53 protein-coding genes, 7 tRNA genes and 1 pseudogene (1 of these 61 running past the window's edge) are annotated in these 54993 nt (G+C 72.4%); 20 read left to right on the forward strand and 41 right to left on the reverse strand.

Annotated elements, in window-relative coordinates:
- Window positions 1-364 precede the first annotated feature (364 nt).
- The 4 genes from AB0L59_RS24330 to AB0L59_RS24345 form a co-directional block, all read right to left on the reverse strand.
- Window positions 365-925, reverse strand: a complete 561-nt coding sequence (locus tag AB0L59_RS24330; protein WP_365587217.1) for an HIT domain-containing protein — start codon at window positions 923-925, stop codon at window positions 365-367.
- A gap of 73 nt (window positions 926-998) precedes the next feature.
- The gene (gene thrS, locus AB0L59_RS24335) at window positions 999-2975 is read right to left on the reverse strand and encodes a threonine--tRNA ligase (protein WP_365587219.1); all 1977 of its coding nucleotides are present in this window, start codon (window positions 2973-2975) and stop codon (window positions 999-1001) included.
- A 120-nt stretch (window positions 2976-3095) separates the two neighbouring features.
- Window positions 3096-4328, reverse strand: a complete 1233-nt coding sequence (locus AB0L59_RS24340) for a hypothetical protein (protein ID WP_365587222.1) — start codon at window positions 4326-4328, stop codon at window positions 3096-3098.
- Window positions 4325-4891 (reverse strand): DUF4365 domain-containing protein, encoded by a 567-nt coding sequence (locus AB0L59_RS24345; protein ID WP_360157368.1) that lies wholly within the window; start codon window positions 4889-4891, stop codon window positions 4325-4327. The genes AB0L59_RS24340 and AB0L59_RS24345 overlap by 4 nt, the downstream gene beginning before the upstream one ends.
- 168 nt (window positions 4892-5059) lie before the next feature.
- Here AB0L59_RS24345 and AB0L59_RS24350 point away from each other — a divergent pair, with 168 nt between their 5' ends.
- Window positions 5060-5785, forward strand: coding sequence for a 3'-5' exonuclease (locus tag AB0L59_RS24350; RefSeq protein ID WP_365587224.1), 726 nt, complete (start codon window positions 5060-5062; stop codon window positions 5783-5785).
- Window positions 5786-5848: 63 nt separating this feature from the next.
- Here AB0L59_RS24350 and AB0L59_RS24355 read toward each other — a convergent pair.
- The 6 genes and pseudogenes from AB0L59_RS24355 to AB0L59_RS24380 all read right to left on the reverse strand — a co-directional run bounded on the left by AB0L59_RS24355 (window position 5849) and on the right by AB0L59_RS24380 (window position 9369).
- A tRNA-Val gene (locus tag AB0L59_RS24355) sits at window positions 5849-5920 on the reverse strand.
- 39 nt (window positions 5921-5959) lie between these two features.
- Window positions 5960-6406, reverse strand: coding sequence for an SRPBCC family protein (locus AB0L59_RS24360; protein WP_365587227.1), 447 nt, complete (start codon window positions 6404-6406; stop codon window positions 5960-5962).
- A gap of 379 nt (window positions 6407-6785) precedes the next feature.
- Window positions 6786-7149: pseudogene (locus AB0L59_RS24365) on the reverse strand (extracellular solute-binding protein); the annotation flags it as partial.
- Between the two features lie 28 nt (window positions 7150-7177).
- Entirely contained in the window at window positions 7178-8167 is a 990-nt protein-coding gene (locus tag AB0L59_RS24370) for an alpha/beta hydrolase (RefSeq protein ID WP_365587229.1), read from the reverse strand.
- Window positions 8168-8708: 541 nt separating this feature from the next.
- Window positions 8709-8780: transfer RNA gene (locus AB0L59_RS24375), tRNA-Val, on the reverse strand.
- A gap of 88 nt (window positions 8781-8868) precedes the next feature.
- Window positions 8869-9369 (reverse strand): TIGR02611 family protein, encoded by a 501-nt coding sequence (locus AB0L59_RS24380; RefSeq protein ID WP_365587422.1) that lies wholly within the window; start codon window positions 9367-9369, stop codon window positions 8869-8871.
- A 191-nt stretch (window positions 9370-9560) separates the two neighbouring features.
- On the opposite strand from AB0L59_RS24380, the gene AB0L59_RS24385 reads away from it, so the two are divergent.
- Both AB0L59_RS24385 and AB0L59_RS24390 read left to right on the forward strand, forming a co-directional pair.
- A complete protein-coding gene (locus AB0L59_RS24385) occupies window positions 9561-9974 on the forward strand; it encodes an SsgA family sporulation/cell division regulator (RefSeq protein ID WP_004002642.1) in 414 nt (137 codons plus the stop codon).
- 308 nt (window positions 9975-10282) lie between these two features.
- Complete coding sequence (locus AB0L59_RS24390) at window positions 10283-10843, forward strand: CGNR zinc finger domain-containing protein (protein ID WP_365587232.1); 561 nt, start codon at window positions 10283-10285, stop codon at window positions 10841-10843.
- Between the two features lie 429 nt (window positions 10844-11272).
- On the opposite strand, the gene AB0L59_RS24395 is transcribed toward AB0L59_RS24390, so the two are convergent.
- The gene (locus AB0L59_RS24395; RefSeq protein WP_365587434.1) at window positions 11273-11440 is read right to left on the reverse strand and encodes a hypothetical protein; all 168 of its coding nucleotides are present in this window, start codon (window positions 11438-11440) and stop codon (window positions 11273-11275) included.
- Window positions 11441-11623: 183 nt separating this feature from the next.
- On the reverse strand, window positions 11624-12067 hold the full coding sequence (locus AB0L59_RS24400; RefSeq protein ID WP_365587235.1) for a hypothetical protein: 444 nt from the start codon (window positions 12065-12067) through the stop codon (window positions 11624-11626).
- A gap of 280 nt (window positions 12068-12347) precedes the next feature.
- Here AB0L59_RS24400 and AB0L59_RS24405 point away from each other — a divergent pair, with 280 nt between their 5' ends.
- On the forward strand, window positions 12348-12872 hold the full coding sequence (locus tag AB0L59_RS24405) for a DsbA family protein (RefSeq protein WP_365587238.1): 525 nt from the start codon (window positions 12348-12350) through the stop codon (window positions 12870-12872).
- Between the two features lie 14 nt (window positions 12873-12886).
- Here AB0L59_RS24405 and AB0L59_RS24410 read toward each other — a convergent pair whose 3' ends face one another.
- The 3 genes from AB0L59_RS24410 to AB0L59_RS24420 form a co-directional block, all read right to left on the reverse strand.
- Window positions 12887-13711 carry a GNAT family N-acetyltransferase gene (locus tag AB0L59_RS24410; protein WP_365587241.1) on the reverse strand — a complete coding sequence of 275 codons (825 nt, stop codon included), beginning with the start codon at window positions 13709-13711 and terminating at the stop codon, window positions 12887-12889.
- Window positions 13712-13793: 82 nt separating this feature from the next.
- Entirely contained in the window at window positions 13794-14615 is an 822-nt protein-coding gene (locus tag AB0L59_RS24415) for an aminodeoxychorismate lyase (protein ID WP_365587244.1), read from the reverse strand.
- Window positions 14612-15667: a chorismate-binding protein gene (locus AB0L59_RS24420; protein ID WP_365587247.1), complete on the reverse strand. Its 1056-nt coding sequence runs from the start codon at window positions 15665-15667 to the stop codon at window positions 14612-14614. Before AB0L59_RS24420 ends, AB0L59_RS24415 begins: the two co-directional genes overlap by 4 nt.
- Before the next feature lie 178 nt (window positions 15668-15845).
- Between AB0L59_RS24420 and AB0L59_RS24425 the strand changes: the two genes are divergently transcribed.
- The 5 genes from AB0L59_RS24425 to AB0L59_RS24445 all read left to right on the forward strand — a co-directional run bounded on the left by AB0L59_RS24425 (window position 15846) and on the right by AB0L59_RS24445 (window position 16322).
- Window positions 15846-15918 (forward strand) — tRNA-Gly (locus tag AB0L59_RS24425).
- Window positions 15919-15956: 38 nt separating this feature from the next.
- A tRNA-Cys gene (locus AB0L59_RS24430) sits at window positions 15957-16030 on the forward strand.
- Window position 16031: 1 nt separating this feature from the next.
- Window positions 16032-16103: transfer RNA gene (locus AB0L59_RS24435), tRNA-Val, on the forward strand.
- 46 nt (window positions 16104-16149) lie between these two features.
- Window positions 16150-16221 (forward strand) — tRNA-Val (locus tag AB0L59_RS24440).
- Between the two features lie 29 nt (window positions 16222-16250).
- A tRNA-Val gene (locus AB0L59_RS24445) sits at window positions 16251-16322 on the forward strand.
- Window positions 16323-16369: 47 nt separating this feature from the next.
- On the opposite strand, the gene AB0L59_RS24450 is transcribed toward AB0L59_RS24445, so the two are convergent.
- From AB0L59_RS24450 to AB0L59_RS24460, 3 genes are all read right to left on the reverse strand, one after another.
- Window positions 16370-16660 carry a zf-TFIIB domain-containing protein gene (locus tag AB0L59_RS24450; protein WP_365587250.1) on the reverse strand — a complete coding sequence of 97 codons (291 nt, stop codon included), beginning with the start codon at window positions 16658-16660 and terminating at the stop codon, window positions 16370-16372.
- Between the two features lie 80 nt (window positions 16661-16740).
- Window positions 16741-17700, reverse strand: coding sequence for an aminoglycoside phosphotransferase family protein (locus AB0L59_RS24455; RefSeq protein WP_365587253.1), 960 nt, complete (start codon window positions 17698-17700; stop codon window positions 16741-16743).
- Between the two features lie 229 nt (window positions 17701-17929).
- Entirely contained in the window at window positions 17930-18106 is a 177-nt protein-coding gene (locus AB0L59_RS24460; protein ID WP_365587255.1) for a hypothetical protein, read from the reverse strand.
- Window positions 18107-18710: 604 nt separating this feature from the next.
- Here AB0L59_RS24460 and AB0L59_RS24465 point away from each other — a divergent pair.
- Window positions 18711-20111, forward strand: coding sequence for a protein kinase (locus tag AB0L59_RS24465; protein WP_365587258.1), 1401 nt, complete (start codon window positions 18711-18713; stop codon window positions 20109-20111).
- 24 nt (window positions 20112-20135) lie between these two features.
- On the opposite strand, the gene AB0L59_RS24470 is transcribed toward AB0L59_RS24465, so the two are convergent.
- The 9 genes from AB0L59_RS24470 to AB0L59_RS24510 form a co-directional block, all read right to left on the reverse strand.
- Entirely contained in the window at window positions 20136-20954 is an 819-nt protein-coding gene (locus tag AB0L59_RS24470) for an RNA methyltransferase (RefSeq protein ID WP_365587260.1), read from the reverse strand.
- An 89-nt stretch (window positions 20955-21043) separates the two neighbouring features.
- Window positions 21044-22276, reverse strand: a complete 1233-nt coding sequence (gene cobA / locus AB0L59_RS24475; protein ID WP_365587263.1) for a uroporphyrinogen-III C-methyltransferase — start codon at window positions 22274-22276, stop codon at window positions 21044-21046.
- Between the two features lie 142 nt (window positions 22277-22418).
- Window positions 22419-26510 (reverse strand): nicotinate-nucleotide--dimethylbenzimidazole phosphoribosyltransferase, encoded by a 4092-nt coding sequence (gene cobT / locus AB0L59_RS24480; protein ID WP_365587265.1) that lies wholly within the window; start codon window positions 26508-26510, stop codon window positions 22419-22421.
- Window positions 26511-26855: 345 nt separating this feature from the next.
- Window positions 26856-28076 carry a precorrin-6y C5,15-methyltransferase (decarboxylating) subunit CbiE gene (gene cbiE / locus AB0L59_RS24485; protein WP_365587267.1) on the reverse strand — a complete coding sequence of 407 codons (1221 nt, stop codon included), beginning with the start codon at window positions 28074-28076 and terminating at the stop codon, window positions 26856-26858.
- A gap of 87 nt (window positions 28077-28163) precedes the next feature.
- On the reverse strand, window positions 28164-28802 hold the full coding sequence (locus AB0L59_RS24490; RefSeq protein WP_365587268.1) for a GNAT family N-acetyltransferase: 639 nt from the start codon (window positions 28800-28802) through the stop codon (window positions 28164-28166).
- Between the two features lie 209 nt (window positions 28803-29011).
- Window positions 29012-29842: a MetQ/NlpA family ABC transporter substrate-binding protein gene (locus AB0L59_RS24495; protein WP_365587271.1), complete on the reverse strand. Its 831-nt coding sequence runs from the start codon at window positions 29840-29842 to the stop codon at window positions 29012-29014.
- An 82-nt stretch (window positions 29843-29924) separates the two neighbouring features.
- The gene (locus AB0L59_RS24500) at window positions 29925-30662 is read right to left on the reverse strand and encodes a methionine ABC transporter permease (protein WP_365587273.1); all 738 of its coding nucleotides are present in this window, start codon (window positions 30660-30662) and stop codon (window positions 29925-29927) included.
- The gene (locus tag AB0L59_RS24505) at window positions 30659-31693 is read right to left on the reverse strand and encodes an ATP-binding cassette domain-containing protein (protein WP_365587276.1); all 1035 of its coding nucleotides are present in this window, start codon (window positions 31691-31693) and stop codon (window positions 30659-30661) included. The genes AB0L59_RS24500 and AB0L59_RS24505 overlap by 4 nt, the downstream gene beginning before the upstream one ends.
- Window positions 31694-32033: 340 nt before the next feature.
- Window positions 32034-32684 carry an HAD family hydrolase gene (locus AB0L59_RS24510; RefSeq protein WP_365587279.1) on the reverse strand — a complete coding sequence of 217 codons (651 nt, stop codon included), beginning with the start codon at window positions 32682-32684 and terminating at the stop codon, window positions 32034-32036.
- A 69-nt stretch (window positions 32685-32753) separates the two neighbouring features.
- On the opposite strand from AB0L59_RS24510, the gene AB0L59_RS24515 reads away from it, so the two are divergent.
- Both AB0L59_RS24515 and AB0L59_RS24520 read left to right on the forward strand, forming a co-directional pair.
- Complete coding sequence (locus AB0L59_RS24515; RefSeq protein ID WP_365587281.1) at window positions 32754-33113, forward strand: hypothetical protein; 360 nt, start codon at window positions 32754-32756, stop codon at window positions 33111-33113.
- 1 nt (window position 33114) lies between these two features.
- Entirely contained in the window at window positions 33115-33534 is a 420-nt protein-coding gene (locus AB0L59_RS24520; protein ID WP_365587425.1) for a hypothetical protein, read from the forward strand.
- Here AB0L59_RS24520 and AB0L59_RS24525 read toward each other — a convergent pair.
- From AB0L59_RS24525 to AB0L59_RS24535, 3 genes are all read right to left on the reverse strand, one after another.
- On the reverse strand, window positions 33524-34021 hold the full coding sequence (locus AB0L59_RS24525; RefSeq protein ID WP_365587428.1) for a GNAT family N-acetyltransferase: 498 nt from the start codon (window positions 34019-34021) through the stop codon (window positions 33524-33526). The genes AB0L59_RS24520 and AB0L59_RS24525 overlap by 11 nt on opposite strands.
- 44 nt (window positions 34022-34065) lie before the next feature.
- Window positions 34066-34572: a sigma-70 family RNA polymerase sigma factor gene (locus AB0L59_RS24530; protein ID WP_365587284.1), complete on the reverse strand. Its 507-nt coding sequence runs from the start codon at window positions 34570-34572 to the stop codon at window positions 34066-34068.
- 115 nt (window positions 34573-34687) lie between these two features.
- Entirely contained in the window at window positions 34688-35863 is a 1176-nt protein-coding gene (locus AB0L59_RS24535; protein ID WP_365587287.1) for a glycerophosphodiester phosphodiesterase, read from the reverse strand.
- Window positions 35864-36239: 376 nt separating this feature from the next.
- On the opposite strand from AB0L59_RS24535, the gene AB0L59_RS24540 reads away from it, so the two are divergent.
- Window positions 36240-36911: a lysophospholipid acyltransferase family protein gene (locus tag AB0L59_RS24540; RefSeq protein WP_365587289.1), complete on the forward strand. Its 672-nt coding sequence runs from the start codon at window positions 36240-36242 to the stop codon at window positions 36909-36911.
- Between the two features lie 114 nt (window positions 36912-37025).
- On the opposite strand, the gene AB0L59_RS24545 is transcribed toward AB0L59_RS24540, so the two are convergent.
- From AB0L59_RS24545 to AB0L59_RS24565, 5 genes are all read right to left on the reverse strand, one after another.
- On the reverse strand, window positions 37026-38549 hold the full coding sequence (locus tag AB0L59_RS24545) for an MFS transporter (protein WP_365587292.1): 1524 nt from the start codon (window positions 38547-38549) through the stop codon (window positions 37026-37028).
- Complete coding sequence (locus tag AB0L59_RS24550; protein WP_365587295.1) at window positions 38546-39097, reverse strand: helix-turn-helix domain-containing protein; 552 nt, start codon at window positions 39095-39097, stop codon at window positions 38546-38548. Before AB0L59_RS24550 ends, AB0L59_RS24545 begins: the two co-directional genes overlap by 4 nt.
- Window positions 39098-39183: 86 nt before the next feature.
- The gene (locus AB0L59_RS24555; RefSeq protein ID WP_365587298.1) at window positions 39184-40155 is read right to left on the reverse strand and encodes an aldo/keto reductase; all 972 of its coding nucleotides are present in this window, start codon (window positions 40153-40155) and stop codon (window positions 39184-39186) included.
- A gap of 161 nt (window positions 40156-40316) precedes the next feature.
- Entirely contained in the window at window positions 40317-41750 is a 1434-nt protein-coding gene (gene argH / locus AB0L59_RS24560) for an argininosuccinate lyase (RefSeq protein ID WP_365587301.1), read from the reverse strand.
- A 40-nt stretch (window positions 41751-41790) separates the two neighbouring features.
- Window positions 41791-42984 (reverse strand): argininosuccinate synthase, encoded by a 1194-nt coding sequence (locus tag AB0L59_RS24565; protein WP_365587304.1) that lies wholly within the window; start codon window positions 42982-42984, stop codon window positions 41791-41793.
- A gap of 401 nt (window positions 42985-43385) precedes the next feature.
- Here AB0L59_RS24565 and AB0L59_RS24570 point away from each other — a divergent pair, with 401 nt between their 5' ends.
- Together AB0L59_RS24570 and AB0L59_RS24575 are read left to right on the forward strand one after the other, a co-directional pair.
- Window positions 43386-43973, forward strand: coding sequence for a pyridoxamine 5'-phosphate oxidase family protein (locus AB0L59_RS24570; RefSeq protein ID WP_365587307.1), 588 nt, complete (start codon window positions 43386-43388; stop codon window positions 43971-43973).
- 2 nt (window positions 43974-43975) lie between these two features.
- The gene (locus AB0L59_RS24575) at window positions 43976-44680 is read left to right on the forward strand and encodes a L,D-transpeptidase family protein (RefSeq protein ID WP_365587310.1); all 705 of its coding nucleotides are present in this window, start codon (window positions 43976-43978) and stop codon (window positions 44678-44680) included.
- Window positions 44681-44784: 104 nt separating this feature from the next.
- Here AB0L59_RS24575 and AB0L59_RS24580 read toward each other — a convergent pair whose 3' ends face one another.
- Together AB0L59_RS24580 and AB0L59_RS24585 are read right to left on the reverse strand one after the other, a co-directional pair.
- Window positions 44785-46266, reverse strand: coding sequence for a HAMP domain-containing sensor histidine kinase (locus AB0L59_RS24580; protein ID WP_365587313.1), 1482 nt, complete (start codon window positions 46264-46266; stop codon window positions 44785-44787).
- Entirely contained in the window at window positions 46263-47003 is a 741-nt protein-coding gene (locus AB0L59_RS24585; RefSeq protein WP_365587316.1) for a response regulator transcription factor, read from the reverse strand. The genes AB0L59_RS24580 and AB0L59_RS24585 overlap by 4 nt, the downstream gene beginning before the upstream one ends.
- 209 nt (window positions 47004-47212) lie before the next feature.
- On the opposite strand from AB0L59_RS24585, the gene AB0L59_RS24590 reads away from it, so the two are divergent.
- Genes AB0L59_RS24590 through AB0L59_RS24610 form a run of 5 tightly spaced genes read left to right on the forward strand, consistent with a single transcriptional unit; the run spans window position 47213 to window position 52166 of the window.
- A complete protein-coding gene (locus AB0L59_RS24590; protein ID WP_365587319.1) occupies window positions 47213-48565 on the forward strand; it encodes a ferredoxin reductase family protein in 1353 nt (450 codons plus the stop codon).
- Window positions 48566-48593: 28 nt separating this feature from the next.
- Entirely contained in the window at window positions 48594-49106 is a 513-nt protein-coding gene (locus AB0L59_RS24595; protein ID WP_365587322.1) for an FMN-binding protein, read from the forward strand.
- A 59-nt stretch (window positions 49107-49165) separates the two neighbouring features.
- Complete coding sequence (locus AB0L59_RS24600) at window positions 49166-50548, forward strand: ferredoxin reductase family protein (RefSeq protein WP_365587325.1); 1383 nt, start codon at window positions 49166-49168, stop codon at window positions 50546-50548.
- A gap of 27 nt (window positions 50549-50575) precedes the next feature.
- Window positions 50576-51370 carry an FMN-binding protein gene (locus tag AB0L59_RS24605; protein ID WP_365587327.1) on the forward strand — a complete coding sequence of 265 codons (795 nt, stop codon included), beginning with the start codon at window positions 50576-50578 and terminating at the stop codon, window positions 51368-51370.
- Between the two features lie 55 nt (window positions 51371-51425).
- Window positions 51426-52166, forward strand: a complete 741-nt coding sequence (locus tag AB0L59_RS24610) for an FAD:protein FMN transferase (protein WP_365587330.1) — start codon at window positions 51426-51428, stop codon at window positions 52164-52166.
- 503 nt (window positions 52167-52669) lie between these two features.
- Here the strand turns inward: AB0L59_RS24610 and AB0L59_RS24615 are convergent.
- The 4 genes from AB0L59_RS24615 to AB0L59_RS24630 form a co-directional block, all read right to left on the reverse strand.
- The gene (locus tag AB0L59_RS24615; protein WP_365587331.1) at window positions 52670-53425 is read right to left on the reverse strand and encodes a hypothetical protein; all 756 of its coding nucleotides are present in this window, start codon (window positions 53423-53425) and stop codon (window positions 52670-52672) included.
- Window positions 53415-54002: a sigma-70 family RNA polymerase sigma factor gene (locus AB0L59_RS24620; protein ID WP_365587334.1), complete on the reverse strand. Its 588-nt coding sequence runs from the start codon at window positions 54000-54002 to the stop codon at window positions 53415-53417. The genes AB0L59_RS24615 and AB0L59_RS24620 overlap by 11 nt, the downstream gene beginning before the upstream one ends.
- Window positions 54003-54112: 110 nt before the next feature.
- Window positions 54113-54658 carry an arginine repressor gene (locus AB0L59_RS24625; RefSeq protein ID WP_365587337.1) on the reverse strand — a complete coding sequence of 182 codons (546 nt, stop codon included), beginning with the start codon at window positions 54656-54658 and terminating at the stop codon, window positions 54113-54115.
- Window positions 54659-54665: 7 nt separating this feature from the next.
- A protein-coding gene (locus AB0L59_RS24630; protein WP_365587340.1) for an acetylornithine transaminase crosses the window boundary here: on the reverse strand, window positions 54666-54993 show its 3' portion. Its footprint extends 878 nt past the window's final position; 328 of the gene's 1206 nt are visible here — the last part of the coding sequence; its start codon lies off the right edge, out of view; it ends in the stop codon at window positions 54666-54668.

The raw sequence follows: 54993 nt of genomic DNA on the forward strand, positions 1-54993 counted from the left end.
ACGGAACGGGAGCCTGCGGCGACCCGGCCGGAACGGGAACCTGCGGCAACTCGGCCGGAACGGGAGCCTTGCGCAACTCGCACGGAACGTCGGCCTGCGGCGACCCCGCCGGAGGGTGGGCCTGCGGCGAATCGGTCGGAGCGGGAGCCCGCCGCGACCCGGCCGGAGGGTGGGCCCGCCGCGACTCGCACGGAGCGGGAGCCCGCCGCGACCCGGCCGGAGGGTGGGCCTGCGGCGAATCGGCCGGTGCGGGGGCGTGGTGGGGCGCGGTCGCTGGGGGCCGCCGTCCCGGCCCCGTTTCGGCCCTCCGGGCCTCGTCCTCAGGCGCCGGACCGGCTTGGTTTCGCTGGACGGCGCCGAGAGGTCAGACCGTCTGCCACGCCTCCGCCAGCATCTTCCTGGTGTCGGCCAGGAGCTGCGGCAGTACCTTCGTGTGGCCCACGACCGGCATGAAGTTCGTGTCGCCGCCCCAGCGCGGGACGATGTGCTGGTGCAGGTGGGCGGCGATGCCGGCGCCCGCGACCGTGCCCTGGTTCATGCCGATGTTGAAGCCGTGCGCACCGGACGCGGTGCGCAGGGCCGTCATCGCCTGCTTGGTCAGCTCGGCCAGCTCGGCGGTCTCCGGCCCGCTGAGCTCGGTGTAGTCGGCGACGTGCCGGTACGGCACGGTCATCAGATGGCCGCCGTTGTACGGGTAGAGGTTGAGCACCGCGTACACGTGCTCACCGCGCCGGACGATCAGGCCGTCCTCGTCGGACTTGGCCGGGATGGCGCAGAAGGGGCAGCCGTCGTCGGCCCCGGGACCGCTGGGCTTGCCCTCGCCCTGGATGTAGGCCATCCGGTGGGGCGTCCACAGGCGCTGGAACGCGTCCTGCGTCCCCACTCCGATCTGCTGCTCCGGCTCACTCGTCATGCCATGCAGCATATGGCGTCCAGGTGTGGGACAAGGCAGGGCCCCCGACGAGACCGAGTCACCGGGGGCCCTGCGGAACGCCTGCTCAGACCTGGGCCCGCTCCGCCACGACCTGCGCGATCTTCGCGATGGCCTCGTCGAACGGGATGCCGTTCTCCTGCGAGCCGTCGCGGTAGCGGAAGGAGACCGAGCCGTTGGACATGTCCTCGTCGCCCGCGATGACCATGAAGGGCACCTTCTGCTTCTGGGCGTTGCGGATCTTCTTCTGCATGCGGTCCGAGGAGGAGTCGACCTCGACGCGGAGCCCCTTCTTGCGGGCCACGGCCGCGAACTTCTCCAGGTACTCCACGTGCGCGTCGCCGATCGGGATGCCGAGCGCCTGGACCGGGGCCAGCCACGCCGGGAAGGCTCCCGCGTAGTGCTCCAGGAGGACGGCGAAGAACCGCTCGATGGAGCCGAACAGCGCGCGGTGGATCATGACCGGGCGCTGCTTGGAGCCGTCGGGGCCGGTGTACTCCAGGTTGAACCGCTCCGGCAGGTTGAAGTCGAGCTGGATGGTCGACATCTGCCAGGTCCGGCCGATCGCGTCCTTGGCCTGGACGGAGATCTTCGGGCCGTAGAAGGCGGCGCCGCCCGGGTCCGGGACCAGGGGCAGGCCCTGCTTCTCGGCGACCTGGCGCAGCGTCTCGGTCGCCTCCTCCCAGACCTCGTCGGAGCCGACGAACTTCTCCGGGTCCTTGGTGGACAGCTCCAGGTAGAAGTCGGTCAGGCCGTAGTCGCGCAGCAGGCCGAGGACGAAGGTGAGCGTCTTGTCCAGTTCCTCGGACATCTGCTCACGGGTGCAGTAGATGTGCGCGTCGTCCTGCGTGAAGCCGCGGGCGCGGGTCAGGCCGTGCACGACGCCCGACTTCTCGTACCGGTACACGGTCCCGAACTCGAAGAGGCGCAGCGGCAGTTCACGGTAGGACCGGCCGCGCGCATCGAAGATCAGGTTGTGCATCGGGCAGTTCATGGGCTTGAGGTAGTAGTCCACGCCCTCGTCGAGCTGCATGGGCGGGTACATGCCCTCGGCGTACCAGTCCAGGTGCCCGGACGTCTCGAAGAGCTTCCCCTTCGTCGCGTGCGGGGTGTAGACGAACTCGTAGCCCTCTTCCTCGTGGCGGCGGCGCGAGTAGTCCTCCATCACCCGGCGGACGATGCCGCCCTTGGGGTGGAAGACGGCGAGGCCGGAGCCGATCTGCTCCGGGATGGAGAAGAGGTCCAGCTCGTTGCCGAGCTTGCGGTGGTCGCGCTTCTCGGCCTCGGCGAGGAAGTCGAGGTACGCCTTCAGCTCGTCCTTGGACGGCCAGGCGGTGCCGTAGATGCGCTGGAGCATCGGGTTCTTCTCGCTGCCGCGCCAGTAGGCGGCCGCGTTGCGCATCAGCTTGAACGCCGGGATGAGGCGGGTCGAGGGCAGGTGCGGACCGCGGCAGAGGTCCTTCCAGCACAGCTCGCCGGTCTTCGCGTCCAGGTTGTCGTAGATCGTCAGCTCGCCGGCGCCGACCTCGACGTCCGCGCCGTCGTCGTGCGAGGCCGAGCCCTTGAGACCGATCAGCTCCAGCTTGTACGGCTCGGAGGCCAGCTCCTCACGGGCGGCCTCGTCGGTGACCACACGGCGGGAGAAGCGCTGCCCGCGCTTCTGGATCTCCTGCATCTTCTTCTCGATGGCCTTGAGATCCTCGGGCGTGAACGGCTTCTCAACGTCGAAGTCGTAGTAGAAGCCGTCCTTGACGGGCGGGCCGATGCCCAGCTTGGCCTCGGGGAACAACTCCTGCACGGCCTGCGCCATGACGTGCGCGGTGGAGTGGCGCAGGATGTTCAGGCCGTCCTCGGACGAGATCTCGACGCCCTCGACCTCGTCACCGTCGGCCGGCTCGTACGCCAGGTCCTTCAGCTCGCCGCCCACACGCGCGGCGATGATCGAGCGCTCGCCCGCGAAGAGGTCGGCGGCCGTAGTGCCCGTCGTCACCACGCGTTCTTCCCGCTCGGAATCGCGTTGGATGATCACACGGACGTCTGACACCGGTCTCTCCTGACTGAAGTGGGGTGCGGCGCCATACCAGGAGCGCGCGCACAGGCGATCGTACCGACCCGACCGCGCCGACCGCTAAACGGTCACCCACAGTCCCCGTCCCCCTACACCTCAGTCCTCGTCTCCATACGCCTCCCCGCACGCCTCCTCGAAGAAGTCCAGGTTCTCCTGCAGGGCCTTCATCAGCCGGTCCCGTTCGCCTTCGTCCACCTGTACGGGCACGACCCCGGAGGCGCCGGTGAGCCGGCGGAAACCGCCCCGGCGCTCGAGCCGGCCGTGCACGCGCACCGGGAGTCCGACGAGGTGGGCATGGCCGGCGATGCGGTAGTCCTCCTCGTCCAGGGTGACGCGGACGTGCGGGACGTCGGCGCCGGCGAGGACGCGGAGGCGTACCGTGCCCTCGCCGCCGGGCCCGGAGCGGCGCATGCGGATGACGGCGCCGGTGATCCGGACCGGCACGGACGGTTCCTCGCGCAGATAGCGGGCGGCGGCCTCGCGCAGGACGGGCAGGTCGCCGGGTGAGAACTCGACGGGTTCGGCGGAGGGGGCGCAGCCCTCGGGGACGCCGGCGCCGGGTGCCCAGGCGACGGCGATCCGGGCGCCCTCGGTGCCCCGGACCAGCGCGGCCAGCGCCTCGGTCAGTTCACGGCTGACGCCGGCCTCGACCGCGCCGTCGAAGGCGTCCATGCCGCCGGTGGCCCGCTGGTAGTCGACGGCCTCGCGGGCGGCGCACAGGGCCTGGTGGAGGCGGACGGCGAGGGGGCGGCCGGTGGGCACGGACACGAAGGCGGTGAGGTGGCGGCCCTCGGCGGCGGGGCCGACGAGGACGTCCTCCAGCAGAGCGGTGGCGGCGCGGCGGTGGCGGGCGCCGTAGTAGCCGGCACGCGCGCGTGTGGCGAGCGCGGCGGCGAGCAGCATCTGCCGGGCGGCGCCGCGCAGTTGCTCGTCGGCCGTCCAGGGCGCGGCGCCGACGGGTCCGCTCGGGGTGTCCCGCCACCAGCGGATCTCGTCGCTTGGCACGGCGAGGGAGATGAGCACCTCGCGGGCGGCGGGCGCCCCGCTGCGGGCGAGGGCGTCGAGGGCCTCGCCGAGCAGGTCGTCGCTGTCCGGGAAGGCCCGGCTCTCCGGCACCAGCAGGCTGGTCCCACCGCCGCCGGGCCCCGGCGGGGTCCAGCGGCCGTAGCGTCCCGGGGCACCGCCGCGCCGCTGCCAGCCGTGCCGGTGCAGCAGGGCACCGAGCACGGCGGGGTCGACCTGGGCGGGGTCGGGCGGCCGGTTCCAGGCGAGGTCGTCCGGATGCGGCCGGACCTGGCGCGGCAGCTCCTCGTACGGACGGCTTCTCATGGCCTGCCTCCCGTCCCGACGCGCGTCATGATCTCGCAGAGCGCCCGGTCGTCGAAGATGCGCGAGGTCGGGATCCGCACGGTGGTCCGGTGCCGGCCGGTGATGGGGTGGCCGGCCAGGTTGACCCAGTAGCAGCAGTGCCTGAGGTCGAGCCGGTCGTGGCTGGCGCGCAGCCAGTCGTCCTGCGAGCGCGGGACGAGCATCACGACCAGGATCTTGTGCACCGAGACGGGTGTGCGGGCGAGCTTGCGCAGATGGTCGTTGTCGAGGGTGAACGAGAAGGAACGCCCCGGAGGGTTCGGCGCGACCTGGTACGTGGCCTTCAGCTGCACCTTGATGGTGACCTCGTCGTCCACGGTGTGTCCGGGCGCGCTGTGGCTGACGTGCCAGTCGATGCCGTTGTCCGGGAAGGGCTGGGACAGCGAGCAGCCGGCCGCGGCGGCGACCGCGTGCAGATAGCCGACCTGCAGTGTCTCCATGCAGGCGGTGGTGGCGAGCGTGCCGCGAAGGGGGCCCGTGCGATCGGGCAGCAGCCCGCCCCGCTCGGGCTGCGCTATGGCCATGACCAACAGCCTTCCAAGCCAAGAGTTTCCCCGCTGTGGGCCGCTGAACTGCAAAGACCCGTACTCCTGTTGTGTCCTCCCGGCGTACGCCGCAAACGGCCCGGGTATCACCAAACGGGCAGAAGACGGAACGTCACCTGCCCTGGGTGAACGAGGAGTTGGCTTGGGATGACGTACTGGTACGAGGGGCCGCTGGCCGCCTTCGACACGGAGACGACGGGCGTGGACGTCGAGACCGACCGGATCGTGTCGGCCGCCGTCGTCGTCCAGGACGCGCCGGGGACCCGGCCCAGGATCGTCCGGTGGCTGGTGAACCCGGGGGTGCCGGTGCCCGAGGCGGCGACCGCGGTGCACGGGCTGACGGACGAGCACCTGCAGCACAACGGCCGCTGGCCGGCGCCGGTGATGTACGAGATAGCGGAGCAGCTGGCGGAGCACGCGGCGATGGGCCGGCCGCTGGTGGTGATGAACGCGCCCTTCGATCTCACCTTGCTGGACCGGGAGTTGCGCCGGCACCGCGCGTCCTCGCTGGACCGCTGGTTCGAGGCGGTGCCGCTCAGGGTGCTGGATCCGCGGGTGCTCGACAAGCATCTCGACCGCTACCGCAAGGGCCGTCGCACGCTGACCGACCTGTGCGAGCACTACGGCGTGACGCTGCAGGGCGCGCACGACGCGGGTGCGGACGCGCTGGCCGCCCTGGAGGTGGTACGGGCCCTGGGCCGCCGCTTCGCCACCCGTCTCGAGCGCCTCTCCCCCGCCGAGCTGCACACGCTCCAGGCCAACTGGCACGCGGCGCAGGCCCGTGGGCTGCAGGCGTGGTTCGCGCGCAGCGGCTCGGACGAGATCGTCAGCACGGACTGGCCGCTCAGGCCGGAGCTGCCGGCGGCGGCATAGGCCCCGGGCCCGGCAGGGGCAGCAGAAAAGCCGGTCCGCTGCTGCGGACCGGCTCCTTCCCGGTGGGCGATACTGGGTTCGAACCAGTGACCTCTTCGGTGTGAACGAAGCGCTCTCCCACTGAGCTAATCGCCCGGGAACGCACTGAACAATACAGGTCCCGGCGCCGATCCTTCAAACCGCTCGCAGCACGCGCAGCAGTCCGCGCCGTCCGGACCACATCATCAGGCGGTGATTGGCGCGGAAGACCGGGCGGCCGGGTACGGCGAGCCGCCGCAGCAGCGGCTTGCGCACGTCCACCTCCTGGTCGTAGCGGGCCAGGGTCCCGGAACCCCCGGCGGAGACCGTCCAGCGCGCCCAGCCCTCGATATCACCGGACAGCGTGACCTCCAGCACACCGCCGCCGGGGTCGTGGCGGGTCCGACGTGCGGTGAAGGTCATGTCGTACGGCAGGACCGAGCGGATGGTGAGGATGCCGGTGGAGTCGTCCAGCCGGGTCACCGACCGCACCTGCGGCCACCAGCTCGGATAGTCCTCGGGCCGCGCCAGGACCGCGTACACGGCGGCGGGCGGCGCGGGCAGGGACCACAGGCTCAGGAAGCGGTAGTGGGTCCAGTCCATGGGCAGAGTCTGCCCGCCGCGGGGGCGGGGCTCTGAGTACGCGTACTCATGCGCCGCGCCGTGCGCCGGGGCAGACTCGGGGAGCGAGCGCCGCCGCCCGTGCGACGGCGCTCCCCCGGCACGGCTGGGGCACCCTGTCGCCGAGCAACGCCGGGTTCCCGATGGCCGGGAGGCCGCAGAGCGCGGAGTCGTTGCCGGACACCCAGCTCGCCTCGCTGCCCGCGACCAGGGCGGCGGGGCCGGCCGGCCTCTCGGCTTCCACGACGCTGAAGGAGCGGCAGTTCCCGCTCGGTCAGCCAGGCACAGACCAGGCCGCTCCAGTCCGTACCGACGCCGACGGACAGGGCGTGCCCCGCGATACCGCCGGAGGCAGCGGCCGCACAGGGAGCGCCATGGCGTTGGGCCCGACGGGAATTCCGGGCTGCTTTCCGTCGGCCTCGCCGACCTTCGCGCCCCCCGAAAGTGATTCAGCGTCAGATTGTCAGCCCGCACCCTCGACTTGAGGTCGAGGATAATTCCTCGCTTGTCGTACTTCCGGAGAAAGCTGACGGCATTTTGGAAAACGTTCCGGGGGATTTCCGCCCGCGGCCTGGGTCCGGAACTTCTCCGAGGAGGATCGGCACGCCTGGAAGTCGGTCTCGACCTTGATCTTCGGGTACTTCTTCTCGAAGAGCGGGATGGTCTGGTCGATCTTCCCGGCCCGCTCCTCGGCACCGCCTTGAGTAACGGATCGTCACCGTGCCACCCCGGAAACCGTGGGCGGACGGAACTTCAGTCGGGCAGGGCAGCGAGCCAGTCGACGAGGATCCGGTTCGTCTCCTCCGGGCGCTCCTGCTGCACGAAGTGGCCGCACCCGTCGAGGATGTGCGAGCCGAGCAGACCGGGCAGGGTCCGGGGGTACGCCTCCACCGCATCGGCCAGCCAGGCGAGCGAGGCGTCCAGGGCGCCGCCGATGAACAGCGAGGGCTGCCTGATCGGGGCACCCTCGTGACCGGCCAGGTCCGCCCAGTCCCGGTCCATGTTCCGGTAACGGTTCAGCGCTCCCGTCATTCCGGTCCGCTCGAACTCCCCGGCCAGGAAGTCGAGGTCACCCTCGTCCAGCCAGGCCGGAAGCGGGCCGGCGGGGAAGCGCTCTCGCAGCGTGCCGCCGCGCCCGACGAAGTGCGGATCGGGGGCGCCCGGCGCGGACTTCGGGTCCGCCGAGAGGGCGGCGTAGAAGCCCGCGAGCCAGCCGCGCACATCGGGCTCGATCTCCGCCTCGGCCCGGCCCGGCCGCTGGAAGTACGACACGTAGAACTCCTCGTCCCCGCCCATCCGCGCGAAGACCTCGCTGGGCCGCCCACCACCGGGCGGGCTGTACGGCACGGACAACAGGCCCACGGCCCGGAACACATCGGGCCTGGTCAGAGCGGATGTCGCGGCGATCGTGGCGCCCCAGTCGTGCCCGACGACCACCGCGGAGTCCTCCCCCAGGGCCTCCACCACCGCCACGTTGTCCGCGACCAGGTCGAGCATCCGGTACGCGTCCACGGCCGTCGGCCTGGACGAACGGCCATAGCCCCGGACGTCTACGGCCACCGCGCGGTAACCGGCGGCGGCCAGGGCCGGCAACTGGTGCCGCCAGCAGTACCAGGACTCCGGGAACCCGTGCACGAGCAGCACCAGGGGGCCGCGGCCCTGCTCCACGAGGTGCGTACGGCCGGCAGGGGACGGCACCAGGCGGTGGGCCGGGGCGGGGGCGGGGGCGGGCGTCTCGGGCATGAGGTCTCCTGGGGCGCGTGCGGGGCGGAGTTCGGGCCGCTGGGCGGCGCTGGTGAGGGCGGGAGGTGCTCGCCGGTGTGGGGTGGCGGTGGTGCCGCCGGGAGCGCGGGCGCGGAGTGCCCCTGCGGACCGGGTACCGGCCGTCGGCCATCGGCTGACGGTCCGGAAGTGCTCGGATGGGGGGCTCCGGGGTGCTCCGCTGGGCAGGGTGTTTCGGTTGTCCGGGAGGTCGGTGGTCTCGTCGTGTCGGCTCGGCGGTTTGCCGATGCGTCCCGGACCGTCGGCTTTCCGATGAGGCGGCTGCGCCGTGGCCGCCGTTCGGCCACAACCGGGCCGGGCACCGGCCCGTCCGGTCGCACCCGCTGTCGACGATGGTGCGGTGAGGGCCACGGTCGGCACGAGGAATGTTGCCGGTCCGGCAAAAGGCGGGGGCCCGACCGGCGCACCCGCCCGGGACGGCTCAGCGGGGCTCCCGGCACGGCGCGTACGCACAGACGCCGACGGCCCACCTGCTGTTTCGCAGGTGGGCCGTCGGTCCGGGTGGGCGATACTGGGTTCGAACCAGTGACCTCTTCGGTGTGAACGAAGCGCTCTCCCACTGAGCTAATCGCCCGGGCGCAGGAAGAACATTACCCCATGTCAGGGGATGCCTCCGACCACGGGCCGGGCGGCGCGACGGCCGGCCGGGTGGGTGCGCCGGATCACTGATCCCTGATCTTCCACGGCATGACGAGGCCGAATTCCCACACGTAGATCCCGACCAGCACGGCCACGATGACCAGCCCGATCACGGTCAGTGCGATGTTGCGGCGGCGCACCTCGGGGTCGAGCGCCCGCTGAGCGGCCTCGGTGATCTTGCGCTTGGTCCAGCGGAGGACGATCTGGGCCCAGACGAACTCGGTCGCCCAGACCGCCATGCCGCCGAAGATCACCACCCAGCCGGGTCCGGGCAACGGCAGCATGATGATGCCGGCGATCACGACCGCGAGGCCGGCCACGAAGACGCCGACCTGCCAGCTCAGATGCAGCAGCCGACGGGCCTTGACGAATTCCGGCGCGCGCGAGCCGAGGCCGTCACGGGTGTCAGCCCCGGTCCCGCGCCCGGTCTCGTGCCCCGTGTCCTGTGCGGCCTCCTGCCGATCCGCCCTCGCCTTGTCCGATGCCACGGCTACCTCGCCCGGCTCGTCACTCCCCGTATTCATACAGACAAACCCTACCGGAGTGAATCCAGTCACCGGAATGGTCGTAGATCTCGTACGAGTTCTCGGCCGGAAGAGTTACGTAAAGCCACGCAAAACCCTCAGAGGGGTTTACAACGGCACCGTAGGTGGCATGTCGATTTCGCCGACGTGCGAATCCCCGAGCGCACACTGAGCGAAAGGCCCTGGCGCTTATGAACACCACGGTCAGCTGCGAGCTGCACCTGCGCCTCGTTGTGTCGAGCGAGTCCTCCCTGCCTGTCCCCGCAGGCCTGCGGTACGACACGGCCGACCCCTACGCCGTGCACGCCACCTTCCACACCGGAGCCGAGGAGACCGTCGAGTGGGTGTTCGCCCGCGACCTCCTCGCCGAGGGGCTCCACCGGCCCACCGGCACCGGCGACGTCCGTGTCTGGCCGTCGCGCAGCCATGGTCAGGGCGTCGTCTGCATCGCCCTCAGCTCCCCGGAGGGGGAGGCCCTGCTCGAGGCCCCTGCGCGGGCCCTGGAGTCCTTCCTGAAGCGAACCGACGCCGCCGTGCCGCCCGGCACGGAACACCGGCACTTCGACCTGGATCAGGAGCTCTCGCACATCTTGGCGGAGAGCTAGGTCGCGGCCTCCGAAAGCAGCCCGGCGCCGTCCACTCGGGGAGACGGCTCGGGCCAAGACAGCCGCATGCGGCACAGCCCGGCGCCGTCACCGTGACCTTTTCACGGAGCGGCGCCGGTCTGTGGGTGCACGGATCCCGTCGCAGGCAGGGGGCCTGACCGCTGCCGCGGTACGGGAACCCCTTCGGCCGCGGCGGCGTTCTTCCGGCAGTCGAGGTCGGGCAGAGGACGGTACGGCGGGCAGGGTTGTCGCTACCATCGGCCAGCATCGGCGGGCGTCCGCCCGACCCTCAGGCCAGGGAGCGAAACGTGCTGATCACCCACGACACCCGGTGCGCGCTCGACACCGTGGTGGATCTGGTGAACACCGCGCCGGAGGACGGCGGGGCGCCCGACGGACTGCCCGATGTGCCGGCCCTCGCTGATTTCGTGCGAAACCACAAAATGAGCGATGTCGGCGTGCTGTCGGAGTTCGACCTGTCCGCGGTGCGCAGAGTGCGGGGGCGCTTCGCGGCGGTCTTCGCCGCCCCGGACGCCCGTTCCGCGGCGGGGCTGATCAACGAGCTGGTCGCCGCCGCGGGCACCACCCCGCGCCTGACGGACCACGACGGCTACGACTGGCATGTGCACTACTTCGCTCCCGGCGCCTCCGTGGCCGACCATCTCGCCGCCGACTGCGGGATGGCGCTCGCCTTCTTCGTGGTGGCCGGGGAGCAGGAGCGGTTGCGGCGCTGCGAGGCACCGGACTGTCGGCGCGCCTTCGTCGACCTCTCCCGCAACCGCTCCCGCCGCTACTGCGACAGCCGCACCTGCGGAAACCGCCTCCACGTGGCCGCCTACCGGGCCCGCCGCAAGGAGGCGACGGGCTGACCGCGCGGAGGGCGGACTGCTCGGCCGGGTGAGGCTGTCCGGGGCCGATCCAGGGCAGGCTCGGGGGCGACAGGTCCAGCAGCCGCCAGTTCGGCCCGGCGGCCCGTCCGCAGGCGGGTCCAGCGGCAACGGGCCGGTCGCGACAGGCCCCGACCAGGCACCGATCGCAGAACCGGCCGACCGGCAGCAGACTCGCCACGCAGCGGGCTCGCCGGCCGGCGGGCCGGGCGGCAACGGCCGGTCGTGCGGCAGACACATCTGCGCTCGTCGCGCGGTGGGCACACCGTCGGGCAGGTCGGGCGGGCCCGGCCATCGGCAACGGCTCGGCGCGTGGTGTTGTCGTCAGGAGAGGGCGGATCTCCATGGCTGCCCCACGGACTCGATGCGACGTCGGCCCCGGCGGGTGGCGCCGGGACGGACGTGTACGGCTCACAGCAACAGCAGGTCGTGCAGCGCAGCCATGAGGAGCAGAGACCCGATCACCGCAAGGAAGATCATCAGCGGTGGCTGGGATAGGGCGAAGAGGCACCCGCGCGGCTCGTCCTTCGGCGGCGCGGCCTCGCTCTGTCTCGTGTCCAGCATCTCGCGGCTGATCATGGCGTAGCAGAGGCCCCCTGCGCGATCACACACCCGCAGTAGGCGGGAGTTGCCGCATATCGCACCGTCTCGTCCGACTTGCTTCGCCTCGTGAACGGTTCCGGACGCCTGCGCGACGCTCTGTGTCGTTTCAGTCCGAGAGGGCCTGCGAGCTGGTCACATCACTGCGGTGACCTGCGGCTGTCATATGCCGTGCTTCTTGAGGATGGCCTCGATGTCGCTGAAGTCGTCCGCCGAGCCGGTGCTGCGCGGCGCGGTGCCGGATCCGGTCGCGGGGCGGGTGGCCGGGCCCAGGGAGGGAGCGGAGGCCCCCGGGGCCACGGCCCCGGTCCGGTCGCCCCCGGCCGCCGCGCGCTCGGCGGGGGCGCCACCGCGTCGGCGCCCTACCGCCCGGGTGCCCGCGAACAGGGCCCAGGCCGCACCCAGCACCCCGAAGCCCGCCCAGGCGGTGGGACTGAAGGCCGTGCCGGCGAGCCAGCCGACGACCCCGGTCATCACCAGGCCGATCGGCACCAGCGAGTAGGCCGCGATGCGGGCCGCCGCGAGGAAACGCCTGCGGTAGGCCGTGACCACCGCGATACCCAGGCCTGCCGCGGACACGGCGGAGCAGACGGTCTCGGCAATCATCCGGTCCTCCTGGCGGGCTCGGTCGGGTGGAAGGCGGAACTCGGCGGACACGGCACACCGGCAGGGCGCACCGCCTCCGTCCCCCTCCATCCTGCACCGCCGCGTCCTCGCGATGCCATGCTCCGGCGGGACATCAGGGACATCTCCGGGTCGTCTCCTACTGGAGTGCCGGCGCGGGAGTGCCGGCGCGGTGCCGTACCCCTGAACGACGTCCGGCCGGGGCACGGCCGCCGCATCGCCCGATTGGGTCGCCCGCGTCCGGCCTGGAAGACTGATCGGCATGAGCGACTCCTCCCCCGCACGCACCGACGCCCTCGTTCTCGACGTCTGGTGCGAACTGCAGTGCCCCGACTGCCGCACCGCCCTGGACGACGTCCGCGCCCTGCGCGCCCGCTACGGCGACCGGCTGGAGCTGCGGCTGCGGCACTTCCCGCTGGAGAAGCACCAGCACGCCTTCGCCGCCGCGCAGGCCGCCGAGGAGGCGCTCGAGCAGGGCAAGGGCTGGCCGTACGTGGAGGCCGTGCTGGAGCGGGTCGAGGAGCTGGACCGCGAGGGCGAACCCTTCCTGGTCGCGACGGCCCGTGAACTCGGCCTGGACGCCGAGGAGTTCGACACCGCGCTGATCGACGGCCGGCACATCCTGATCGTCGACGCCGACCAGGCCGAGGGCAAGGCGATCGGCGTGAGCGGCACCCCGACCTACGTCATCGGCGGCGAGCGCCTCGACGGCGGCAAGAGCCAGGAAGGGCTGCGCGAGCGCATCGAGGAGATCGCCGACCGGCTGCTGGGCGAGCGGGGAGCCTGACCCGTCGGGGACGCCTACAGCAGGGGCTTGGACAGGGAGCGGAGCGTGGTCTCGTAGCCGAGCGACTCGTACAGTCGCTCGGCCGGGGCGTTGCCCGCGTGCACGTTGAGGCCCAGGAGCGGCCGGCCGGCCTCGATCGCCTGGCGCTCCGCGAGCAGCATGAGCGTACGGCCGTGTCCCCGGCCGCGGTGGGCCGCTTCGGTCTTGACGTCGAAGACGTACGCCCTGCCGTCCTGCAGGGCGACCCAGAGCGTGCCCACCCGGGTTCCCTCGTGCTCCAGGACGCTGAAGAGCATGCCGTCGGTCGCGAGGCCGTGCGGCAGCAGCCTCTCGTGATCGCTGCGTGCCTTGGCGCGGGCCGTGACCTCGGGAACTCCACGCTCGATCCACAGGCGGGAGTACTCCTCGCTCTCGTACGCGTGCCACGCGTCGAATTCGGCTTCGGTCATCCGCCGGGCGCTGCTGCCCGGCGGCAACTCGGGTGGGGTGGTGCCGAGGCGCTTCTGCATCCCGCGGTTGCGCAGGGTGTATCCGAGGGCGCCGAACAGGCGCAGGGCGATGTCCGCCGAGGCGGGGACGACGGTCTCGATCTGCGTGCAGCCCCAGCCGCGCGCCACCTCCTCGGCGGCGAGTGCGGCGACCGTGCCCCGGCCGCGCCGCCGGTCGGGCTCGTCGATCCGCAGGTCGATCACGCGTGCCACCGAGTCACCGAAGGACGGCGAGGTGCCGAGGTGGATCTCGCCGACGGGACGGCTGTTCACGCACACCTGATAGCGCCGGGAACGGGTGCCGTCGGAGTTCTGCCGGAGCGGCTCGAGCGGCCGCAGGGTCGTGGTCATCACTGGTGTTCTACCCGCGGCCGACCGCCGGGTCAGCCCGATTTCCCGGTACCGCGGCCGCCGTCCGGCCGCGTGTCCCCGATCAGGGGTCCAGGTCCTGCCCGGACCGCTCGTCCCAGATCCGCATCGCCTTGGCGGTGACCGGTCCCACAGTGCCGGACAGCTCGCGGTCGTCGACCCGGTGCACGGCCTGGACGTCCCGCAGGGTCGAGGTGAGGAAGACCTCGTCGGCCCGCTCCAGGACGTCCAGCGGCAGGTCGGTCTCCTTGGCGCCCGTCCACTCGACGGTGAGCGCGCGGGTGATGCCGGGCAGGCAGCCGGAGGAGACCGGCGGGGTGTGGATCTCACCGTCCAGGACGACGAAGACGTTCGAGCCGGTGCCCTCGCAGAGGTGTCCGACGGTGTTGCCGAACAGCGCCTCCGAGGCGCCGCGTTCATGGGCGCGGGCGAGGGCGACGACGTTCTCGGCGTACGAGGTGGTCTTCAGGCCGGTGAGGGCGCCGCGTTCGTTGCGCGTCCACGGGACGGTGATCACGGCGGTCGTGTCCGGGCGGCGGGTGGTCTCGCCGAGGGCCACCACGAGGGTCGGGCCGTGCTCGCCGCGGTCGGAGCCGAGCGGGCCGTGTCCCCCGGTGTAGGTGATCCGCAGCCGGCCGAGCGGCATCGGGTTCGCCGCCAGGACCGCCGCGCAGGCCTCGCGGACCTCGTCGTGATCGGGGTCGGGCAGGCCGAGACCGCGGGCGGAGCGGGTCAGCCGGTCCAGGTGCCGGGTGAGCGCGAACACCCTTCCCTCGACCGCCTTCACCGTCTCGAAGACACCGTCGCCGACGGTCAGCCCGTGGTCGAAGACGGAGACACGGGCGGACTCCAGGTCCCGCAGCCCGCCGTCCAGCCAGATCCTCATGCGAACACCCCTCCGCTTGCCTCGTACACCCCCGACGCTACCGCGAGCAGCCGGGAGGCCTTCAGCTCGGTCTCCCGCCACTCCCCCTCGGGGTCCGACCCCCAGGTGATGCCGGCGCCGGAGCCGAAGCGCAGGGCGCCCTCGGCGCGGTCGATCCAGAAGGTGCGGATGCCGACGGCGAGCTCACCCACGCCCCGGTCGGCGTCCACCCAGCCGATTCCGCCGCAGTACGGTCCGCGTGGAGCGGTCTCCAGGGCCTCGATGATCCGCAGGGCGCTCGACTTCGGCGCGCCGGTCACCGAACCCGGCGGGAAGGCGGCGGCGAGGAGGTCCGGCCATCCGGCCCCGTCGCACAGCTCGCCGCGGACCGTGGAGACCAGATGGACCAGGCCGGGATGCTTCTCCACGGCGCACAGGTCCGGGACGGTCACGCTGCCGGTCGTGCAGACACGCCCGAGGTCGTTGCGGACCAGGTCCACGATCATCACGTTCTCGGCGTAGTCCTTCTCCAGGAGGTCCGCCTCCGTGCGCCCGGTGCCCTTGATGGGTCCCGACTCCACGACACGCCCGTCCCGGCGCAGGAACAGCTCGGGCGAGGCGGTGGCGATCTCCACGCCGTGCTCCGGCAACCGGATCGTTCCGGCGTACGGCGCCGGGTTGCCGCGGGCCAGCAGGGCGGTCAGGGCGTCCACGTCGGCGTCGGGGGCGGCCGGCGCGCTGAGGACCCGGCAGAGGTTGGCCTGGTAGACCTCGCCGGCCGCTATGTGCGCGCGGATCCGGCGGACGCCCGCCATGTACGCGGCCCGGTCCAGGGAGGAGGTCCACTCCCCCACCGCCGGGCCCCGCCAGCCGCCCGGCGCCGGGGCGGGCACGGGCTCGGACCGTACGTCCGCGAAGCGTGCGCAGGTCAGGCGGCCCTCGAAGTCCCCGCAGACGGCCCAGAAGCCCGTGGAGTCCAGGGCGGCGGGGTCGCTGGTGACGTCGAGGAGGCCGGTGGCGACGCGGTCGCCGAAGCGGGCCAGAGGGGGGAGGCCGGATGGGTGGTGAAGCACGTGGTCGAGTCTAGGTCGGGTGTCCGAGGGGTGGCCCCGGGATGTCGTGGAGGCGGCTGCGGCCGCGGGGGCCGCCGGGGTCAGCGCAGCACGCTGCGCAAACGCGTTTTTGTACTGGCCGGGGAATCCGCTAGAGTTCAACACGTCGCCGGGACGCGGAAGCGGACCGAAACGACAGGCGGACGTAGCTCAGTTGGTAGAGCGCAACCTTGCCAAGGTTGAGGTCGCGAGTTCGAGCCTCGTCGTCCGCTCGAAGGAAGAAGGGGTCGTCCCGATCCCCTACACTCCTGGTGGAGTGGCCGAGAGGCGAGGCAACGGCCTGCAAAGCCGTCTACACGGGTTCAAATCCCGTCTCCACCTCCAAGGACGATTAGCTCAGCGGGAGAGCGCTTCCCTGACACGGAAGAGGTCACTGGTTCAATCCCAGTATCGTCCACTGGATCTTTCGCAAGATCCACGGGTCTTCTCGAAGATCCCCACCCGCGCGATTAGCTCAGCGGGAGAGCGCTTCCCTGACACGGAAGAGGTCACTGGTTCAATCCCAGTATCGCGCACCGACTGTGATCCTCGGGTCACGGCCTGCGGACGATTAGCTCAGCGGGAGAGCGCTTCCCTGACACGGAAGAGGTCACTGGTTCAATCCCAGTATCGTCCACGCACCAGGAAGCCCCCGGTCTCGCGACCGGGGGCTTCTTCGTGCGCTCAGCTGGAGAAGAGCATGTGGGCCCAGCTCTTGTGGTGGCCGTGATGCCCATGGGGCCCGTGGTGACCGCCGTGCGGGGCGCCCCAGGCGGGCGCGTGCGGGGCCGGGTAGCCCTGGGGGGCGGCGGGCGGGGCCGGCGGGACGGGCTTGGACCACTGGGCCTCCAGCTGGGTCAGCGCCTCCAGCTCGCCGTAGTCGAGGAAGATGCCGCGGCAGCCGCTGCACTGCTCGATCTGGACGCCGCTGCGGTTGTAGGTGTGCATCGGCGCATGGCACTTCGGACAATGCATCGTCGGCTCAACTCCTCGCCGGTCGGTACTGCTTCGTGTTTCCCCAGGACAGACTCCGTCCAGCCCCGGCCGGTTGCAGCCTAGTCCGTGGCTCCGGGAGCCAACTGATGCGGAATCGGGGCCATTCGGGCACAGGCGTCGACGACGGCCTGTTCGACCCCGTCCAGCGGGCGGCCGGCCGTGACCGCCTTGGCGAGGGCGAGAGCGGCCGTCTGCACGGTCAGCGCGCGGGCCGGGACGTCCAGGGCGGGCCAGGGGTCGCCGGCGGCGGGGACGGCCGAGCCGCCGGCCCGCCGGTACGCGCCGAGGAAGCGAGCCCACTCCTCGGGCGGCAGGAGTCCGCAGGCGAACCAGGCGGCGGGGCGGGCGAGGTCCCAGGCCGCGACGCCGGTACCGAGGTCGTCGACGTCGATCAGCCGCCACGGGCCGTCCGGGGCGGGGTGGCGGACGAGCTGACCCAGGTGCAGGTCACCGTGGCAGAGAACGGGCGGGCCGGGCATGGGGGCCTCGGCGCGGGCCCAGGCGGGGAGGGCGGCCCAGGCCCGGCGGACGGGCCGGGCCGCGGGATGGGGCTCGTCCCGCAGGGCCGCCCGGAGCCGGGCCAGGGCACGGGCGGCCTTGGCGGGGCCGCGCATCCGGGGCAGACCGTCGGGCGGGACCGTGCGGTGCAGGCGGGCGAGGAGGACGGCGCTCGCCTCCCAGGGAGCCGTCTCGGGGTCGTCGGGGTCCACGGGGGCGCCGTACGGCCAGAAGGTCACCAGGCGGTCCCGCAGGGAGGTGGGCGCCGGGGTGAGCGGGGGCAGGAGGACGTCCGGGAGGCGGGCGGCCGCGGTCAGGCGGAGGGTCAGCTCGTCGGGGTCGGTACCGGGGGCGTGGGCCTTCGCGACGGTGCCTGCGTGCCGTACCACGGTGGCGTCGGGGCGGTCGGCGAGGGAGGTGCTGCCGCAGGCGCAGGTGTCGTCGCCGGGGTGGTCCGGGTGGGCGGCGGCTCTGGCCTTCGCGGCGAGCGCGGGCAGGAGGGCGGGGCTGTCTGCGGTCAACGGTGCCTCGGGAAGGTGGGCTGCGCGTCCGAGCGTACTGGCGTGTGACCGGGAGCTGGTCGCCGGCCGGGCCCACGGCGGGGGTGCCTCCAGCGCCCCGAAACGGCGCATGCCGGCGCAGCTCCCCAGCTGCGCCGGCATTTGTGCCGTCCGCCGCACCCCCGTCCCCACGGGGTTTCCTGGATGGATGTCCCCGCCCGGACCGCTCTTCCGGGCCTGGGGTCGCCGCTCAGCGCCCCAGCATCGCACCCACGGACGACGCCTGTGTGGCCACCGTCTCCCAGCCGTCGAAGACGAGCAGGAGCAGGGCCGCCAGGGGAAGGGCCATGAGCGTCGCCACCAGGGGGTGGCGGCGACCCGTCCGGCGGGTTGCGAACGCCGGGCGTCGCGATGCCGTGTGGGCCATGGTCCCTCTCCTGACCGTTTCGGTTGTCGTCGGCAGCGGCGGGTGTCTGACCTCGGGGGACGAGTGCTGCACCCGCCGCTTGACCCCAAATCTAGGCGTGGGGCGGATGTCGGGGCGTCATGCCCTCGTACCGATTGGCGGGCCTCCCCGAGGATGAGCCACGACGGGGGACGTACTCCCCTGGGTGGAGACGTCCGTCCGCGTCTCGGGGTCTTCCCCGAGGGGGTGCCCGCTGTGTCCGGTCATTTCCGAAGCGTCCGTCAGCCGGAAGGAGTGACTTCGATCACTTCGGGTGGGGATGGGGCGGTCTCCGCTTCCGGTACGGAGTCCGTCCCCCGACCGCGCCGGCGGCTGGTCCACGGCGGGTGCCGGGCGGGCGCGCGAACGTGCGCCACCTGCCGTCTCACGACCCCAATGCCCTTGCCCGCACCTGCGGTTGGGGGGTCGTGGTGGCTCAATGGCCCGGAAGCCGCCGACCTCCTGACCGTGTTTCACCTCGTCATGGCGGCCCGAACAATCCGTCCGGCCCCGAGGGCGCGGCCTCTGCGCGCAGCGGGCCGTGGAAACGTAAGCTGTGCCACGTCACAGGGACCGGGCAGCGGGGATGAACATGGCGATGATGCGCCTGAGGCGCGAGGACCCGCGCGTCGTCGGCTCGTTCAGGCTTCACCGACGGCTCGGCGCGGGCGGTATGGGCGTGGTCTACCTCGGCTCCGACAAGAAGGGGCAGCGGGTCGCGCTCAAGGTGATCCGGCCCGACCTGGCTGAGGACCAGGAGTTCAGGTCGCGGTTCGCCCGCGAGGTCTCGGCGGCCCGGCGGATCAGGGGCGGCTGCACCGCCCGGCTCGTCGCCGCCGACCTGGAGGCGGAGCGGCCCTGGTTCGCCACGCAGTACGTGCCCGGGCCGTCCCTGCACGACAAGGTCGCCGACGAGGGCCCGCTGAGCGCGGCCGACACCGCGGCGGTCGGCGCGGCGCTGTCCGAGGGCCTGGTGGCCGTGCACGAGGCCGGTGTCGTCCACCGGGACCTCAAGCCCTCCAACATCCTGCTGTCCCCGAAGGGGCCACGGATCATCGACTTCGGCATCGCCTGGGCCACCGGTGCCTCCACGCTCACCCACGTCGGCACGGCGGTCGGTTCCCCCGGCTTCCTCGCGCCCGAGCAGGTGCGCGGCGCGGCCGTCACCCCCGCCACGGACGTGTTCTCCCTGGGCGCGACCCTCGCCTACGCCTCCACCGGGGACTCGCCCTTCGGGCACGGAAGTTCCGAGGTGATGCTGTACCGGGTGGTGCACGAGGAGGCGCAGCTGCACGGCGTTCCGGACGCGCTCGCCCCGCTGGTGAGGGCCTGTCTGGCGAAGGATCCCGAGGAACGGCCCAGCACGCTGCAGCTGTCGCTGCGGCTCAAGGAGATCGCCGCGCGTGAGGCACAGGGCCTGGCCGAGGTACGGCCGCCCTCGCCGCGCGCCGCGGAGGCGGACCGGCCCACCGGGCGGCTCGTCGACACCTACCCCGAGCAGCAGCGCACCCAGCGCCGCACCGCCCCCGGCACCCCGGTGCCGCGCGGCACAGCACCCTCGCGGGGCGGTGCGCCGGCGCGCGGCGGCGCGGTCCCGCGGGGCGGCAACGGCACGGGTGCCCCCGCACGGCCGGGCCCGGCGCGCCCGACCCCGGCGCCACGCGGCGCCGGCTCGCGCTCGGGCGGCGGAAACCGTCCCCCCGCGCGTGGCGGTTCCGGGCGGCCGGGGCCGCGTACGACCGGCAGCGGGCGGCGGCCCGCCAATCCCCGGCTGCTGCGCCAGCGGCTGTTCGTGTTCGTCGTGGTCACGCTGCTCGTGGCGCTCGGCATCGCGGTGGCCCAGGGCTGCCAGGGCCCGGCGCGCGGGCTCGGCGACGACGGGGGCCGCGGCAGGCAGCAGACCCAGGAGAGCTACCGGCCGTCGGACGCCGACCGGCCGGCGCCCGACGGGTACGCCTCGGCGCCGAGCCGGGACTTCGGAAGGTAGCGGGCGCTCCGGCAGGACGGGCGGTCAGGACTCCGGGCAGCCGGTGGCGACCGCGTAGAAGGCGACCGCCGCGGCCGCGCCCACGTTGAGCGAGTCGACGCCGTGGGACATCGGGATGCGCACCCATTCGTCGGCGGCGACCAGCGCCTGGGTGGACAGTCCGTCGCCCTCGGCGCCGAGCATCAGGGCCACCCGGTCCATCCGGTGCGGGGCGGCCTCGTCGAGGGAGCGGGCCTTGTCGTCCGGGGTGAGGGCGAGCAGCGTGAAGCCGGCCTCGCGGACCGACTCCAGGCCCTTCGGCCAGGTCTCCAGCCGGGCGTACGGCACCGAGAACACCGCGCCCATGGAGACCTTGACGCTACGGCGGTACAGCGGGTCGGCACAGTCGGGCGAGAGCAGGACGGCGTCCATACCGAGGGCGGCCGCCGAGCGGAAGATCGCGCCGATGTTGGTGTGGTCGTTGACCGACTCCATGACCACGACCCGGCGGGCCGAGCGCAGGAGTTCGCCGGCCGTCGGCAGCGGCTTGCGCTGCATGGAGGCGAGCGCGCCGCGGTGCACGTGGTAGCCGGTGACCTGCTCGGCGAGTTCGGGGCTCACGGCGTACACCGGGGCGGGCAGTTCGTCGATGACGTCGCGCATGACGTCGATCCACTTGGCCGAGAGCAGCATGGAGCGCATCTCGTAGCCCGCTTCCTTGGCCCTGCGGATGACCTTCTCGCCCTCGGCGATGAACAGGCCCTCGGCGGGCTCGCGCTTGCGGCGCAGCTCGACGTCGGTCAGGCCCGTGTAGTCGGAGAGGCGGGGGTCGTCGGGGTCCTCGACGGTGATGAGATCGGCCACAGGGTGATACTGCCTTGTCCTGGGTGCGCTGCCAACGGCTGGGAACGGGTACGTTACCCGGGGTTACACATGATCAAGGGGGTGGGTGGTCACCCGGCGGACCCCGGCCCGACCGTGACGACCTCCCCGACGACGATGACCGCCGGGGGCTTCACTTCCTCGGCCCGTACGGTCTCGGCGACCGTGGCGAGGGTGGCGTCGACGCGGCGCTGCGCGGCCGTCGTGCCTTCCTGCACCAGGGCGACCGGGGTCTGCGGGGACCTGCCGTGGGCGACGAGCGTCTCGGCGATCTTCCCGATCTTGTCGACGCCCATCAGGATCACGAGGGTTCCGGTGAGCCTGGCCAGCGACGGCCAGTCGACCAGCGAACGCTCGTCGTCCGGGGCCACGTGCCCGCTGACGACCGTGAACTCGTGGGCGACGCCCCGGTGGGTGACCGGGATGCCGGCCGCGCCCGGCACCGAGATCGAACTGGAGATGCCCGGGACGACCGTGCAGGGGATGCCGGCCTCGGCGAGCGCCTGGACCTCCTCCATGCCCCGGCCGAAGACGAAGGGGTCGCCGCCCTTGAGCCGGACGACCGACTTGCCCTGCTTGGCGTGCTCGACGAGGGCGTTGTTGATGGCCTCCTGGGCCATGTAGCGGCCGTACGGGATCTTCGCCGCGTCGATCACCTCGACGTGCGGCGGAAGTTCAGCGAGCAGATCGCGCGGGCCGAGCCGGTCGGCGATGACGACGTCCGCCTCGGCGAGCAGCCGACGGCCGCGGACCGTGATCAGGTCGGGGTCGCCGGGGCCGCCGCCGACCAGGGCGACGCCGGGGGTGCGCGTGCGGTGGTGGGGGGCCACCAGGGTGCCGTCACGCAGGCCCTCGACCACCGCGTCCCGGATGGCGGCGGTGTGGCGGGGGTCGCGGCCGCGCGCGTCCGTGGTGAGGACGGCCACGGTGACGCCCTCGCTGTGGCCGGTGGCCGGGGTCCAGGCGGTGGCCTGGTCGGCGTCGTCGGCGCGGACGCACCAGACGCGGTGGCGCTCGGCTTCGGCGGAGGCGGCGGTGTTGGCCTCGGGGTCGCTGGTGGCGATGAGGGCGTACCAGGCCTCGGCGAGGTCGCCGTCCCGGTACGGGCGCCTGGCCCAGCCGATCTCGCCCGCGTCCGCCATGGCCTCCACCGAGGCGGTGGCTTCGGGGGACACGAGAACGATGTCCGCGCCCGCCGCGATCAGCGCCGGGAGGCGGCGCTGGGCCACCTGTCCGCCGCCGAGGACGACCACGCGACGGCCGGAGAGGCGGAGGCCTACGGGGTAGGCGGGGTGTTCGGCCATGAGGGGCGGCTCCTCGTGCAGCTGTGCGGTGGGGGCGCGCTGTACCTTCGGAGCGGCCCTGACGTGCGATTTTAGCTGTGCGCGGACAGAGGGCGCGGGGTGGTCCGGCAGCTGAGCACCGGACCACCCCGCGCCGTGACGCCTACTTCTCGGTGACTCCCGCCGAGTCGAACGTCGCCACCTCGTGCATGGCCCTGGCCGTGCTCTGTACCAGCGGCAGGGCGAGGAGCGCACCCGTGCCCTCGCCCAGGCGCAGGTCGAGGTCGACCAGCGGGCGCAGGCCCAGCTTGTTGAGGGCGGCCACGTGGCCCGGTTCGGCGCTGCGGTGGCCCGCGATGCAGGCCGCGAGGACCTCGGGGGCGATGGCGCGGGCCACGAGGGCCGCGGCGCCGGCGCTGACGCCGTCCAGGATCACCGGCGTACGCAGGGACGCGCCACCGAGGAGCAGGCCGACCATGGCCGCGTGCTCGAAGCCGCCGATGGCCGCGAGGACCCCGATCGGGTCGGCCGGGTCCGGCTGGTGGAGTTCCAGGGCGCGGCGGACGACCTCGGTCTTGCGGGCCAGCGTCTCGTCGTTGATGCCGGTACCGCGGCCGGTGACCTCCGCCGGGTCGGCACCGGTGAAGACGGAGATCAACGCGGCGGACGCCGTGGTGTTGGCGATGCCCATCTCGCCGGTGAGCAGCGCCTTGTTGCCTGCCGCCACGAGGTCGCGGGCGGTCTCGATGCCGACCTCGATGGCCGCCTTGGCCTCCTCGCGGGTCATCGCGGGCCCGGTGGTCATGTCGGACGTGCCGCCGCGGATCTTGCGGGGCAGCAGGCCCGGGGTGGCGGGAAGGTCGGCGGCGACACCGACGTCCACCACGCACACCTCGGCGCCGACCTGGCCCGCGAAGGCGTTGCAGACCGCTCCCCCGCCGAGGAAGTTGGCCACCATCTGGGCGGTGACCTCCTGCGGCCAGGGAGTGACGCCCTGGGCGTGCACGCCGTGGTCACCGGCGAAGATGGCCACGGCCGCGGGCTCCGGGATCGGCGGCGGGCACTGCCGGGACAGCCCGGACAGCTGCGCGGAGATGATCTCCAGCATGCCGAGCGCGCCGGCCGGCTTGGTCATGCGCTTCTGGCGTTCCCAGGCCTCGCCGAGGGCCTTGGCGTCGAGCGGGCGGATCTGAGCGACGGTCTCGGCAAGCAGGTCGTGGGGTTCCTCTCCGGGCAGGGCGCGGCGGCCGTACGTCTCCTCGTGCACCACCCAGGACAGGGGGCGTCGCTTGGACCAGCCGGCCTGCATCAGCTCGGGCTCGTCCGGGAACTCGTCGACGTACCCGACGCACAGGTAGGCGACGACCTCCAGGTGCTCGGGCAGGCCGAGCGCGCGGACCATCTCCCGCTCGTCGAAGAAGCTGACCCAGCCGACGCCGAGGCCTTCGGCGCGGGCGGCGAGCCAGAGGTTCTCCACCGCGAGCGCCGAGGAGTAGGGCGCCATCTGCGGCTGGGTGTAGCGGCCGAGGGTGTGGCGGCCGCCACGGGTGGGGTCGGCGGTGACGACGATGTTGACCGGGGTGTCGAGGATGGCCTCGATCTTCAGTTCCTTGAACTGCTTGGCCCGGCCCTTGGGCAGCGACTTGGCGTACGCCTCGCGCTGTCTCATCGCCAGTTCGTGCATCGTCCGCCGGGTGTCGGCGGACCGGATGACGACGAAGTCCCAGGGCTGCGAGTGGCCCACGGAGGGCGCCGTGTGGGCGGCCTCCAGGACGCGCAGCAGCACCTCGTGCGGGATGGGGTCGCTGCGGAAGCCGTTGCGGATGTCGCGGCGCTCACGCATGACCTTCAGGACGGCCTCGCGTTCGGCGTCGGCGTAGCCGGGCGCGGCGGGGCCGGTGGGCTGGGGTGCGTCCGCCACGGCGGCCCCGCTCTCTTCTTCCTGGTCGGCGGCCCTGGTCTGCAGGTCCTCCGCTTGCTGTACGACATCGGGGGCGTGCTCCGCGTCCGACGCCACCGGTAGGGGAGCCGGCTCGCCGTCCCGCGGCGCCGGGACCGTGGCCATCTGCTCCTGCGCGTTCTCCGTGGGGAGGACCAGGGGCTGCGGCGGGGTCGGCGCCAGGTGCGGGGTGGTGGGCACCTGGCCCTCGACCGGAACGAACTGTCCGAACGGCTGCTCCGGCACCGGGGAGGGCAGCGGCTCGCTCGGGTCGGCGAGGGCCGGCTGCTCGGGCGTCTCCGGCCGGGCGGCAAAACCGTCGGCCGGGCCGGCCGGCGCGGGCTCGGCCTCGGCGGCGGGCTGCACCGGGGCGACGTCGGTGCCCGGCGCGGCGACGGCCTCGGCGGTGGGCCGGGTCTGCGGGCCGGCGGGGTCACCGGGGCCGGCCACGGGGACCGCTTCGGTGGCGGCGACCTGGTGGGCCGCGTCCGGCGCGGCCGGCTCGGGCTGGGCCGGCGGCACACCGGCGGCCTGGGCCGGCAGGGCGCCGGGCCGGACCTCGGCGGCGGGCGCGGCGGGTTCGGCCGGGTGGGGGCCCTGTGCCGGGTGGAGGTGCGGCTGGGGCGCGTCGGCGATCTCCGCGGCGACCGGCGCCGGTACGGCGTCCTGGGCCGGGTGGGCGGCAAGAGCCTCTGCCGCCACGGACTCCGCCACCGGCACCGGGACGCCGGCCTCGGTCCCGGCCGTCGGCTCGGGTGCCGGTACGGCTTCCGGCACGGCCGTCGGCTCGGGTGCCGGTACGGCTTGGGCGGCGGGCGCGGGCTGCGGCGCGGCGGGCTGGGTGTCCACGTCCACCGTGCCGGGCGGGGTGTCGACCGCGCCGACCTGCGGCTCCGCGGCGACGGAGGTGTTCGGGTCGAGCTGCGCGGGGGTCACGGCCTCACCCTGGGCCACCACGGCCTCCGGGGCGACCTGGGCCGGGTCCGACCCCTCCGGCAGGGGAACGGTGTCCGTGGTCTGCGTGGCGACGGCACCCCCGGTGACGGAGCCCGCGTCGGCGGCGCCCGGTGCGGGGGCGCCCAAGGCCTCCTGCGGCACGCCGTCACCCTGTCCCGGCCGTGCCGTCTCCGAGGGCTGAGCGGGCTCGGGCATCCCGGCGGCGAGCTCGACGGCCTCCGGCGCCTGCCCCGGCACGGCATGGACGTCCGCGTTCGGGTGCGCACCCGGTCCGGCCGGGTTCGCCGGCGCCTCCGGCGCGGGGACGGCGGCGTCCGCCTGCGCCACGGCCACCGGTGCGGCCTCGGAAACGGCGGGCCCTGCCTCCGTCACCGCCTCGGCGCCGGTCGCTGGCGAGCCGTCACCCGCGGCACCGCCGGCGGCGGCGAGTCCACCCTCAACGGCGGCCGCGACCTCGGCGGCCTGCGCGCCGGGCGCGCCCTGGCCGACCTCGGTGGAAGACTGCGGGCTGCCCTCCGGCGCGTGCTCCACCACGAACGGCGGGACGCCCTCGGGAGCAGCGCCCGCGGGCGCCGTGTACACGCCGTCGTGCCCGTGCACGGGCTGTACGCCGTCGTGGCCGTGCACCACCTGGGCCGCGCCCGGGGCCTGCGCGGCCGCCTGGTGGGTGAGGCGGGCGACGGCGGCCTGGGCGGCGCCGGACGGCTCGGCCCGGTCGGTGGCGTCCGCGGAGACGGCGGCCGGGTCAACCGTTTCGGCAGCCGGTGTCCGTACGCCGGCCTGGGCCACGGCGGCCGCCTCCGGTGCGACGGCGGGCGCCGCGCCCCAGGGGGCCGCGCTCTGCGGGGCCATGTCGTGCAGCGGCTGCGCGTCGAGGTACTCGGGGCCGACCGTGGCCGGGCCGGGCTGCCGTACCGGCGCTCCGGCGGGTCCGCGGTCGGCGAGGGAGCGGACCGGGCTGGCGGAGGCGTCGGGGATCGGCGGGCCGAGGTGCAGTGGCCGGCGCGGCGGCTGCGGGGCGGCCGACTGGTCCTGCGGGGCCGTGAGGACGGGCGACGGCGGCACCGAGGCCGGGGCCGGGCTCGGCAGGCGGACGCCGCTGAGGTCGACGGAGCCGCTGTCGCGGCCGGACGTCTCGTGCGGGCCCGGCTCGTGGACGGCCTCGACGACCGGTTCCGGAGCGGGTGGCGGCACCTCGTTGCCCCACGCCCCCTGGGCACCCGGCAGCAGCAGGTCTTCGTCCTCGGCGGGTGCTTCGGAGAGGTAGGCGTACGCACCGTGCGCGGCGACGCCCGGCTGCTCCACCATGCCTGCGCTCTCCGGCTGTCCCTCGCCCGGGCCCTGGCCGGTGTCGGTCATGCGTACCCCTCGCCCATCGGTTTAGTGCTCCTACGACCAGCTCACCCGGAACGGCGCGCCGACCGCCCGTAGTGAAGAACGAGCGTCCGCGCCCAGCGGCACGAACGACCCGCCGGAAAAGGCGACAAAGCCATTCAGTGGCATTGTCCCGGCCGTCCCGCCGTCGCGACAGCATGATCCGCGACAGCCCGCTGTGGACTGCGCCACGTTGCGCGTCCTCCGGTCTCGCAGTACCACACCCACCCCAAAACGGGCGTGCTTTCCGGACATTGGCGAACGAAGTTCCGGGCCGCCCGGTGCGGTACAACGATCGGCCAGCCTACCGCGCGCAGTACGACAACAGGATCACGGGTTGCGATCCGGGAGAACACCGCTGAGCAGGAACGCCACGCTCCGCTCGGTCTCGGTCCAGGCCCGGGTGTCGAGTTCGACGGACTGCAGCAGCGCGCACTCGACCCGGTATCCGTGCTCCGTCAGGTCGCGACCGACGAGTTCGGCCGCGTCGCGGGTCGCTGCGTGCGTGACGATGCGCTGCGGGCGCCGGTCGGCGACCGCGGAGACGACGGCCGCTCCCCCGCCGCCGACCCGGACGACGTCCGGCTCGGGCAGGTTCTCCAGGACGTACGGCGCGGTGCCCTGGACCACCTGGAGTTGAACGCCGGACCGCCGCGCGGCCGCGTCGGTCCGGGCGCAGGCGCCCGGGTCCCGGTCGACGGCGATGACGGCCGCTCCGGCGCGTGCGGCCTCGGCGGCGAACGCGCCGGAGCCGCAGCCGATGTCCCAGACGAGGTCGCCGACCCGGGGGCCGAGGCGGGCGAGTTGGGCGGCGCGCAGCAGTTCCGTCTCGCCCTCGCCGAGGCCGCCGCCGTAGGACTCGTCGGGCTGGACCCAGCCGCGCGGACCGGCGCCCGGGTCGCGGCCGGCGATCCAGCCGCCGCTGTCCGCCGCGACGCCTCTTCCGGCGGGGCCGCCGATGACGATGACGACGTTGGGATCGCGCCAGGTGTGGTCGGCGGCCGTGTCGGAGGTGACGACGGTGACCTGCTCGCGCTCGGTGCCGAGTTCCTCGCAGATGACGAAGGTCCGGTGGACGCCCTCCAGCAGGAGCCCGAGTTCGGCGGGTCCGGCACCCGGGGCGGTGAGGACGGCGACCTTGGTGTGGGCGCGGCAGACGTTCACGGCCCGGCGCAGGGTGCGCGGGTGGGCGACGACGACCTGGGCGTCGTCCCAGGGCATGCCGGCGCGGGCGAAGGCGGCTGCCACGGAGGAGACGGCGGGGACGACCTCGACCTCCAGGCCGAACTCCGGGGCGCGCAGGGTGCGTACGACGCCGAAGAATCCGGGGTCACCGTCGGCGAGCACGACCGCGGTGCCGCGGTGGGCGGCGATCCGGCGGGCGGCGAGCGCGATGCTGCCCAGGCGGACGCGTTCGGCGGCGGGCGGGACCTCGGGCAGCGCCAGGTGGTGGGCCGCGCCGGCCACCAGCGTGGCGGCGCCGAGGGCGGCGCGTGCCGCGGCGGTCAGCGGCGAGCCGTCCCAGCCGATCACCGTGACCCGGTCGGCCATCGTCGTTTCACTCCAGGTCTTCGCAGGTCCTCAGGGGTACGGGCCCTTAGCCGGGCCCCCTGAGCGTACCCGGTGAGGCGCGGGGGCTCAGTTCCAGTCGGAGTACGAGGTGAATCCGCCCGTGTCGGCCAGCTGCTCGCCGGCCCCGGCCAGGTCCTCGGGCAGCAGGCTCCAGACGATGACGTCGGTGCGGACGTCCGTCCACGCGCCGTCCTCCGTCCTGCTCCGGGCTATCCAGGCCCCTCGCAGTACGCCCTCGCTGATGCAGCCGATCTTCTGGGCGACCTGCTGGGAGGCGGTGTTGTCGGCGGCGGTGCGCAGCTCCAGCCGCTCGAACCCCTGCTCGCCGAAGAGCCACTGTGCGGTGGCCAGCGCGGCCTCCGAGGCATAGCCCTCACCGCGGGCCCACGGGGCGATGACGTAGGCGATCTCCGTGGAGCGCACCCGCCAGTCGGTGTTGCGCAGATGGACGGTGCCGACCAGGCGCTGGGTGAGGAACTCGTCGACGGCGAACACGATCCCGCGGCCCCCGGCGCGTTCGGCGGGGGCCTGTGTGGTGATCCAGCCCCGGGCGTCGGCCTCCGTGTAGGGCTGCGGGACGGAGGTCCAGGCGGTGACCAGTTCGTCGTTCATCATCTCGGCGAAGGCCGCGATGTCGGATTCCTCGAAGGGGCGCAGGACCAACCGCTCCGTGCTGATGGAGACGTTGGGAAAGGTGCCAGTCATGCGCCGCTCCGTAACTTCGGAAAAACCGTCAGGGCCTGCTGAACTGCCCAGCATGCAGCATGAAACCACTGAACCGCACGACGGGGTCCACCCCGGGTGAGGGAGCGGACCCCGTGCGTCGCGAAACGCCGTATACGTACCGTCAGCTGCCGGTGACCGGCGGGACGGACCCGTTTGCGCGTCGTCCTCCGGTCACCCGTCGGCCGGTGTCAGAACGACGGAATGACCGAGCCCTGGTACTTGTCCTCGATGAACTTCTTCACCTCGGGTGAGACCAGAAGCTTGGCGAGCTTCTTGACCCGCGGGTCCTTCTCGTTGCCCTTCTTCACGGCGAGGAAGTTGGCGTACGGGTTGTCCTTCGCGGACTCCAGGAGGATCGCGTCCTTGGCGGGCTTCAGGCCCGCGGAGATGGCGTAGTTGCCGTTGACGACGGCGGCGTCCACGTCGTCCAGGGAGCGCGGGGTCTGGGCCGCCTCGACCTCCTTGAACTTGAGGTTCTTGGGGTTGTCGGCGATGTCCTGCGGGGTGGCCTCGTTGCCGACGCCGGACTTGAGGGTGATGAGCCCGTTGGCCGCGAGCAGCTTCAGCGCACGGGCCTCGTTGACGGCGTCGTTCGGGACGGCGATGGTCGCACCGCTCTTCAGGGCGTCGGCCTTCTTGACCTTGTGGGAGTAGAGGCCGAGCGGCTCCAGGTGCACCGTGACGACCGGCACGATGTGGGTGCCGCGCTTCGTGTTGAAGTCGTCCAGGTACGGCTGGTTCTGGAAGTAGTTGGCGTCCACCGAGCCGTCCTCGGTCGCCGTGTTCGGCGTGATGTAGTCGGTGAACTCCTTGACCTCCAGGTCGAGGCCCGCCTTCTTCGCCAGGTTCTTCTTGACGAAGTTCAGGATCTCGGCGTGCGGGGTCGGGCTCGCGGCGACGACCAGCGGACCGCTGTAGTCGTGCGAGCTGGAGGAGCTGCCGGAGCCGCAGGCGGTCAGCCCGAAGGTGAGGGCTCCGGCGGCGAGGACGGCGGTGGTGAGCTTGGCGGTGTTACGCACGAAAAGTGCCTTTCCTTAAGGGTGGTGCGACCCCGTGTACGGGTGAACGGGGAGTCTGTGGGTGCCGGACACGGCAGGTGCGCTAGGCGACCTTGCCGACGTCGGCCGCCGCGGGCTCCTTGGCCTTCAGCAGGCGGAGCTTCGGCGCCGGGCCCGAGCGGCCGCCGCGGCTGTGCAGGGAGCGGGCGGCGAGGTCGCCGGCGAACTGGATCAGGGAGATCACGACGGCGAGGACCGCGACGGTGATCCACATCAGCTGGGTCTCGAAGCGCTGGTAGCCGTAGCGGACGGCGAGGTCGCCGAGACCGCCGCCGCCGACCGTGCCGGCCATGGCGGAGTAGCCGATGAGGGCGATGATCGTGGTCGTGGTGCTGGCTATCAGCGAGGGCAGGGCCTCCGGGACGAGGACCTTGCGCACGATCGTCCAGGTGCTGCCGCCCATGGACTGCACGGCCTCGACGAGACCGTTGTCCACTTCGCGGACGGCCGTCTCGACCAGCCGGGCGAAGAAGGGGATGCCGCCGATGGCGAGCGGCACGATCGCGGCGGTCGTACCGATCGTCGTCCCGGTGACCCAGCGCGTGAAGCTCATCAGCGCGACCATCAGGATGATGAACGGCATGGACCGGCCGATGTTCACGATCTGGCCGATCACCTTGTTGGCGAGGACGTTCTGCAGCAGACCGCCCCGGTCCGTGAGGACGAGGAGGATGCCGAGCGGGAGGCCGACGGCGACGGCGATCAGGGTGGACCACAGCACCATCTGGAAGGTCTCGGTACACGACTGCGACAGCAGCGGCTGCATCTCGGACCAGGTCACTTCGCACCTTCCTTCACCAGCAGAGCCTCCTGGCCCACCACGTCGATCTGCAGGCCCTGTTCACGCAGGAACCCGATCGGCACCACGTTGTCCTCGTAGTGGCCGGGCAGTTCGATGCGCATCCGGCCGATCTGAAGGCCGCCGACGGTGTCGATGGCGGCGCCGAGGATCGAGATGTCGATGTTGTAGGTGCGCGCCAACTGGGAGACGACCGGCTGGGTCGCGGCCTCACCGTGGAAGGTGACGTCGAGGACGGTGCGGTCGGCGCCCGCGCCCTCGCCGCTCACGGGGAACAGCGCGGCGGCGAGCTCCGAGCCCGGGGTGGCCAGCAGTTCGCTGACGGTGCCGGACTCCACGATCCGGCCCTTCTCCATGAGGGCGGCGGAGTCGCAGATCGACTTCACGACGTCCATCTCGTGGGTGATGAGCAGGACGGTCAGACCCAGCTGCCGGTTCAGGTCGCGCAGCAACTGGAGGATGGAGCGGGTGGTCTCGGGGTCGAGGGCGCTGGTGGCCTCGTCGGAGAGCAGCACCTTGGGGTCGCCGGCAAGGGCGCGGGCGATGCCGACGCGCTGCTTCTGGCCGCCGGAGAGCTGGGCCGGGTAGGCCCTGGCCTTGTCGGCGAGGCCGACCAGGTCGAGCAGTTCCAGGGCCTTGCGGGAGCGTTCCTTCCCGGAGGCGCCGAGGATCTCCAGCGGCAGCTCGACGTTGTCCTGCACGGTCCGCGAGGACAGCAGGTTGAAGTGCTGGAAGACCATGCCGATCCCGCTGCGCGCCCGGCGCAGCTCCCTGCCGGCGCGCGGTCCGCGGCCGGCGAGGGCTGTGAGGTCCTGTCCGGCGACGGTCACGGTGCCGGAGGTGGGGCGCTCCAGCAGGTTGACGCAGCGGATGAGGGAGGACTTGCCGGCGCCGGACTGGCCGATGACGCCGTAGACCTCGCCTTCGCGGACGTGGAGATCGACGCCGTCGAGGGCGGTGACCTCACGGCCGCGGGAGCGGTAGACCTTGGTCAGGCCCGAGGTGGTGATCACAGGATTTCCGTCACTGTCGAGTGCGCGGGCGTGGGTGTGCCCGGGCACGGGTGCATGCGGTCGAGGCATGAGTGGGGTTACGTCTCGTACGGCCTACGGCGCACGGACATGCCACGGCTCTCGCTTCGGGGCGCGAGCTCAGCTGATGCGGGGGCCCTCTAGAAGGCGCACATTCGACACATCAGGCGACACATACAACGAGCACCGGGCGTCATGGTCGCCTCGGTCGCAAGGGTGCGGCAGCTCGTCGTGGTCATGCGATCAGTAAAGCAGACGTACGGTCCTGACCGGTCACCGCTGTCCGGATAGTGGACAGCGGCGGACAGTCCGGACCGGGGCCTCAGCGGCGGACGGAGATCTCCACGCCCCGGTCGGTGACCAGTGCGGACAGGGCCGACAGGTCCCTGACCACGAGATCGGCGTCCAGCTCCGCCGCACGATGGGTTGTGGCCAACGCCACGGTGGTCATACCGGCGGCGCGGCCCGCCCGGAGTCCGGCCGGCGCGTCCTCGAAGACGACGCAGTGGGCCGGGTCGACGCCGAGCTGCCGGGCGGCGAGCAGGTAGGGCTCGGGATCGGGCTTGCCGCGCGTGATGTCGTCGGCGGCGATCAGCGTCTTGGGCAGGATGCCGACGGCGTCCAGGCGGGCCTCGGCGAGCCGCCGGGTGGCGGAGGTGACGACGGCCCACGCGTCGGCGGGCAGGGACTCGAGGAACTCCCGCGTGCCGGGCAGGAGCCGCACACCGCCGTCGGGTACGTCGTCCACCTCCAGCTGCTCGACGCGGGCGACCGCCTCCGGCACCAGGTGGGCGGGCAGCAGGTCGGCGATTATCTCGGCGGCGGGCCGCCCGTGCAGTGCCACGCGCCCGAACTCCTCGGCCGTGATCGCGTACTCCCTGGCCCAGCGGGTCCAGCAGCGCTCGACGGAGTCGAGGGTGGAGACGAGAGTGCCGTCGTTGTCGAACAGGAGGGCGTGCGCATGGATCGTCATGGTCTAGACCCTACGGTGTACGGCGGGGTCGGCGGCCGGGGCCCGTTTCGGGCGTAATAAGGTCACCGCATGCTCAATGCCCTGACGCTGGTGACCGGAGTCGCCGCGCTGCTGCTCGCCGCCTGGTGCGGCTGGGCCGCCCATCGGGACCAGCCGACCAAGGACTGGCACTTCATCGGCATGGCCGTGGTGTTCCTGCTGGCCCTGGTCCAGCTGGTGGTCGGCATCGTGCAGCTCGCGCGGGGCGAGAAGCCGGCGCAGGGCACGACGATCTTCGTGGCGTATCTGCTGGGCGCGTTCGCGTGCGTGCCGGCGGCGGGCTTCATGTCGCTGGCCGAGCGGACTCGCTGGGGCTCGGTGACCGTGGCCGCCGGCGGTGTGGTGCTCGCCGTGCTGGAGGTGCGGCTCTATGACATCTGGGGAGGCTGAGATGGCGGCGGTGGAGGGGAAGCCGACCCGGCTGATCAGCGGGCCGGGCATGCTGCTCGTCTGGTTCTACGGCGTGATGGTGGTCGGCGCGGTGTCGCGTTCGGCGTACCAGATCGGCACCGAGTTCGACCGGGCGCCACTCGCCTATGCATTGTCGGCGGTGGCGGGCGTGGTGTACGGGTTCATCACGTACACACTGGTCCGGGGCGGGGAGACCGCTCGGCGGGCGGCGTTGGTGTGCTGCGCCGCCGAGCTCGCGGGTGTGCTGATCGTCGGTACCTGGACGCTGGTCGACCGCTCGGCGTTTCCGGACGCGACCGTGTGGTCGTACTACGGCGCGGGGTACATCTTCATCCCGGTGCTGCTGCCGATCTCCGCGATGTACTGGTTGCGGAAGGCCCGGAACACGGTCACGCCGTAGCCGCGTACGTCCCCGCCTGCTTCTCCAGGATGATCAGCTCCACGCCGTCGTCGCCCTGGGAGCGGCCCACCGTCTCGTAGCCCGAGCGGCGGTACAGGCGGAGGTTGCCCTCGCTGCGGTGGCCGGTGAAGAGGCGGAACTTGGTGGCGCCCCGCTCCTCGACCAGCGCCGCTTCGGCCGCGCGGAGCAGCCTGGCACCGATGCCGTGGCCCTGCAGGCGGGGGTGAACGCAGAGCCTGCCGATGGCGGCGGCGCCGTCCTCGGCGACCTTGCCGCGCACCGAGCCGACCACCTCGTCGCCGAGCCGGGCGACGAAGACGCAGTCGGAGGCGACCTCCTGGCGGACGGAGTCCAGGGTTTGAACGAGCGGCTCGATGCGGTAGTTGCCGTACAGCGCCGCCTCGCTCTGGAAGCACAGGTACTGGAGCTTGAAGATCTGCTCCGCGTCCTGCTCGGTCGCCACCGAGATGGTCACGCTCATGCCCATGTGCGCACGCCTCCCGCTCACCTGATCACCTGTCGTCCCCACTCCTATCCCCGCGCTTCGCGAGCCGCAACCTCCGGCGTCAGCAATCGGCGGAGACATCCCAGACATCTGGAGCGTTCCGGGCCAAGACTGCCCTGTGAGATACCCAACTCCCCCGCGATCTCCCGGTATGTGAGGTCCTTCGGGGACAGCAGGGCTTCGATGATCCGGGGGCAGCGGCCGGGCAGGCGGCGCACCGCGTCACGCAGGGCACGGTGCCGGGCGGCGGCGAGGGCGAGCTGCTCCGGGCCGGGGCCGGCGTCGTCGGCCGGCTCGACGGTGTACGGCCGTTCGCGACGGGTGGTACGACGGCTGCGGCGGGCCTCGGCGCGGACGGCCTTGCGCAGCCAGCCCTCGGGATCCAGCGGCGGCCCGTCGCTGTCCAGGCGCTCCAGCAGCCGGAGCCAGACGGCCTGCTCCAGGTCGCCCGGCTCGCTTCCGGCGGCATATGCCTCGGCCGAGGCCTCTGCGGTGAGCAGCGGGTGCAGGGCGGCTACCAAGTCGTACGTCATATGCGGAACGACGCGCCGCCCCGGGGGCAGGTTTCCGGGGCGGCGCGGAGTCAGCCCGAACGAGGGTGCCGACGGGGCAACTCGTTGACGGCGCCGGCCGGCTGGGCGGCCGGGCTCAGCCCGCCAGGAAGTCGGCGCGGGCGAGCAGGCCGGTGTCGGCGTTGTCGGTGAAGACACCGTCGATGCCGGTGGCGAAGTAGGTCTTGAAGGCGCCGAAGGAGTCGCCGTAGGCGTCGGCCGCACCGCCCTTGCGGTACTCGGCCGGGAGGAACGGGTTCTCGTTGCGCATGGTGTAGGGGTGCAGGACCAGACCCACCTTGTGCGCGTCGGAGACCAGGGTGCTCGGCTTGGCCAGGGTGCCGTCCGCGTTCTTGGGGATGATCAGGTCGAGGGTCGGGCCGATGCCCTGCGCGTAGCCGGCGATCTCCCTGAGGCCCTTGGGCGTGATCAGGTCGGCCACCGTGCGCGGGTCGCCCGCCTCGACGAAGTCGTAGGGGCGGCTGTCCGCCGAGGAGAGCAGCACGACGAGCGGGTTGTCGACCAGCTGGTTCAGCTTCTGGATGCTGCTGGGCTCGAAGGACTGCAGGATGACGGGCGAGTTCCGGCCGTCCTTGCCGTACTTGCGCAGCAGCTTGGCCACCCGCTCCTCCAGGCCGAGGCCGAGCCCCCGGAAGTAGGTGGGGTGCTTGGTCTCGGGGTAGATCCAGACCTGCTTGCCGCGCTTGCGGGTCTGCTCGTCCTGCCACTTCAGGACCTCTTCGAACGTGGGTATCTCCCAGCGCCCGTTGTAGAGGGTGTTGTGCGGCCGGTTGGCGGGGATGCGCTCGACGGCACGCAGGGTCTTCAGCTCGGCGAGGGTGAAGTCCTCGGTGAACCAGCCGGTGGTGGCCACCCCGTCCAGCATCTTGGTGGTCTTGCGGTCGGCGAACTCCGGGTGCGAGGCGACGTCCGTGGTCCCGCCGATCTCCGGCTCGTGCCGGCAGACGAGATGGCCGTCCTTGGTGGGCACCAGGTCACCGGCCTCGACCACGTCGGCGCCCAGGTCGAGCGCCAGGTTGTACGAGCCGAAGGTGTGCTCCGGGCGGTAGCCGCTGGTCCCGCGGTGGCCGATGATCGTCGGCACCGGCAAGCTCTTCAGCCCCCGGCCGCCCTGCCCGGCCGTCCGGGCCTCGGCGGCCTCGGCCGCGCCCGGCAGCCCGAGGACCGCTCCGCTCGCGCCGAACACCGCCGCGCCGAGGATCGCCCGCCGCCCGGTGCCCTGGTTCTTCTCGTTCGCCTGGTCGCTGCGCATCAGCGCCCTCCTGCCGTCCGCTCTTGAGTGCGGGCCGATCGTAGGGTCGTGGACATGGCCTCAGGGAGTCCTGGGCCGGAACGCGGGGGTGATGCCGTGTGTCGTGTGGGAGGCACGGGGTGACGGCCCGTCGGCTGCGGCGGCCGGGCCGGGGCGGGGCGAGGCGGCCGAGTGAGTGACTGCCGCGCGCGACATCCGTCACATCGCCGCCGGGGGGTCACGCCCCGTCTTCGGCACGCCACCGCAGGTAAACCCGTGTCAACACTTCGTAAGACCTCGGTGAACCGGGCGTACCCGATGTGCGCCCGCACGGTGCCCGCGAGTAATGTCCTCACCTGCACAGACTCATATCGATCCCTCGACATCGGAGGACCCGTTGTCCCGCTTCGCGCTCATCAAGGCAGTGCTCGCACCGATCATGCGCCTGATGTTCCGCCCACAGGTGGAGGGCGTGGAGCACATTCCGGGGGAGGGCCCGGTCATCCTGGCCGGTAATCACCTCACGTTCATCGACTCGATCGTGCTGCCGCTCGTCACCAAGCGGCAGGTGTTCTTCATCGGCAAGGACGAGTACGTCACCGGCAAGGGCGTCAAGGGCCGGCTGATGGCCTGGTTCTTCACCGGCGTCGGCATGATCCCGGTGGACCGGGACGGTGCGAGCGGTGGTGTGGCCGCGCTGATGACCGGGCGGCGGATCCTGGAGGAGGGGAGGATCTTCGGGATCTACCCCGAGGGCACGCGTTCCCCCGACGGCCGGCTGTACCGGGGGCGCACCGGTATCGCGCGGCTGACGCTGATGACCGGTGCGCCGGTGGTGCCCTTCGCCATGATCGGAACGGACAAGTTGCAGCCGGGTGGGCGTGGGATTCCGCGGCCCGGCAAGGTCACCGTCCGCTTCGGTGAGGCGATGGAGTTCTCCCGGTACGAGGGGATGGATCGGGACCGGTATGTGCTGCGGGCCGTGACCGACTCCGTGATGGCCGAGGTCATGCGGCTGTCGGGGCAGGAGTACGTGGACATGTATGCGACGAAGGCCAAGGCGGCCTGATCGCCTTCGGGGGCGGGACCCCCTGCGGGTGCCGCTGCGCTGAGGTGCCTCGCGCCCACGCGGCCGGAGCCGCAGGCCGGCGCAGCCCCGGCCGCCCCTTTCGGGGCGCCTCGCTCACCCTGCGTTTTCCAGGCGCTGCCCCCTCAGCAGGAACCATGCCGCCACCGCCGTCGCCAGCAGGACCGCCGCTCCCGCACCGGAGGCCAGGCGCAGGCCGTGGACGAAGGCCTCCCGGGCCGCTGCCAGCATCTGCTGGGCCGTGTGCGGAGGCATCTCGGTTGCCGCCTCCACTGCCGCGCCCAGTGATTCGTGTGCCCGGGCCGGGGTGCCGGTCGGGCCGGTGAAGGCACGGTAGGCGCCCGTCACGATCGAGCCCAGCAGGGCGATGCCCAGGGCCGCGCCCAGTTCGTACGCCGTCTCGGAGACCGCCGAGGCGGCGCCCGCCTGTTCCCTGGGCACGCTGGAGAGGATCACGTCGGCCGTGACCGTGAACGAGAAGCCGGCGCCGATGCCCACCACCAGCAGCGCGGCGCCGAGGACCGGGTAGCCGGTGGACCGGTCGAGCGTGGTCAGCGCGGCCAGGGCCACGCCGACCGCCGCCAGCCCGCCCGAGACCACCATGCGGACCGAGAAGCGTCGGGCCGCGCGGCCCGCGACCAGTCCGGCCGCCACCGCGCCGACCGCGGCGGGCAGTTCGGCGAGGCCCGCCTCGAACGGGCGCCTGTCCTGGACGAGTTGCAGGTACTGGGACAGGAAGAACACCAGACCGGACATGCCGAGCACGGTCAGCAGGTCGGCGAGGACCGCCCCGCCGAAACCGCGGCGCCTGAACAGCCGCATGTCCAGCAGCGGGGTCGGCATGGTGAGCTGGCGGTGCACGAAGCCGTAGAGTGCCGCCGCGCCCAGCAGGCCCGCGGCGAGCGTGGGACCGGTGACCCCGTGGGTGGCCGCCTCCTTGACCGCGTAGACGACGCCGATCATGCCGACCAGTGACAGGACCACGCTGAGCAGGTCCCAGGGGCCGGGATCGGGATTGCGGGACTCGGGCAGAGTGCGGATGCCGACCAGGACCAGCACCGCCATCACCGGCAGGTTGATGAGGAAGACCGAGCCCCACCAGAAGTGTTCGAGGAGGAAGCCGCCCGTGATGGGGCCGACGGCCGTGCCGGCGGACGCGGTCGCGCCCCAGACGCCGACGGCGAGGCTGCGTTCGCGCGGGTCGTGGAAGAGGTTGCGGATCAGGGCGAGGGTGGCGGGCATCAGGGTCGCGCCCGCGACGCCGAGCAGCGCCCGCGCCAGGATCATCAGTTCGGGAGTCGTGGCGTAGGCGTTGAGCACGGATATCGCGCCGAACGCCGTGGCCCCGCCGAGCAGGATCCGCTTACGGCCGATGCGGTCGCCGAGGCTGCCCATGGAGACCAGCAGACCGGCGATGACGAAGGAGTAGACGTCGCCGATCCACAGGAGCTGGGTGCCGGAGGGGTCAAGGTCTTCGCTGATGTAGGGAGTTGCCAGGCCGAGGACGGTGGCGTCGACGGCCACCAGCAGCACGGCCAGGACGAGGACGGAGAGCGCGAGCCAGCGGCCCGGGCGCTTCTCCACCTCCGCCGCGTGGGCCGGCTGCAGGGTGCTGGTCATGATTCCTCTCTTCGTGCAGCGCCGCCGAGCAGCAGCTCGGCGACCATCGTCGGAAAGTCCCGGGAGGCCACACGGCCGTCCAGGGTGGCCCAGGCGCAGGATGCGATCAGTCCGTACAGCGCCTCGGTGAGCCAGACCGGGGTCAGGTCGATACGGAACTCGCCCGTCTGCTGCCCGCGCTGGAAGAGCGCTCCGATGCGGGTGTCCAGGCGGAGCCAGCCGCCGTTCTGCCGATCGCCCTCCCACAGCTGGCTCTCGCCGTACAGGAAGGCCAGCAGACCGGCGGCGGGCTGGATCTCGCGTACCAGCCTGCGTACGGCCTCGCTCGCGGGCCCTTCGTCCAGCCGGGCGCGGTCCAGTGCCGCCTCGCACTCCTCGATGCCGCGCGCCTCCAGCGCCCGTACGAGCGCGTCACGCCCGGCGAAGTGCCGGTGCAGCGTGGCCCGGCTGATTCCGGCGGCCTTGGCGACCTCGTCCATGGTCGCGGTGGATTTGCGGGTCAGCAGGGCGGCGGCGCTGTGCAGCACCTGGTCACGGTCGAGGGCCATGAGACAAGAGTAACCCACATGAGACACTGATGTCTCAAAGAAGGCTTGAACGACTCATTCCTGCTGGTCGGCCGCAGGGTGCGGGATCAGTGCCAGGGCAGCTGTCCGCGCCGCTCCCAGTAGGCGCGCGGCTCCTCGGCGAGCGTGGCGAGGCGGGTCAGCTGGTCCGCGTCGAGGTCGACGGCGGGGGCGTGGAGGTTGGAGACGAGCTGGGTGACCGTCGCGGCGCCGGACAGGACCACGCCGGCCCAGGACTGGCGCAGGATCCAGGCGAGGGCCACGGCGTCGCAGCCGAGGCCGGCCTCCTCGGCGACGGTCCTCAGCGCCTCCGGGGCGTGCGGCGCGGCCAGCCGCCCGTTGGCCATGCCTTCCTTGACGATCACGGTGAGACCCGCGTCGTGCGCCTCGGCGAGCGCGGGGCCCGCCGACTTCTCGAGCACGTTGTACGTCGACTGGACGGTACGGAACAGGGGCTTGCCGTCCGCGGTGATCTCGAGGGCGGCACGGATGGCGTCGGCCTGGGCGGGACCGCTGGTGGAGAAGCCGATGGTGAGCCCCTGAGCCGCGGCCTCGGCGAGCCGGGTGTGCAGGTCCTTGTCGGTGAGGGCCGGGCTGTCCGGCGTCACCGAGTGGATCTGGTAGAGGTCGAGCCGGTCGCCGAGCAGGGCGTCGGTCTCGGCGCGCTGCCGCTCGTACGCGGCGAGGCTGTGGTCCTTGACCTCATGCTGTTCGGCCTCGGTGGACCAGCCGGCGGTGTAGGTGTAGCCCCACTTGCTGCCGACCACCACGTCGTCGAGGTCGGGGCGGGCGTTCAGCCAGTCGGCGAGGAACTCCTCCGAACGGCCGTAGGAGCGGGCCGCGTCGAAGTAGCGCACGCCCTGCGCGTAGGCGGCGTCGAGGAGTTCGTGGGTGCGGGTGCGCAGCGAGTCCGCGCTGCGGTTCTCCCCGAGGTCTTCCTCGCGGCCGAGGTTGATGTAGCCGGGGCGGCCGACTGCTGCGAGACCGAGTCCGATGTGGCAGGTGGGGGTTGTTGCTGTTGCCAGGCGGGCGAAGGGCATCGCGGGCTCCGTTCGGTCGGCTCCGGTACGGCCTCCGACCAACGTAACCCGCGATGACCTTCGGGTCCGCCTGAGGACTCGGTTCGTTCGGTGCTTTGGCGGGTGCAGGCGCGACGTGGTGTCTCGTGCGGTTCCCCGCGCCCCTGTCGGGGCGCCTCGGCTCAGCTCTTCCTCTTGGCTTGCGCCCACTCGTGCTGGGCCGCCACGTCGGCCTTGACCTCGGCCAGCTGGACGGCGACCGCGCTCGGGGCCGTACCGCCACGGCCGCTGCGGGAGGCCAGGGCACCGGGCACGTTGAGGACCGTGCGCACCTCCGGGGTGAGATGCGCGGAGATCTTCGCGAACTGCTCGTCCGTGAGGTCGTCCAGTTCCTTGCCCTCGGCCTCGGCGGCCTTCACGCACTCGCCGGCGACCTCGTGCGCCACACGGAACGGCACGCCCTGCTTGACCAGCCACTCGGCGATGTCGGTGGCGAGCGAGAAGCCGGCCGGGGCCAGCTCCTCCATGCGCTCGCGGTTGACGGTGAGGGTGGCGATCATGCCGGTGAAGGCGGGCAGCAGCACCTCCAGCTGGTCGCAGGAGTCGAAGACCGGCTCCTTGTCCTCCTGGAGGTCGCGGTTGTAGGCGAGGGGCAGGGCCTTGAGGGTGGCAAGGAGGCCCGTCAGGTTGCCGATCAGGCGGCCCGACTTGCCGCGTGCCAGCTCCGCGATGTCCGGGTTCTTCTTCTGCGGCATGATCGACGAGCCCGTGGAGAACGCGTCGTGCAGGGTCACGAAGGAGAACTCCTTCGTGTTCCAGATGATGATCTCCTCGGCGATCCGGGACAGGTTCACGCCGATCATCGCGGTGATGAAGGCGAACTCCGCCACGAAGTCACGCGAGGCCGTGCCGTCGATGGAGTTGCCGACGCTGCCGTGCTCGAAGCCGAGGTCCTGGGCCACCGCCTCGGGGTCCAGGCCCAGGGAGGAGCCGGCGAGGGCGCCGGAGCCGTAGGGCGAGACGGCCGTGCGCTCGTCCCACTGGCGCAGGCGCTCGGCGTCCCGGGACAGGGACTGGACGTGGGCGAGGACGTGGTGGGCGAAGAGGACCGGCTGGGCGTGCTGGAGGTGGGTGCGGCCGGGCATCGCGACGTCGGGGTGGGCCTCGGCGAGGCCGACCAGGGCGTCCTGGAGGTCGGCGATCAGGCCGCCGATCGTCCGGGCGTGGTCCCGGAGGTACATCCGGAAGAGGGTCGCCACCTGGTCGTTCCTCGACCGGCCGGCACGCAGTTTGCCGCCGAGGTCGGGGCCGAGGCGCTCCAGCAGGCCGCGCTCCAGCGCGGTGTGCACGTCCTCGTCGGCGATGGTGCCGACGAACGCGCCGGACGCCACGTCGGCCTCCAGCCGGCCGAGCCCGGCGATCATGCGGGTCAGCTCGTCCTCGGTGAGCAGGCCCGCCTTGTGCAGGACGCGTGCGTGGGCACGCGAACCGGCGATGTCGTACGGCGCGAGCCGCCAGTCGAAGTGGACGGACGCGGACAGCTTCGCCAGGGCCTCGGCGGGACCGTCGGCGAAACGGCCGCCCCAGAGCCGTACGTCACCGCTGCTGCTGCTCACTTGCGCTGCTCCTAGAGAGAGGGTGGTGGTTGAACCGTACTCAGGCCAGGTCCCGCCTGGCGGCGATCCTCGACGACAGGCCGTAGATGTCGATGAAGCCCCTGGCCGCGGCCTGGTCGAAGGTGTCGCCGGTGTCGTAGGTGGCGAGGTTGAAGTCGTACAGGGAGGACTCGGAGCGCCGGCCGGTGACGACCGCGCGGCCGCCGTGCAGGGTCATCCGGACGTCGCCGGAGACGTGCTGGTTGGCCTCGTCGATGAAGCCGTCCAGGGCGCGCTTGAGCGGGGAGAACCACTGGCCGTCGTAGACCAGTTCGCCCCAGCGCTGCTCGACCTGCCGCTTGTAGCGGGCGAGTTCGCGCTCCACGGTGACGTTCTCCAGCTCCTGGTGGGCGGTGATCAGGGCGATCGCGCCCGGAGCCTCGTACACCTCGCGGGACTTGATGCCGACGAGGCGGTCCTCGACCATGTCGATCCTGCCGATGCCCTGGGCACCGGCCCGCTCGTTGAGCTGCTGGATCGCCTGCAGGACGGTGACGGGCCCGCCGTCGATCGCGACCGGGACGCCCTCCTCGAAGGTGATGATCACCTCGTCCGCCTCGCGGGGCTCGGCCGGGTTGGCCGTGTACGCGTAGATGTCCTCGATCGGGGCGTTCCAGATGTCCTCCAGGAATCCCGTCTCGACGGCGCGCCCGAAGACGTTCTGGTCGATGGAGTACGGGGACTTCTTGGTGGTGGCGATCGGGAGCTGCTTGGCCTCGCAGAAGGCGATGGCCTTGTCCCGGGTCATGGCGTAGTCGCGGACCGGGGCGATGCACGTCAGGTCGGGGGCGAGGGCGACGATGCCGGCCTCGAAGCGGACCTGGTCGTTGCCCTTGCCGGTGCAGCCGTGGGCGACGGTCGTGGCGCCGTGCTTCTTGGCGGCGGCGACGAGGTGCTTGACGATCGTCGGCCGGGACAGGGCGGAGACCAGGGGGTAGCGGTCCATGTAGAGGGCGTTGGCCTTGATCGCCGGGAGGCAGTACTCGTCGGCGAACTCGTCCCTGGCGTCGGCCACCTCGGCCTCGACGGCACCGCAGGCGAGGGCGCGCTTGCGGATGACGTCCAGGTCCTCGCCGCCCTGGCCGACGTCCACCGCGACGGCGATGACCTCGGCGCCCGTCTCCTCGGCGATCCAGCCGATGGCGACGGAGGTGTCCAGACCGCCCGAATAGGCGAGTACGACGCGCTCGGTCACGGGTTTCTCCTCACACTGCACTTGCTGTCATGCATGAGTATGCAGAACTCTGCATGATTCGTCAATGGAGGCCGTGAGGTGGGGCGGGTGCGGGCGCGGGGCGAGCGGAGGAGACCGGGGCCGCAGGAGTTTCGAAAGAGGCACTGAACACCCGAAATCGCTTTCTCGTACCTCTCCACGAACGCGGGCGCCGCGTGCCGGTCATCGGCGCCCGGCGGCCGTGGTGCTGTCCGGCGCGGTGATCGCCGACACCCTGGCCGCCTGCACGCTCACCCGGTGAGGCAGCAGGCAGCCGTGGCCGCCCCGACCAGCGCCGGCCGGGGCGGCCACGGTGGGTCCGGACACGGCGCTTGCGAGATTTCCGCAGCCAGGCGAAGGAGTTGCGTCGATACTCGTTGGACATGGGAAAGACCTATGAGCGCATCGACGGCAGGCTCCGGACGTTCATCGAGGAGCAGCCCCTCTTCTTCACCGCGACCGCCCCGCTGTCCGGCGACGGCACGGTCAACCTCTCCCCCAAGGGCCTCAAGGGCTCCTTCGTCGTGCTGGACGAACTGACCGTGGCCTACCTCGACTTCGCCGGGTCCAACGCCGAGACCATCGCGCACCTCCGGGAGAACGGGCGGATCACCCTGATGTGGTGCGCCTTCCAGGGCCCACCGAACATCGTCCGCGTGCACGGCCGCGGCGAGCCGGTCTTCCGGGACGCCCCCCGCTTCAAGGAGCTGCTCGGCCACTTCCCGGAGATCGACCCGACCCTGCACGGCCTGCGCGCGATCATCGTCGTCCACGCCGAACTGGTCCGGGACAGCTGCGGGTACGCCGTCCCCCACATGGCGTACGAGAGCGACCGCGACCTGCACGCGAAGCGTTTCGCGCGGGAGGACGACGCATCGCTGGGCGCCTACTTCGAGAAGAAGGAACATGTCGCGACGAGCCTGGACGGACTACCCGGGCTGCCGTTGCCGCTCCCGCCGTCTAGCGTCTGAGCATGCGCCCCGGTGTCGTGCTGGCCCTCGTGTCCGCGTCCTCGCTCGCCCTGCTCGGTCTCGCACCGGGACCCCGGTCCGCGCCGCTGCCCGCGCTGATGGCGGACACCGGCGGCGGCAGCCAGCTGATCACCGCGCAGGCGCCGGACCCCGGCTCGACCTCGGGCACGCTCATCTGGTGGGACCTGAAGGACGGGCAGTGGGTGCGGGCCGGCACGGCACCCGCGCGGTTCGGAGCCAACGGGCTCGTCGAGGGCGGTTCACGCCGGCAGGGCACGAACACCACGCCGACCGGGCTGTACGACCTGCCCTTCGGCTTCGGGACCAAGGCGGCGCCGGGCGGAACGAGCGTCGAGTACCGGGCGGTGAAGGACGGTTCGTGGTGGTGCCAGGACAATGACTCGGCGTCCTACAACCGGTGGGTGGATCCCCTGCCGGGCGACTGCCGGGCCTCGGAGTCCGAGCACCTCGTCGCCTACCCGACGCAGTACACGTACGCGCTCGTGATCGGGTTCAACTACGACCAACCGGTGCGCGGGCGTGGCGCCGGCATCTTCTTGCATGTCAACGGTGCCGGCGCCACGGCTGGTTGTGTCTCGGTGCCGGAGGACGCGATGCGGCGGATGCTCCAGTGGGCGAAGCCCGGGAGGCGGCCGCACGTCGCCATCGGGACCGTGGCCGGCCTCACCGCTGTGACGCGGTACTGAAGCGGCGGACGCGCAGTGGACCGGGGGTGCGTCGGCGGCTGACCGTCGCCCTCGGCCGGTCACGCCCCCGCGGCGGAGCGGCGGATCGATGCAGCCCCGCACCCTCAGACGGGCAGAGTGACCCGGAACGTCGTGGATCCCGGGCTGCTCTCCAAGCCCACTGTCCCCCCATGCGCCTCCACCACGGCCGCCACGATCGACAGCCCCAGCCCGGCCCCGCCGCCCGGGGCGTCCACGCGCCGGCGGTGTTCCGCTCGGGTGAAGCGTTCGAAGACGCCGGGCTGGACCTCTTCGGGGACGCCGGGGCCGTCGTCGTGGACGGAGAGGACGGCCGTGTCGGCCACGGCTTCCAGGGTGATGGTCACCTTGGTGCCCACGGGTGTGTGCACACGCGCGTTGGCCAACAGGTTGGCCAAGACCTGTTGGAGGCGGTGGGCGTCGCCCGGCACCGTCACCGGGTCCTCGGGCAGGTCCAGGGTCCAGCGGTGGCCGGGACCGGTGGCCCGGGCGTCGGTGACCGCGTCCAGGACCAGATGGGTCAGGTCCACGGGGTGGCGCTCCAGCGGGCGGCCGGCGTCGAGACGGGCGAGCAGCAGAAGATCGTCCACCATCAGGCCCATGCGGGAGGACTCGGCGGCGATGCGCTGCAGGGCGCGGGTCACCTCCGGCGGCACCGGGCCCGGGTGGAGGAGGGCCAGTTCGGCGTGGCCGCGGACCGAGGCGACCGGGGTGCGCAGCTCATGGCTGGCGTCGGCGGCGAAGCGGCGCAACCGCTCCTCGCTCGCGTGCCGCTTGGTCAGCGCGTCCTCGACATGGCCGAGCATGCGGTTGAAGGCCGCGGCGACCCGGCCGACCTCGGTGCCCGGGTCGGCGTCCGGAGCGCGTGGTGGCAGCGCCACCTCGCCGCTGGCCAGCGGCAGCTCGCTGACCCGGGTGGCGGTGGCGGCGACCCGGCTGAGCGGCCGCAGCGACCAGCGCACCCACAGGCCCCCGGCCACCCCGGTCACCACCAGGGCCATGCCGAGGACGCTCGCCGCGACCAGTTCCAGCCGGTGGACGGTGGCCTCGACCCCCTCCAGCGGCAGGCCGACGATCAGCACGTCCCCGTCCCGGCCCGCGGTGGCGAGGACCCGGTAGTCGTGCAGTGCGGAGAGCCTGACGGTGCGGGCCCGGCCGTCGACCGGTACCCGGGCCAGCCGGGCGGCGTCCTGCGCGGTCAGGTCGACGGTCAGGTCCGCCGCCGGGTCACCGGAGCGGATCAGGCCCTTGTTGGTGACCGTGCCGTTCAGCAGGCGGGCACCGAAGGTGCCGGCGGCCATCTGGCGGGTGTCGCCGCGCTCGTCCCCGTCGTGGTCGTCGGGCAGCTTGCCGTTGTGCTCCAGGCTCTCGGGGAAACGGGTGCCGACCTGGGCGAGCTGCTCGTCCAGGCGCTGGGTGAGGAAGCCGTTCAGCTCGACGACCGCCGCCACGCCCACGGCCGCGCAGCTCACCGCCAGCAGCACCACCAGGCCGAAGGTGAGCCGGGCGCGCAGGGTGCGGGGGCGGGGCAGCCGGGTCAGGCGGTCACGGACGTTCGGACGGCTCACTTGGCCACCGGTTTCAGGACATAGCCCGCCCCGCGCACGGTGTGGATCATGGGCTCGCGGCCCGCGTCGACCTTCTTGCGCAGGTAGGAGATGTACAGCTCGACCACATGGGCCCGGCCGCCGAAGTCGTAGGACCAGACCCGGTCGAGGATCTGCGCCTTGCTGAGCACGCGGCGCGGGTTGCGCATGAGGAAGCGGAGCAGCTCGAACTCGGTCGGGGAGAGTTCGATCAGTTCACCGGCGCGGGTGACGTCGCGGGCCTCCTCGTCCATCACCAGGTCGCCCACGACGAGCCGCGGGCCCTCCTCCAGCTGCCGTGCCATGCCCGCGCGGCGCAGCAGGCCGCGCAGCCGGGCCACGACCTCCTCCAGGCTGAAGGGCTTGGTGACGTAGTCGTCGCCCCCCGCGGTGATCCCGGCGATTCGGTCCTCGACCGCGTCCCGGGCCGTGAGGAACAGGACACAGACGTCCGGCTTCACCTCGTGCAGCCGGCGCAGCACGGCGAAGCCGTCGGTGTCCGGGAGCATCACGTCCAGCACCACCGCGTCGGGCAGCAGCTCGCGCGCGCCGGCGACGGCCGAGGCGCCGTCCCCCGCCGCCCGCACCTCCCAGCCCTCGTAGCGCAGGGCGCCGGTGAGCACCTCCGCGAGGTCGGGGTCGTCGTCGACGACGAGGACGCGCAGCGGGGTGCCGTCGGGTCGGGTGAGGGCCGGGCGGCCGGAACGGGTGGTGTTCATAGCGCCTACCAGCATCACCCCTGGGAGGGGGTGGGGTGTACCGCCTCCGCTCTGAGTTTTCTCTGAGCGACTCGCCCGTCCGTTGAACCCCGTCTGAGAACTTCCTTTGAGTCTGCTCTCAAAGTGCCTGGTCACGGGGTCGCTCAGAGGTGTCTCAGAGCTTCGCCGCGCACAGTGGCGTGGCACGACTGACGAAGGGACAGCGACTGATGACCACCGTGGATGCACGGCGGGCGGCCCCGCCCGTGACCGTGACCACACGGCGCTCCCCCGCAGCGCCCGTGCTGGCCCTGCTGTGGGCCGGGGCGGCTGCCGTGGTCGCACTGTGGTGGGCGGACACCGGGTCGGTGGTCGGTACGGCCGACTGGCTGACCGGTGCCGGGCGGATCGCCGGACTGCTGTGCGGGTACGCCTGCGCGGTACTGGTCGGCATGATGGCGCGGGTGCCGCTGCTGGAGCGGCGGATCGGCTCGGACCGGGTGGCCCGCTGGCACGCGATGGCGGGCCGGTACACGGTGTGCCTGCTGGTGGCGCACATCGTGCTGATCCTCGCCGGGTACGCCGCCCAGGACCGGGCCTCGCTCTGGCACGAGACGGTGACCGTGGTCCTGGACTATCCGGACATGCTCAAGGCCACCGCCGGGACGGTGATCCTCTTCGCGGTCGGCATCACCTCGGCCCGGGCGGTGCGCCGCCGCACCAGCCACGAGTTCTGGTACTACGTGCACCTGCTGACGTACGCGGCCGTCTTCCTGGCCTTCTTCCACCAGCTGACGCTGGGGAACGAGTTCAACGGCAAACCGGTCGCGACCGCCGTCTGGTACGCGCTGTACCTGGGCGTCGCGGCGCTGGTGGTGTGGTTCCGGATCCTCCACCCGGTCCGCCTCAACCGGCGCCACCAGCTGCGTGTGGACGCGGTGCACCTGGAGGCGCCCGGTGTGTACTCCGTCGTCGTACGCGGGCGGCACCTGGACGAGCTGGGCGCGCGGCCGGGCCAGTTCTTCCGCTGGCGCTTCCTCGGCGAGGGTCTGCGCTGGACGTCGACGCCGTACTCCCTGTCGGCACCGCCGCGCCCGGACCTGATGCGCATCACGGTCAAGGCGCTCGGCGACCACAGCGCGGCCGTCGCCCGGCTGCGTCCCGGCACCCGGGTGTGGGCGGAGGGGCCGTACGGCTCCATGACCGCCGACCGGGCCACCAGCCACCACGCGCTGCTGATCGCGGCCGGCGTCGGCATCACCCCGCTGCGCGCGCTGTTCGAGACGCTGCCCGGCGAGGTCACCCTGCTGTACCGGGCGCGCAGCGCCGAGGACCTGGCCCTCGGCCGGGAGCTGGAGGCGATCGCCCGCTGGCGCGGCGCGCAGGTGCGGTACGCGCTGAACGGCCCCCGGGGCGAGCGCCCGCCGATCACCGCGGAGTCGCTGCGCGCGACCTTCCCGGGCCTCGCCGGCCACGACGTCTACATCTGCGGGCCGCACGCCTTCGCACAGGACGTGTACGAGGCCCTGCGGGCCGCCGGGGTGCCGGACCGCCGCATCCACCACGAGTCGTTCGAACTGTGAGAACTGCGAGAGCTGTGAGGCAGATCACGTGCATGCCCTGAAGAAGAACCGTCCCCTGCGTCGCATCGTGCTGGCCAGCGCCGCCACGGTCTCCGGGATGGTGCTGCTGCTGTCGCTGAAGCCGCACACCGCTCCCACGTTGGCCACGGCCGACACCAAGTCGCCCTCCGTGTCGAGCAGTTCGGCTCCGTCGGGTGGGTCGAGCGCATCGGGTGGATCGAGCGGCTCGTCGGGCGGCGGCTCCGCCCCGGGCACGAAGAGCGTCAGCAAGACCGTCACCGGCGCCACCGTTCAGACCCGCTGGGGCCCGGTCCAGGTGCGGGTGACGATCAAGAGCGGCAAGCTCACGGACGTGACGGCGGTGCAGTACCCGCAGGACAACCCGCGCGACCAGGAGATCAACAGCTACGCGCTCCCACAGCTGCGGCGCGAGGCGCTGGCCGCGCAGAGCGCCCAGATCGACATGGTGTCCGGCGCGACCTACACCAGCACCGGCTACCAGCAGTCCCTCCAGTCCGCGCTGGACTCCGCGGGGCTCTGAACACTCGGCGCACGCGGCGCGTATCTGTGGGCCAAGGGTCAAGTCCCCACGGAGGAACCGTGACCACCACGCTCGCAGGCGGACGTGCCGCCCGCCGACAGACGATGCGCCGCATCCGCCCGCGCCGCAGCCCGGCCGTACCGCTGCTGCTCGCCGTCTGGGCGGGCGCGGTGGCGGTGCTGTGGCTCTGGTGGCACAACACCCCGTCCATCGCCGACGACAACGGCAGGATCCTCAACGCGGGCCGGATCACCGGTCTGCTGGCCGGCTATCTCATGGCGCTGGTCGTCCTCCAGATGGCGCGCGTGCCGGCCCTGGAACGGCGGGTCGGTTCGGACCGGGTGGCCCGCTGGCACGCGATGAGCGGCCGGTACACGCTCTGCCTGATCGTGGCGCACGTCTTCCTCACCATGTGGGGGTACGCGCTGCAGGCGGGCAAGTCGCTCGGCGACATCGTGCAGCAGACCATCGACTCCATCAACCAACTGCCCGACCTGGGCAAGGCGGCCGTCGGCACGGGCCTGTTCGTGCTGATCGGGCTGACCTCGATCGGTGCGGTCCGCCGCCGGATGCCGTACGACACCTGGTACCACGTCCATCTGACGACGTACGCGGCGGTGTTCCTGACCTTCTGGCACCAGATCACCACCGGCAACGACTTCGCGGTCGAGCCGGTCGCCAAGACCTTCTGGTACGGCCTGTACGGCGCGGTCACCGCGCTCGTGGTCTGGTACCGGATCCTCACCCCGATCCGGCTGAACCTCCGGCACCGGATGCGCGTGGAGGCCGTCATCGAGGAGACGCCGGGCATCGTGTCGGTGCTGATCGGCGGGCGGCGGCTGCACCGGATGGGCGCGGAGGCGGGCCAGTTCTTCCGCTGGCGGTTCCTCGCGCCGGGGATGCGGTTCAGCTCGCACCCGTACTCGCTGTCGGCGGCGCCCCGCCCGGACATGCTGCGGATCACGGTGAAGGCGATCGGCGACCACAGCGCCCGGCTGCGCGAGCTGACGCCCGGCACCCGGGTGTGGGCGGAGGGCCCGTACGGGGCGATGACCGCACAGCGCCGCAGCCGGGGCAAGGTTCTGCTGGTCGCCGGCGGAGTGGGCATCACGCCCATGCGGGCGCTGTTCGAGACGCTGCCCGGCGCGGCCGGGGACATCACCCTGCTCTACCGGGCCAACAGCACCCAGGACCTGGCGCTCTGGGACGAGCTGGCGAAGATCGCCGACGAGCGGGGCGCCCGGCTGATGTACGCGGTGAACAGCCCCGAGGGGGAACGCCCGGACATCTCCGCGGAGAACCTCCAGCGGAAGATCCCGGACATCGACCGGCACGACGTCTTCATGTGCGGCCCGGCCGGGTTCGCGCAGTCGGTGTACGAGGCACTGCGCGGCGCGGGGGTCCCCGCCCGCCGCATCCATCACGAGTCGTTCGAGATGTGAGCGGCAGCTACGGAGAGATACGGACAGATGAGGAAGAGCCATCCCATTCGACGGGTCGTGCTGGCCACCGCCGCGACCGTGTCCGGTGTCGTCCTGCTGCTGTCGCTGAAGCCGGCGTCCGGTCCGGCCGCGGCGTCGGCGGCGGGCGCGGCCCCGCAGGCGACGGCGGCGCAGCAGTCACCGCAGGGCGGCGCACAGGCGGCGGGTGCGGCCGGCGGCACGGTGACCGGTGACGCGGTGCAGACGCAGTACGGGACCGTGCAGGTACGGCTGACCGTCGCGGGCGGGAAGATCACCAAGTCCGAGGCGGTGCAGGCGCCGAAGGGCGGACTGAGCGACCAGAAGACGGCGTTGGCCGTACCCAGGCTCAACCAGGAGGCCGTCGCGGCGCAGAGCGCGCAGATCGACGCGGTGTCCGGGGCGACGTACACGAGCGGCGGTTACCGGAAGTCGCTGCAGTCGGCGCTGGACAAGATGAAGGCGGCCGGTTCCTCGGGGACGGGATCCTCCGGCTCCTCGGGGGCTTCCGGCTCCTCGGGCGCGGCGCAGGCCCGGACGGTCGTCGGGAAGGTCGCGCAGACCCAGTACGGACCCGTCCAGGTGCGGATCACGGTCAGCGGTGGAAAGATCGCAAAGGCGGAGGCCGTCCAGGCACCCAAGGGTGGGCTCAGCGACCAGAAGACGGCGTTGGCCGTACCCAGGCTCAACCAGGAGGCCGTCACGGCCGGCAACGCGAACATCGACTCCGTCTCCGGGGCCACCTACACCAGTACCGGCTACAAGCAGTCCCTCCAGTCGGCACTGGACCAGGCCGGTGGCTGACACGGTGACCGAGTCGGCTGAGACTCCCGCCGCGGTGCGTCATGCGGAGGAGGTCATGGGGACCGTCTTCTCCTTCGACGTCCGCGGCGGGGATCCCGGTGCGGTGCGCGAGGCACTGGCCGGGGCGATCGCCGGTCTGCACCGGGCGGATGCGGTGTTCAGCACCTACCGCGAGGACAGCGACGTCTCGCGGCTGGCCCGGGGTGAGCTGACCGCGGCGGACTGCGCGCCCGAGGTGGCCGAGGTGCTGGACCTCGCGGCCGAGGCGGAACGGGTGAGCGAGGGCTGGTTCAGCACTCGCTACCGGGGCTCGCTGGATCCCACCGGCCTCGTCAAGGGCTGGGCCGCCGAGCGGGCGGCGCGGCTGCTGGCGGAGGTGTCCGGGGTGCGGGGAGTGAGCGTCAACGGGGGCGGGGACGTGCAGTTGCTCGGCACGCCGGAGCCGCAGCGGCCGTGGCGGGTGGGGGTGGCCGATCCGCTCCGGCCGGGAGGTCTCGCGGCGGTGATCTCGGCGGCGGGTGCGGCCGAGCTGTCGGTGGCGACCTCGGGTACGGCCGAGCGGGGCGCCCACATCGTGGATCCGCGAACCGGGAAGTCGGCGGTGACCGACCTGGTGGCCGTGACGGTGGTCGCTCCTCGGCTGACGTGGGCGGACTGCTGGGCGACGGCGGCGTTCGCGATGGGCTCCAGGGCCGGGCTGGCCTGGCTGGAGTCGCTGCCGGACGTGGAGGGGCTGCTGATCACGGCGGGGGACGAGGTGCGGTGCACCGGGGGGCTTGCGGCGCGGCTGGGCTGACGGCTGCGGGAGTTCGGCCATACGCACCTGGTCCGGGGGCGCGAGACCGTCGGGTCCCGCCGAGCCGCTGGTCGTCCTGGAGACGCTGACGGGGAGACCCTGTCCCGTCTCGTGGAGCGGCTGCCGCGCCGGCCGTGGGCTGCCGCTTGTGGACCTCGAACCGTCCGGCGTGGTCGTGGAGCGCGTTCATGCCAAGGTGCCTGACCTGGGCGTCTCGCGGCCGCCTGGGCCGACGCCGGCCGGGGTGGGCACGTGCTGCTGTCTCGCTCCGGACCGGGCGCGGGGCGGTCCGCTCACGGCCGCCGCTGACGGACGCTGGTGTCGGCAGACGGAGGAGACCGCACCGCCGATCGCGTCCCGGCACCGGCTGCCGTCCGCGCTCGCCGCCGCCGTGGACGCCTGACCGCGGCTCGACCCGGCGGCGCGGCCCACGGTCGCCGAACTGGGCGCAGCCCTGGACGCGACCCTGCCGCGGCACCTCTGACGCGGGCCGGCCCTGTCTCCTACGACGGCTCCACTACGTGCCCCATCTCCAGGTGGGCCGTGGCGAGGACGGTGCCGTCGGGTGCCGTCAGGCGCGCCCCGGACAGGGTCGACAGGTCGCCCGGAGCGGCCACGCCCCACTCGCCGCGACCGGCGGTCAGGGAGAAGTCGCCGACGCGCACGGTCGTGCCGTCGGAGTGCTCCAGGAGGCAGGTCACCTTGCCGGTGTACGAGGCGTGCGGGCCGGTGAGACCGACGGAGACGAAGATCCAGCCGGGGGTTCCGGGGTGGGCGTAGACCTCGCCGACGGTGCCGCCGCCGCTCACCGTCGAGATCATGTCCCCGACGAGCATGGGCTCGGCGGCGGGCGCGGAGGCGACGATCTCCTCGACGGCGGTGCCGATCCCCCAGCCGGCGAACCCGACGGCGACGGTGAGGGCGGTGGCGACGGCCGCGAACCGCAGCCGGGCACGCCGGGCACGCCCGCGCAGGCTCCGGGACACCCGGCCGGAGGCGCCCGCGGCGCTCTCCGGTGCCGGAGCCCGCTCGGCCAGCGTGCGTGCCACCCGGGTCCCGAACCCGGGCGGTGGCTCGCGGTCCGGCAGCAGGCCGATCAGGCGGTCGCCGACCAGGGTGAGTTGGCGGACGTACTCCCGGCAGTCCGCGCACCGGTCCAGATGGGTGACCGCCGCGGCGCGCTCCCGGCCGGGCAGCACGCCCAGCGCCAGCTCGGCGGCGATCTCCCGGAGCCTGTCGCAGTACGCGTCACTGGACATGGTCGCCTCGCTTCGGAGACGCGAGTGTGGTGCGCAGTTTCGCCATGGCGGCCCTGATCCGGGTCTTGGCGGTGCCCAGCGGGATCTCCTCCGCGTCGGCGATCTGCTGCGCCGTCATCCCGTAGATCCCGGCCATCACCAGGGCCCTGGCCTGTTCCCGGGGCAGCCGCGCCACGGCGGCCCGCAGCTGGGAGGAGGTCTCGTCGGCCAGCGCCCACTGCTCGGGGGTCTCGGTGACGACGCCGATCACGGCGTCGAGGTCCTCCGGTGCCATCGGCTCGGTCCGCCGCGCCCGGACGGCGTCGACGGCGAGGTTGTGCGCGATGGTCGTCAGCCAGGTGGCGACCGAACCGCGGCGCGAGTCGTAGATCTGGGCGTGCCGCCATGCCCGCTCGAACGTCGACTGGGCGACGTCCTCGGCGAGTTGCTCGTCCCCGGTGACGGCCATGGCGACCCCGAAGACCCGGTGCTGGAACCTCCGTACGAAGACCGCCGCGAGCTCCGGATCACCGGTGGCCAGCCCGGCCAGCAGGGCCTCGTCCGGCAGGCGGTCCACGGGGAACCGGAGACCCGACACACCCCTGTGTACGGCCGACGGCCGCCAGGGGATTGCCCGCCCACCTGCCCGCCCGCCGCGGAAGATCACACGGCCATTCTCCGCCGCCGGGTGGCGCGCCGCATGCGGGCTCAGTGCCCGTTCTGGGCCAGCCGCAGCAGGTGGTCCGCGAGTGCCTGGCCGCCGGTCGGCCCCCGGCTGATCAGCAGCAGAGTGTCGTCACCGGCGATCGTGCCCAGGATGTCGTGCAGCTCCGCCTGGTCGATCGCCGAGGCGAGGAACTGCGCGGCACCGGGAGGGGTGCGCAGGACCACGAGGTTCGCCGAGGCCTCCGCGGAGATCAGCAGTTCCTGGGAGAGGCGCCGCATGCGCTCCTCCTTCGCCGACTCCCCGAGCGGTGCGCGGGGCGTGCGGAAACCACCCTCGCTCGGTACCGCGTAGATCAGCTCGCCGTCGGTGTTGCGGATCTTCACCGCGTTCAGCTCGTCGAGGTCCCGGGAGAGCGTCGCCTGGGTGACGCTCAGCCCGTCGTCGGCGAGCAGCTTCGCCAGCTGGCTCTGCGACCGCACCGGCTGCCGGTTGAGGATGTCCACGATCCGGCGGTGCCGCGCGGTACGGGTCTGCGGCACGGCCGGTCCGGCACCCGCCGCCTGCTCGTGGTCCTGCGCCTGGCTCATCGTCGTCCTATTCTCCGGATCGTCCGTCCCCATCCACTGGGTTCGCTGCGTCGAGGATGCCGGGCAGTGCCCCGAGGAAGGCACCCACCTCGTCGTCGTGGAGGTTCAGCGGCGGCATGAGCCGTACGACGTCGGGGGCGGGCGCGTTCACCAGGAAACCGGCCTCCTGGGCCGCCTGCTGCACCCGCACTGCGTGCGGCCCGGTGAGCACGATACCCAGGAGCAGGCCGGCGCCCCGTACATAATCGATCAGCGGGTGGCCGAGGGCCTCGATTCCCTCGCGGAGCCTCTCGCTCTGCCGCTTGACGTTCTCGAGCAGACTTTCGTTCGCGATG

Source organism: Streptomyces sp. NPDC052109, assembly GCF_040680195.1.
Taxonomy (GTDB): Bacteria; Actinomycetota; Actinomycetes; order Streptomycetales; family Streptomycetaceae; genus Streptomyces.

What these genes read in the sequence shown, in the direction of transcription:
- AB0L59_RS24530 (WP_365587284.1), bottom strand. Translation starts at nt 34,572, where the DNA reads ATGACGTACGACTTGGTAGCCGCCCTGCACCCGCTGCTCACCGCAGAG.
- AB0L59_RS24510 (WP_365587279.1), bottom strand. Translation starts at nt 32,684, where the DNA reads ATGACGATCCATGCGCACGCCCTCCTGTTCGACAACGACGGCACTCTC.
- AB0L59_RS24520 (WP_365587425.1), top strand. Translation starts at nt 33,115, where the DNA reads ATGGCGGCGGTGGAGGGGAAGCCGACCCGGCTGATCAGCGGGCCGGGC.
- AB0L59_RS24585 (WP_365587316.1), bottom strand. Translation starts at nt 47,003, where the DNA reads ATGAACACCACCCGTTCCGGCCGCCCGGCCCTCACCCGACCCGACGGC.
- AB0L59_RS24535 (WP_365587287.1), bottom strand. Translation starts at nt 35,863, where the DNA reads ATGCGCAGCGACCAGGCGAACGAGAAGAACCAGGGCACCGGGCGGCGG.
- AB0L59_RS24380 (WP_365587422.1), bottom strand. Translation starts at nt 9,369, where the DNA reads ATGAATACGGGGAGTGACGAGCCGGGCGAGGTAGCCGTGGCATCGGAC.
- AB0L59_RS24415 (WP_365587244.1), bottom strand. Translation starts at nt 14,615, where the DNA reads ATGAGGATCTGGCTGGACGGCGGGCTGCGGGACCTGGAGTCCGCCCGT.
- cobT (WP_365587265.1), bottom strand. Translation starts at nt 26,510, where the DNA reads ATGACCGACACCGGCCAGGGCCCGGGCGAGGGACAGCCGGAGAGCGCA.
- AB0L59_RS24370 (WP_365587229.1), bottom strand. Translation starts at nt 8,167, where the DNA reads ATGCCCGAGACGCCCGCCCCCGCCCCCGCCCCGGCCCACCGCCTGGTG.
- AB0L59_RS24345 (WP_360157368.1), bottom strand. Translation starts at nt 4,891, where the DNA reads ATGGCCATAGCGCAGCCCGAGCGGGGCGGGCTGCTGCCCGATCGCACG.
- AB0L59_RS24570 (WP_365587307.1), top strand. Translation starts at nt 43,386, where the DNA reads ATGGGAAAGACCTATGAGCGCATCGACGGCAGGCTCCGGACGTTCATC.
- AB0L59_RS24615 (WP_365587331.1), bottom strand. Translation starts at nt 53,425, where the DNA reads ATGTCCAGTGACGCGTACTGCGACAGGCTCCGGGAGATCGCCGCCGAG.
- cobA (WP_365587263.1), bottom strand. Translation starts at nt 22,276, where the DNA reads ATGGCCGAACACCCCGCCTACCCCGTAGGCCTCCGCCTCTCCGGCCGT.
- AB0L59_RS24525 (WP_365587428.1), bottom strand. Translation starts at nt 34,021, where the DNA reads ATGGGCATGAGCGTGACCATCTCGGTGGCGACCGAGCAGGACGCGGAG.
- cbiE (WP_365587267.1), bottom strand. Translation starts at nt 28,076, where the DNA reads ATGGCCGACCGGGTCACGGTGATCGGCTGGGACGGCTCGCCGCTGACC.
- AB0L59_RS24350 (WP_365587224.1), top strand. Translation starts at nt 5,060, where the DNA reads ATGACGTACTGGTACGAGGGGCCGCTGGCCGCCTTCGACACGGAGACG.
- AB0L59_RS24610 (WP_365587330.1), top strand. Translation starts at nt 51,426, where the DNA reads ATGGGGACCGTCTTCTCCTTCGACGTCCGCGGCGGGGATCCCGGTGCG.
- AB0L59_RS24590 (WP_365587319.1), top strand. Translation starts at nt 47,213, where the DNA reads ATGACCACCGTGGATGCACGGCGGGCGGCCCCGCCCGTGACCGTGACC.
- AB0L59_RS24450 (WP_365587250.1), bottom strand. Translation starts at nt 16,660, where the DNA reads ATGCATTGTCCGAAGTGCCATGCGCCGATGCACACCTACAACCGCAGC.
- AB0L59_RS24330 (WP_365587217.1), bottom strand. Translation starts at nt 925, where the DNA reads ATGCTGCATGGCATGACGAGTGAGCCGGAGCAGCAGATCGGAGTGGGG.
- AB0L59_RS24385 (WP_004002642.1), top strand. Translation starts at nt 9,561, where the DNA reads ATGAACACCACGGTCAGCTGCGAGCTGCACCTGCGCCTCGTTGTGTCG.
- AB0L59_RS24550 (WP_365587295.1), bottom strand. Translation starts at nt 39,097, where the DNA reads ATGGCCCTCGACCGTGACCAGGTGCTGCACAGCGCCGCCGCCCTGCTG.
- AB0L59_RS24410 (WP_365587241.1), bottom strand. Translation starts at nt 13,711, where the DNA reads ATGACCACGACCCTGCGGCCGCTCGAGCCGCTCCGGCAGAACTCCGAC.
- AB0L59_RS24405 (WP_365587238.1), top strand. Translation starts at nt 12,348, where the DNA reads ATGAGCGACTCCTCCCCCGCACGCACCGACGCCCTCGTTCTCGACGTC.
- AB0L59_RS24340 (WP_365587222.1), bottom strand. Translation starts at nt 4,328, where the DNA reads ATGAGAAGCCGTCCGTACGAGGAGCTGCCGCGCCAGGTCCGGCCGCAT.
- AB0L59_RS24465 (WP_365587258.1), top strand. Translation starts at nt 18,711, where the DNA reads ATGAACATGGCGATGATGCGCCTGAGGCGCGAGGACCCGCGCGTCGTC.
- AB0L59_RS24490 (WP_365587268.1), bottom strand. Translation starts at nt 28,802, where the DNA reads ATGACTGGCACCTTTCCCAACGTCTCCATCAGCACGGAGCGGTTGGTC.
- AB0L59_RS24545 (WP_365587292.1), bottom strand. Translation starts at nt 38,549, where the DNA reads ATGACCAGCACCCTGCAGCCGGCCCACGCGGCGGAGGTGGAGAAGCGC.
- AB0L59_RS24555 (WP_365587298.1), bottom strand. Translation starts at nt 40,155, where the DNA reads ATGCCCTTCGCCCGCCTGGCAACAGCAACAACCCCCACCTGCCACATC.
- AB0L59_RS24625 (WP_365587337.1), bottom strand. Translation starts at nt 54,658, where the DNA reads ATGAGCCAGGCGCAGGACCACGAGCAGGCGGCGGGTGCCGGACCGGCC.
- AB0L59_RS24460 (WP_365587255.1), bottom strand. Translation starts at nt 18,106, where the DNA reads ATGGCCCACACGGCATCGCGACGCCCGGCGTTCGCAACCCGCCGGACG.
- AB0L59_RS24400 (WP_365587235.1), bottom strand. Translation starts at nt 12,067, where the DNA reads ATGATTGCCGAGACCGTCTGCTCCGCCGTGTCCGCGGCAGGCCTGGGT.
- AB0L59_RS24395 (WP_365587434.1), bottom strand. Translation starts at nt 11,440, where the DNA reads ATGATCAGCCGCGAGATGCTGGACACGAGACAGAGCGAGGCCGCGCCG.
- AB0L59_RS24575 (WP_365587310.1), top strand. Translation starts at nt 43,976, where the DNA reads ATGCGCCCCGGTGTCGTGCTGGCCCTCGTGTCCGCGTCCTCGCTCGCC.
- AB0L59_RS24360 (WP_365587227.1), bottom strand. Translation starts at nt 6,406, where the DNA reads ATGGACTGGACCCACTACCGCTTCCTGAGCCTGTGGTCCCTGCCCGCG.
- AB0L59_RS24605 (WP_365587327.1), top strand. Translation starts at nt 50,576, where the DNA reads ATGAGGAAGAGCCATCCCATTCGACGGGTCGTGCTGGCCACCGCCGCG.
- AB0L59_RS24515 (WP_365587281.1), top strand. Translation starts at nt 32,754, where the DNA reads ATGCTCAATGCCCTGACGCTGGTGACCGGAGTCGCCGCGCTGCTGCTC.